General features: G+C 56.7%; 60 protein-coding genes and 1 pseudogene (2 of these 61 cut by a window edge). 45 read left to right on the top strand and 16 right to left on the bottom strand.

Going from position 1 to position 55744, the window contains the following annotated elements:
* From AB4O11_RS27780 to AB4O11_RS27615, 34 genes and pseudogenes are all read left to right on the top strand, one after another.
* Positions 1 to 1372 (top strand): annotated as a pseudogene (locus AB4O11_RS27780) (DUF5906 domain-containing protein) (it extends 1327 nt beyond the left edge of the window).
* Complete coding sequence (locus tag AB4O11_RS27775; protein ID WP_460129545.1) at positions 1369 to 1710, top strand: hypothetical protein; 342 nt, start codon at positions 1369 to 1371, stop codon at positions 1708 to 1710. The pseudogene AB4O11_RS27780 and the gene AB4O11_RS27775 overlap by 4 nt, the downstream one beginning before the upstream one ends.
* Entirely contained in the window at positions 1707 to 2198 is a 492-nt protein-coding gene (locus AB4O11_RS27770; protein WP_460129544.1) for a hypothetical protein, read from the top strand. The genes AB4O11_RS27775 and AB4O11_RS27770 overlap by 4 nt, the downstream gene beginning before the upstream one ends.
* A 182-nt stretch (positions 2199 to 2380) precedes the next feature.
* Positions 2381 to 2722: a phage holin family protein gene (locus tag AB4O11_RS27765; RefSeq protein ID WP_460129542.1), complete on the top strand. Its 342-nt coding sequence runs from the start codon at positions 2381 to 2383 to the stop codon at positions 2720 to 2722.
* A gap of 168 nt (positions 2723 to 2890) precedes the next feature.
* Complete coding sequence (locus AB4O11_RS27760) at positions 2891 to 3493, top strand: terminase small subunit (RefSeq protein ID WP_460129540.1); 603 nt, start codon at positions 2891 to 2893, stop codon at positions 3491 to 3493.
* A gap of 4 nt (positions 3494 to 3497) precedes the next feature.
* On the top strand, positions 3498 to 5522 hold the full coding sequence (locus AB4O11_RS27755) for a phage terminase large subunit family protein (protein WP_460129538.1): 2025 nt from the start codon (positions 3498 to 3500) through the stop codon (positions 5520 to 5522).
* A 1-nt stretch (position 5523) separates the two neighbouring features.
* Positions 5524 to 5730, top strand: a complete 207-nt coding sequence (locus AB4O11_RS27750; protein ID WP_460129536.1) for a phage head-tail joining protein — start codon at positions 5524 to 5526, stop codon at positions 5728 to 5730.
* Positions 5730 to 7214 carry a phage portal protein gene (locus AB4O11_RS27745; protein WP_460129534.1) on the top strand — a complete coding sequence of 495 codons (1485 nt, stop codon included), beginning with the start codon at positions 5730 to 5732 and terminating at the stop codon, positions 7212 to 7214. The genes AB4O11_RS27750 and AB4O11_RS27745 overlap by 1 nt, the downstream gene beginning before the upstream one ends.
* Positions 7211 to 8353 carry a head maturation protease, ClpP-related gene (locus AB4O11_RS27740; RefSeq protein WP_460129532.1) on the top strand — a complete coding sequence of 381 codons (1143 nt, stop codon included), beginning with the start codon at positions 7211 to 7213 and terminating at the stop codon, positions 8351 to 8353. The genes AB4O11_RS27745 and AB4O11_RS27740 overlap by 4 nt, the downstream gene beginning before the upstream one ends.
* On the top strand, positions 8350 to 8694 hold the full coding sequence (locus AB4O11_RS27735; RefSeq protein ID WP_460129530.1) for a head decoration protein: 345 nt from the start codon (positions 8350 to 8352) through the stop codon (positions 8692 to 8694). Before AB4O11_RS27740 ends, AB4O11_RS27735 begins: the two co-directional genes overlap by 4 nt.
* Positions 8695 to 8754: 60 nt before the next feature.
* Positions 8755 to 9750, top strand: coding sequence for a major capsid protein (locus tag AB4O11_RS27730; RefSeq protein WP_460129528.1), 996 nt, complete (start codon positions 8755 to 8757; stop codon positions 9748 to 9750).
* Positions 9751 to 9752: 2 nt separating this feature from the next.
* Positions 9753 to 10073: a head-tail joining protein gene (locus tag AB4O11_RS27725; RefSeq protein WP_460131166.1), complete on the top strand. Its 321-nt coding sequence runs from the start codon at positions 9753 to 9755 to the stop codon at positions 10071 to 10073.
* Positions 10070 to 10726, top strand: a complete 657-nt coding sequence (locus AB4O11_RS27720) for a hypothetical protein (protein ID WP_460129526.1) — start codon at positions 10070 to 10072, stop codon at positions 10724 to 10726. Before AB4O11_RS27725 ends, AB4O11_RS27720 begins: the two co-directional genes overlap by 4 nt.
* A 1-nt stretch (position 10727) precedes the next feature.
* Positions 10728 to 11249, top strand: a complete 522-nt coding sequence (locus AB4O11_RS27715; protein WP_460129524.1) for a hypothetical protein — start codon at positions 10728 to 10730, stop codon at positions 11247 to 11249.
* Entirely contained in the window at positions 11246 to 11833 is a 588-nt protein-coding gene (locus AB4O11_RS27710) for a phage baseplate assembly protein V (protein WP_460129522.1), read from the top strand. Before AB4O11_RS27715 ends, AB4O11_RS27710 begins: the two co-directional genes overlap by 4 nt.
* Positions 11834 to 11886: 53 nt before the next feature.
* Positions 11887 to 12117: a hypothetical protein gene (locus AB4O11_RS27705; RefSeq protein WP_460129520.1), complete on the top strand. Its 231-nt coding sequence runs from the start codon at positions 11887 to 11889 to the stop codon at positions 12115 to 12117.
* Positions 12118 to 12122: 5 nt separating this feature from the next.
* Positions 12123 to 12449: a GPW/gp25 family protein gene (locus AB4O11_RS27700; RefSeq protein WP_103368789.1), complete on the top strand. Its 327-nt coding sequence runs from the start codon at positions 12123 to 12125 to the stop codon at positions 12447 to 12449.
* Positions 12446 to 13330 (top strand): baseplate assembly protein, encoded by an 885-nt coding sequence (locus tag AB4O11_RS27695; RefSeq protein ID WP_460129517.1) that lies wholly within the window; start codon positions 12446 to 12448, stop codon positions 13328 to 13330. Before AB4O11_RS27700 ends, AB4O11_RS27695 begins: the two co-directional genes overlap by 4 nt.
* A gap of 1 nt (position 13331) precedes the next feature.
* The gene (locus AB4O11_RS27690) at positions 13332 to 13943 is read left to right on the top strand and encodes a phage tail protein I (protein WP_460129515.1); all 612 of its coding nucleotides are present in this window, start codon (positions 13332 to 13334) and stop codon (positions 13941 to 13943) included.
* Positions 13936 to 15513, top strand: coding sequence for a phage tail protein (locus AB4O11_RS27685; RefSeq protein WP_460129513.1), 1578 nt, complete (start codon positions 13936 to 13938; stop codon positions 15511 to 15513). The genes AB4O11_RS27690 and AB4O11_RS27685 overlap by 8 nt, the downstream gene beginning before the upstream one ends.
* 9 nt (positions 15514 to 15522) lie before the next feature.
* Entirely contained in the window at positions 15523 to 15945 is a 423-nt protein-coding gene (locus AB4O11_RS27680; protein ID WP_460129510.1) for a tail fiber assembly protein, read from the top strand.
* A gap of 103 nt (positions 15946 to 16048) precedes the next feature.
* Positions 16049 to 17215 (top strand): phage tail sheath subtilisin-like domain-containing protein, encoded by a 1167-nt coding sequence (locus AB4O11_RS27675; protein WP_460129508.1) that lies wholly within the window; start codon positions 16049 to 16051, stop codon positions 17213 to 17215.
* Positions 17216 to 17227: 12 nt separating this feature from the next.
* Positions 17228 to 17731: a phage major tail tube protein gene (locus AB4O11_RS27670; protein WP_460129506.1), complete on the top strand. Its 504-nt coding sequence runs from the start codon at positions 17228 to 17230 to the stop codon at positions 17729 to 17731.
* An 11-nt stretch (positions 17732 to 17742) separates the two neighbouring features.
* Complete coding sequence (locus AB4O11_RS27665) at positions 17743 to 18057, top strand: phage tail assembly protein (RefSeq protein ID WP_460129504.1); 315 nt, start codon at positions 17743 to 17745, stop codon at positions 18055 to 18057.
* Between the two features lie 155 nt (positions 18058 to 18212).
* On the top strand, positions 18213 to 20657 hold the full coding sequence (locus AB4O11_RS27660; RefSeq protein WP_460129502.1) for a phage tail tape measure protein: 2445 nt from the start codon (positions 18213 to 18215) through the stop codon (positions 20655 to 20657).
* 9 nt (positions 20658 to 20666) lie between these two features.
* Positions 20667 to 21512, top strand: coding sequence for a phage tail protein (locus tag AB4O11_RS27655; RefSeq protein WP_460129500.1), 846 nt, complete (start codon positions 20667 to 20669; stop codon positions 21510 to 21512).
* A complete protein-coding gene (locus AB4O11_RS27650; protein WP_460129498.1) occupies positions 21487 to 21693 on the top strand; it encodes a tail protein X in 207 nt (68 codons plus the stop codon). The genes AB4O11_RS27655 and AB4O11_RS27650 overlap by 26 nt, the downstream gene beginning before the upstream one ends.
* A gap of 88 nt (positions 21694 to 21781) precedes the next feature.
* Complete coding sequence (locus AB4O11_RS27645; RefSeq protein ID WP_433898192.1) at positions 21782 to 22102, top strand: hypothetical protein; 321 nt, start codon at positions 21782 to 21784, stop codon at positions 22100 to 22102.
* Between the two features lie 78 nt (positions 22103 to 22180).
* On the top strand, positions 22181 to 23227 hold the full coding sequence (locus tag AB4O11_RS27640; RefSeq protein WP_460129496.1) for a phage late control D family protein: 1047 nt from the start codon (positions 22181 to 22183) through the stop codon (positions 23225 to 23227).
* 34 nt (positions 23228 to 23261) lie between these two features.
* Positions 23262 to 23825 carry a glycoside hydrolase family 19 protein gene (locus AB4O11_RS27635; protein WP_460129494.1) on the top strand — a complete coding sequence of 188 codons (564 nt, stop codon included), beginning with the start codon at positions 23262 to 23264 and terminating at the stop codon, positions 23823 to 23825.
* Positions 23807 to 24349 carry a lysis protein gene (locus tag AB4O11_RS27630; RefSeq protein WP_460129492.1) on the top strand — a complete coding sequence of 181 codons (543 nt, stop codon included), beginning with the start codon at positions 23807 to 23809 and terminating at the stop codon, positions 24347 to 24349. The genes AB4O11_RS27635 and AB4O11_RS27630 overlap by 19 nt, the downstream gene beginning before the upstream one ends.
* 149 nt (positions 24350 to 24498) lie before the next feature.
* A complete protein-coding gene (locus tag AB4O11_RS27625) occupies positions 24499 to 25293 on the top strand; it encodes a DNA adenine methylase (protein WP_460129490.1) in 795 nt (264 codons plus the stop codon).
* 275 nt (positions 25294 to 25568) lie between these two features.
* A complete protein-coding gene (locus AB4O11_RS27620; RefSeq protein ID WP_460129488.1) occupies positions 25569 to 26378 on the top strand; it encodes a hypothetical protein in 810 nt (269 codons plus the stop codon).
* A gap of 401 nt (positions 26379 to 26779) precedes the next feature.
* Positions 26780 to 28003: an N-6 DNA methylase gene (locus AB4O11_RS27615; protein WP_460129486.1), complete on the top strand. Its 1224-nt coding sequence runs from the start codon at positions 26780 to 26782 to the stop codon at positions 28001 to 28003.
* A 17-nt stretch (positions 28004 to 28020) separates the two neighbouring features.
* Here the strand turns inward: AB4O11_RS27615 and AB4O11_RS27610 are convergent, their stop codons facing one another.
* From AB4O11_RS27610 to AB4O11_RS27595, 4 genes are all read right to left on the bottom strand, one after another.
* Positions 28021 to 28962 (bottom strand): hypothetical protein, encoded by a 942-nt coding sequence (locus AB4O11_RS27610; RefSeq protein WP_460129484.1) that lies wholly within the window; start codon positions 28960 to 28962, stop codon positions 28021 to 28023.
* Positions 28955 to 30931, bottom strand: coding sequence for an ORC-CDC6 family AAA ATPase (locus AB4O11_RS27605; protein WP_460129482.1), 1977 nt, complete (start codon positions 30929 to 30931; stop codon positions 28955 to 28957). The genes AB4O11_RS27610 and AB4O11_RS27605 overlap by 8 nt, the downstream gene beginning before the upstream one ends.
* Positions 30932 to 30933: 2 nt before the next feature.
* A complete protein-coding gene (locus tag AB4O11_RS27600) occupies positions 30934 to 31833 on the bottom strand; it encodes a phosphoribosyltransferase-like protein (protein WP_460129480.1) in 900 nt (299 codons plus the stop codon).
* 1309 nt (positions 31834 to 33142) lie between these two features.
* Positions 33143 to 33355 carry a hypothetical protein gene (locus AB4O11_RS27595; RefSeq protein ID WP_103369846.1) on the bottom strand — a complete coding sequence of 71 codons (213 nt, stop codon included), beginning with the start codon at positions 33353 to 33355 and terminating at the stop codon, positions 33143 to 33145.
* 449 nt (positions 33356 to 33804) lie between these two features.
* Between AB4O11_RS27595 and AB4O11_RS27590 the strand changes: the two genes are divergently transcribed.
* Positions 33805 to 34566, top strand: a complete 762-nt coding sequence (locus tag AB4O11_RS27590; RefSeq protein ID WP_007915516.1) for a hypothetical protein — start codon at positions 33805 to 33807, stop codon at positions 34564 to 34566.
* A gap of 372 nt (positions 34567 to 34938) precedes the next feature.
* On the opposite strand, the gene AB4O11_RS27585 is transcribed toward AB4O11_RS27590, so the two are convergent.
* Positions 34939 to 36171 (bottom strand): RelA/SpoT domain-containing protein, encoded by a 1233-nt coding sequence (locus AB4O11_RS27585; protein ID WP_460129478.1) that lies wholly within the window; start codon positions 36169 to 36171, stop codon positions 34939 to 34941.
* A gap of 438 nt (positions 36172 to 36609) precedes the next feature.
* On the opposite strand from AB4O11_RS27585, the gene AB4O11_RS27580 reads away from it, so the two are divergent.
* From AB4O11_RS27580 to lepB, 3 genes are all read left to right on the top strand, one after another.
* Positions 36610 to 36972, top strand: coding sequence for a DUF6124 family protein (locus AB4O11_RS27580; RefSeq protein ID WP_095050540.1), 363 nt, complete (start codon positions 36610 to 36612; stop codon positions 36970 to 36972).
* Between the two features lie 147 nt (positions 36973 to 37119).
* A complete protein-coding gene (locus tag AB4O11_RS27575) occupies positions 37120 to 37527 on the top strand; it encodes a hypothetical protein (protein WP_460129476.1) in 408 nt (135 codons plus the stop codon).
* 81 nt (positions 37528 to 37608) lie between these two features.
* Positions 37609 to 38406 carry a signal peptidase I gene (lepB, locus tag AB4O11_RS27570; RefSeq protein WP_093433792.1) on the top strand — a complete coding sequence of 266 codons (798 nt, stop codon included), beginning with the start codon at positions 37609 to 37611 and terminating at the stop codon, positions 38404 to 38406.
* A 44-nt stretch (positions 38407 to 38450) separates the two neighbouring features.
* Here the strand turns inward: lepB and AB4O11_RS27565 are convergent, their stop codons facing one another.
* The 3 genes from AB4O11_RS27565 to AB4O11_RS27555 form a co-directional block, all read right to left on the bottom strand.
* A complete protein-coding gene (locus AB4O11_RS27565) occupies positions 38451 to 39866 on the bottom strand; it encodes an amino acid permease (RefSeq protein ID WP_460129473.1) in 1416 nt (471 codons plus the stop codon).
* A gap of 127 nt (positions 39867 to 39993) precedes the next feature.
* The gene (locus AB4O11_RS27560; RefSeq protein ID WP_460129472.1) at positions 39994 to 41046 is read right to left on the bottom strand and encodes an ornithine cyclodeaminase; all 1053 of its coding nucleotides are present in this window, start codon (positions 41044 to 41046) and stop codon (positions 39994 to 39996) included.
* Between the two features lie 50 nt (positions 41047 to 41096).
* Positions 41097 to 42131: a histone deacetylase family protein gene (locus AB4O11_RS27555; RefSeq protein ID WP_460129470.1), complete on the bottom strand. Its 1035-nt coding sequence runs from the start codon at positions 42129 to 42131 to the stop codon at positions 41097 to 41099.
* A 119-nt stretch (positions 42132 to 42250) separates the two neighbouring features.
* On the opposite strand from AB4O11_RS27555, the gene AB4O11_RS27550 reads away from it, so the two are divergent.
* On the top strand, positions 42251 to 42751 hold the full coding sequence (locus AB4O11_RS27550) for an Lrp/AsnC family transcriptional regulator (RefSeq protein WP_099756755.1): 501 nt from the start codon (positions 42251 to 42253) through the stop codon (positions 42749 to 42751).
* Positions 42752 to 42828: 77 nt separating this feature from the next.
* On the opposite strand, the gene AB4O11_RS27545 is transcribed toward AB4O11_RS27550, so the two are convergent.
* Positions 42829 to 43197, bottom strand: a complete 369-nt coding sequence (locus tag AB4O11_RS27545; protein ID WP_460129467.1) for a DUF7079 family protein — start codon at positions 43195 to 43197, stop codon at positions 42829 to 42831.
* Positions 43198 to 43375: 178 nt separating this feature from the next.
* Between AB4O11_RS27545 and AB4O11_RS27540 the strand changes: the two genes are divergently transcribed.
* Positions 43376 to 43588, top strand: a complete 213-nt coding sequence (locus AB4O11_RS27540; RefSeq protein WP_016984584.1) for a hypothetical protein — start codon at positions 43376 to 43378, stop codon at positions 43586 to 43588.
* A gap of 3 nt (positions 43589 to 43591) precedes the next feature.
* Here the strand turns inward: AB4O11_RS27540 and AB4O11_RS27535 are convergent, their stop codons facing one another.
* The 3 genes from AB4O11_RS27535 to AB4O11_RS27525 all read right to left on the bottom strand — a co-directional run bounded on the left by AB4O11_RS27535 (position 43592) and on the right by AB4O11_RS27525 (position 46359).
* Positions 43592 to 44383, bottom strand: a complete 792-nt coding sequence (locus AB4O11_RS27535; protein WP_460129465.1) for a transporter substrate-binding domain-containing protein — start codon at positions 44381 to 44383, stop codon at positions 43592 to 43594.
* A 110-nt stretch (positions 44384 to 44493) separates the two neighbouring features.
* Complete coding sequence (locus tag AB4O11_RS27530) at positions 44494 to 45765, bottom strand: hypothetical protein (protein ID WP_460129463.1); 1272 nt, start codon at positions 45763 to 45765, stop codon at positions 44494 to 44496.
* A 123-nt stretch (positions 45766 to 45888) separates the two neighbouring features.
* Positions 45889 to 46359, bottom strand: coding sequence for a hypothetical protein (locus AB4O11_RS27525; RefSeq protein WP_320337512.1), 471 nt, complete (start codon positions 46357 to 46359; stop codon positions 45889 to 45891).
* Positions 46360 to 46524: 165 nt separating this feature from the next.
* Between AB4O11_RS27525 and AB4O11_RS27520 the strand changes: the two genes are divergently transcribed.
* Together AB4O11_RS27520 and AB4O11_RS27515 are read left to right on the top strand one after the other, a co-directional pair.
* Positions 46525 to 47190: a ribonuclease T2 gene (locus AB4O11_RS27520; protein ID WP_460129461.1), complete on the top strand. Its 666-nt coding sequence runs from the start codon at positions 46525 to 46527 to the stop codon at positions 47188 to 47190.
* 351 nt (positions 47191 to 47541) lie between these two features.
* The gene (locus AB4O11_RS27515; protein WP_116255979.1) at positions 47542 to 49113 is read left to right on the top strand and encodes a diguanylate cyclase; all 1572 of its coding nucleotides are present in this window, start codon (positions 47542 to 47544) and stop codon (positions 49111 to 49113) included.
* A gap of 186 nt (positions 49114 to 49299) precedes the next feature.
* Here the strand turns inward: AB4O11_RS27515 and AB4O11_RS27510 are convergent, their stop codons facing one another.
* The gene (locus AB4O11_RS27510; RefSeq protein ID WP_093433811.1) at positions 49300 to 49599 is read right to left on the bottom strand and encodes a hypothetical protein; all 300 of its coding nucleotides are present in this window, start codon (positions 49597 to 49599) and stop codon (positions 49300 to 49302) included.
* A gap of 186 nt (positions 49600 to 49785) precedes the next feature.
* Here AB4O11_RS27510 and AB4O11_RS27505 point away from each other — a divergent pair, with 186 nt between their 5' ends.
* Positions 49786 to 50226, top strand: a complete 441-nt coding sequence (locus tag AB4O11_RS27505) for a carboxymuconolactone decarboxylase family protein (RefSeq protein ID WP_093433813.1) — start codon at positions 49786 to 49788, stop codon at positions 50224 to 50226.
* Between the two features lie 138 nt (positions 50227 to 50364).
* Here the strand turns inward: AB4O11_RS27505 and AB4O11_RS27500 are convergent, their stop codons facing one another.
* The 3 genes from AB4O11_RS27500 to AB4O11_RS27490 form a co-directional block, all read right to left on the bottom strand.
* The gene (locus AB4O11_RS27500) at positions 50365 to 51957 is read right to left on the bottom strand and encodes a DHA2 family efflux MFS transporter permease subunit (protein WP_460129459.1); all 1593 of its coding nucleotides are present in this window, start codon (positions 51955 to 51957) and stop codon (positions 50365 to 50367) included.
* Positions 51954 to 53063, bottom strand: a complete 1110-nt coding sequence (locus AB4O11_RS27495) for an HlyD family secretion protein (RefSeq protein WP_093433817.1) — start codon at positions 53061 to 53063, stop codon at positions 51954 to 51956. The genes AB4O11_RS27500 and AB4O11_RS27495 overlap by 4 nt, the downstream gene beginning before the upstream one ends.
* Before the next feature lie 96 nt (positions 53064 to 53159).
* Positions 53160 to 53924, bottom strand: a complete 765-nt coding sequence (locus AB4O11_RS27490; RefSeq protein WP_093433819.1) for an AraC family transcriptional regulator — start codon at positions 53922 to 53924, stop codon at positions 53160 to 53162.
* Between the two features lie 98 nt (positions 53925 to 54022).
* Between AB4O11_RS27490 and AB4O11_RS27485 the strand changes: the two genes are divergently transcribed.
* Together AB4O11_RS27485 and AB4O11_RS27480 are read left to right on the top strand one after the other, a co-directional pair.
* Positions 54023 to 55156, top strand: coding sequence for an MFS transporter (locus AB4O11_RS27485; RefSeq protein ID WP_460129456.1), 1134 nt, complete (start codon positions 54023 to 54025; stop codon positions 55154 to 55156).
* Between the two features lie 108 nt (positions 55157 to 55264).
* Positions 55265 to 55744, top strand: the 5' end (the start) of a protein-coding gene (locus AB4O11_RS27480) for a ShlB/FhaC/HecB family hemolysin secretion/activation protein (RefSeq protein WP_460129454.1). It continues 1248 nt past the right edge of the window; 480 of the gene's 1728 nt are visible here — the first part of the coding sequence; the start codon lies at positions 55265 to 55267; its stop codon lies beyond the right edge, outside the window.

Here is a 55744-nt window from a genome sequence, read left to right as displayed (position 1 = left end):
GCTGGACGACACTGGCAAGCGCTTGATCTCCGATGAGCATGTTCGCGACATCGAACAGACGCGGCGAATGGCCGGCAAAAAGGGCGGCGCTTTGGGCATGTCGCCAACGGATCGTTATGTGTACATTGACGGCACCAAAGACGTTTGGGATCGAGAGAAGAAACGTCGCATTGCCGAGGGTGCGGTCAAGATGGCTCTGGGCGACACCTATCCGCTGTGGCTCAACAGCAGCGAGCGGCGCACCGTGGACGTCGAACACATCGTGTTCGATCCTACTATGACCAAGGATCCGACCGTCTACATCAATACATTTGATGGTTTGCCACTGGAGCCTGTTCGAGATGATGCGGCATGCGCCAATCTGCGTTGGCTGATTTCATTTCTGTGCAATCACGATGAAGCCGCAACCAGTTGGCTCGCCCGCTGGCTGGCCTATCCGCTGCAGCACTTGGGCGCGAAGATGGACACTGCAGTGCTGATGCACTCAAGCATGGAAGGCTCCGGTAAAAGTCTATTTTTTGCCGACACCCTAGGCAGACTCTATGGGCAGTACGCTGCCACTGTTGGGCAGACCCAACTCGAAAGCAATTTCAACGCATGGCAAAGCCGAAAGCTATGGGCTGTCTTCGAAGAGGTTGTTAGCCGCGATCAGCGATATAACCAGGTGGGCAAGATCAAACATTTGGTTACGGGCAAAACGGTACGGATGGAATCCAAATTCATCAACGGTTGGGAAGAGGCCAACCACATGAATGCTGTGTTCTTGAGTAACGAGATTCTACCGTGGCCTATTAGCGATACCGACCGGCGAATGCTCGTTATCTGGCCTCAGGAAACATTGCCCGTGGATCGCCAGAAAGCCATCGGCCGGGAGCTTGAGCAAGGCGGAGTCGCAGCGTTATATGGCTGGTTATTGTCGGTTGAACTGGGTGATTTCAATCAAAGAACACGCCCGCCATCCACAGAGGCACGTGAACGTTTGGTGGCCCTGAGTCGCGCCGGCTGGCAAACCTTCCTGCACCTTTGGAAGATTGGCGATTTGGGTGCCGGCCTTTGGGGCGCGTGCCTGTCGTCCGATCTCTACGCGTTGTTTCTCGAGTGGTGCCATCGAAATAAGGAGCACTCGATGAGTCAAACCAAGTTCTCCTTGTTCATTGCTTCATCAGTTGAGAAGTCTCGCTCTACGCCATGGACTGATGGAAACAATCGACGATTCGGTGCGTTCTTTGTTCCAGATGATCCTTCAGCCTCTCCGCTCCTCTCACTGCAGGCGGCAGAGCTTGGGCGTACGGTTTCTTCTTGGCGGGCCAATGCGAAACTCGCTGGGTGGAACGTTGCGGGATGGGAACACGTAAAGGGGTTAGCAGCATGAAAACCGTTCCCAGTGTGTCGGGTGTGTTGGGTATGTGTGGGGCTATTTTCGGCGACCCAACACAGCTACCAGCCAGCAAAATCAACGACGGCGTAGCACTGTGTCGGGTGTGTTGGGTTTGCATGCGCGCACGCGCGCGCGCGCGCTTGTTTCTCCAAATTCTTTCTTCTAGGTGGCATCACAAAAAACTCTATGCGAAGGCTGAAAAACCTAACAAACCCAACACACTCAACACGGCTTGGGTAAGAGCATTGAATTTAAAGGGTTTGAGGTGTGTTGGGTTTGTGTTGGGTATCGGCTTTTTTGTGTTGGGTTCGGTTTCGGGGCAGAAAGAATGATCAAAGACATGGATGTATTGTTGATCCACTGGGGCGAGCAGTACCGTCAGAACGGCGACGCCAGCAGCATGGGCAGCCCGATGGCAGCGATCATGGAGTGGGGCGGCTGTGCTCCCCGCGGCACTCCCGGGTCTCGAATTATCCTCGGTGCTGGAGCTGGTCCTGATGCTGTCGCGCAAGAAGTAGGTGCTGCGTTATCCGAGATCGAACGGGAAGATGGTCGCGGTGAACGTATGCAACGGCTGGCAGTGCTTCGTTATTGCGAGGATCCGACCCAAACTTGGGCGGCCCAGATGCATGAGTTGGGATACGTGTCGAAGGCGAAGCAAACCTACTACGACTTGGTGCATAGACTTCATGTCCGACTGTATGAAGTGCTCAATGAGCGTTCCAAGGCAAGGAAGTGGTTGACCGTTGGTCGGGGTGATTTGCCTCAAAGTCTGCTCAAAGTGCGTCAAAGTAGCATCGAACTTAACAACCGAAAATAGCCACTTTTCGGTTCCGTACTCAGGGGGTAAAAAGTCCCCACGATATGCGATCTGCGCCTAAGACACTCACAGAGCAACAGCGGTGCATTCCGTCCCGTTAACGACCGAGAAATTGAAAACCCTGCCATCCCCGGCGGGGTTTTCTTTTTCCGGCGCGCCATTGTTTCTTCTTGAGGCACAACATGACTAATGAGCAACAAGCACTGGCAGAGATGCCGATCTGGTTAGTGATCGTCCTGGCTTTGGTCGGTGGCGTTTCGGGAGAAATGTGGCGGGCTGACAAGGATGGTGCGCGAGGCTGGGCATTGCTGCGCCGACTCGCGCTTCGATCCGGAGCCTGCATTGTCTGCGGGGTGTCGGCAATGATGCTGATGATCGCCGCCGGCATGACGCTCTGGACGGCGGGCGCTTTAGGTTGCCTGACAGCGATGGCCGGTGCCGATGTGGCCATCGGATTGTATGAACGCTGGGCTGCCAAACGTCTGGGCGTCAGCCAGATTCCGCCGGCTGGCGGCGAGCAGTGATGATGACCCGATCTAGGGCGCTGAAACCGGCTGGGACCCTGGGGTTATTCGTAGGGTACGGGGTCGGAAACCCGCGGGAAACTGTTAGCGGGAGCGCCCCCAGCTTACTGAAATTCAACCCATTGAAATTGAAAGGTCTGCATTGAAAAGCCGTTGAAAGGAGGGCTTATGACAGAACCAACTTACCTGTCAAAAAGCGCCTTCGCGGCGCGGATTGGCAGGGCGCCGAGTTACATCACCTGGTTGAAAAACAACAACCGCCTGGTGCTGACGCCGGACGGAAAACTGGTGGACGTTCAGGCCAGCGAAGCGTTGATTCGCGACACCGCTGACCCAAGCAAAACCGCCGTCGCTGATCGGCACCAACAAGACCGGATTCAGCGTGACGTTTACAGTCAACTGTCCACCTCGGTCGAGCCGACTTCCACGGCTGCGCCGCCGCAGGTGCTCACCAGCGATGGCAAGCAGCCCGACTTCCAGAAGGCACGCGCACTGCGCGAGCACAACATGGCCAAGCTGGCGGAGATCGAACTGGGCAAAGCTCAAGGCTCGCTGGTATCCAAGGAAGCGGTGGAAACCGGCGCCTACAACGCCGGCCGATTGCTGCGCGATCAGCTGTTCGGGCCGCTTCCACAGTTGTCCCACGATCTCGCCGCCATGACCGATCCCTGGCTGATCGAAAAGCACCTGACCGCCACCTTCCGTCGAACGCTGGAGGAAGCCGAGCGCCTCTCTTCAGCAGACCTTGAACACGCCATGACAACGGACTGAACCCATGCACACGGAATTTCCTGACGGTGCAGAGGTGTACCGTGAGGCTTATTTCCGTGGACTGCGCCCCGACCCAGATCTCTGGATCGACGAATGGGCCGACGAGTACATGCGGATCCCGCGTGACACCGGCGCCCCTGAACCTGGCCAGTACCGCACCTCTCGAACACCTTATGCCCGCGAGCCGATGCGTTGTCTGTCGCCGGCTCACCCCTGCAGACGCGTGGTCACCATGGTGGCCTCGCAGCTGATGAAAACGCAGATCGCCCTGAACTGGATGGGCGGCCTGATCCACATGGCACCGTCGAACATACTGGCGCTGCTCCCCAGCCTTGGCCTGTCCAAGCGGGTGTCGGGACGGATCAGCAAGACCATCAAAGCTACCCCCGTTCTGCGCGAGCGGGTCGCGGCCACCCGCTCGCGGGACGCACGCAACACGATGGACACCAAGGAATTCGAGGGTGGCTCGCTGTACGTCACCACCGCGGGTTCTGCGGCCAACCTGTCGGAGCTGTCAGCCCGCTATATCTACGGCGATGAGGTTGACCGCTGGGAGAACGACGTCGGCCAGGAGGGTGATCCCATCCGGCTGGCAGAGACGCGGGCGACCAACTTCGGCCGCAACGCCAAGATTTACTTTTCCAGTTCGCCAACGATCAAAGGCGCCTCGCGAATCGCGGATCTGTTCGAGTCGAGCGACCAGCGGCATTACTACGTGCCGTGTCCCACCTGCGGGCATATGCAGGTGCTGGAATGGGAGCGGCTGCATTACAGCAAGGATCTCAGCACTGTGCATTACGAGTGCGCAGCACCTGAATGCGACGTGCTGATCGAGGAACACCACAAGAGCGACATGCTCGCCCGAGGCGAGTGGCGCGCACATGGCAGCGGCGACGGCAAAACCGTTGGCTTTCATCTGAACGCCCTGTATTCGCCGACTGGCTGGATGGATTGGGCCGGCCTTGCTGAGGAGTTTGAAGACGCCAAAAAAGCGCAGGCTCAAGGTGACACGAGCCTGATGCAGGTGTTTTACAACACCCGTCTGGCCAAGGTCTGGGACAGCGCACTCGAACAGACCAAGGCTGAAGTGCTGATCGCTCGGGCGCGGCTGGAGACCTACACCCTCGGCGCGATGCCGGCCGGTGTGCTGATGCTGACCGGCGCCGTCGACGTTCAGGCCAATCGTCTGGAGCTGATGGTGATGGGCTTCGGCGTGGGCATGGAGCGCTGGGTGGTCGATCACCAGATCATCTGGGGCGATCCGGCAGACGAGCGCACCCGGGCTGTACTGGACGAGAAACTCAAGGCCCGTTACCGGCATCCTTGTGGTGTCGGCCTGGCGATTCTCGCCGTCGGCGTCGACTCCGGCGGTCACCACACCGATGAGGTTTACCAGTTCTGCCGCGTGCGCCGCTGGCGCAACATCTTCGCCATCAAGGGGGCGAGCAAGCCAGGCCGACCGGTAATTGCACAGCGCCCATCCATGGTCGACGTGACGTGGAGGGGCCAGACCGAACGCAATGGCGCCGAGCTGTGGTTCGTCGGTACCGACACCGCCAAAGACTGGATCTACAACCGCTACCCATTCCCGGACGGCCCCGGTTCGCTGCACTTTGCCAACGACCTGCCGGACGAGTTCTTCGCCCAGTGTGTCGCCGAGCGCAAAGTCGTGCGTTACGTGCGCGGGCACAAGCGCATCGAATGGGTGAAGGGCAAGGCCGAGCGCAACGAAGCGCTCGACCTGATGGTGTATTGCCTCGCGATGGCGCATTACCTCGGCATCAACCGCTACCAGGAACACGACTGGGATCGGGTGCGTCAGGCTCTGGCCCAGTCGGGCCTGTTTGACGACACCTTGGGTATCAAACCTGTTCAAGGTGAGCAACTTGGTGACGAGCAAACGCCTACGCCTGCGGCAGTGCGCCAAGCTCAGTCCGCACCACCACCCACCGCACCGGCTGCTCAATCGCGACCGGCAGCTCCCCCTCAACGCCGTAGCTCCACCAGCGGTTACCTGAAGAGACGCTGATATGTCCTTTACGCAAAAACACCTCGACGCCATCGAGCGCGCCATTGCGCGTGGCGAAAAGACCGTGCGCTACAGCGACCGAACGTTGGAATACCGCGACGTCGATGAGCTGCTCCGCGCCCGTGAAGAAATCCGCAGTTCGCTCACCAGCGCTGCCGGCCCGCGCTCGCGGGTTGTGCGGCTCAGTCATGGAGGCAAGGGAATCTGATGGCTCGACAATTCCCGGCACTTTCCCGTAGCGGATTCTTGCTGCCATCGAACATCAAGGCCAGCTACGAAGGCGCCGGGGAGGGTCGCCGATCTGCGAGCTGGGATGCTTCCGATAATGGCATCAATAGCATCAACACCCCGGCGCTGCGCAATTTGCGCGCCCGGTCACGGGCGGCGGTGCGCAATGACCCGTATGCGGCCAACGCCATCAACAAACGCGTCAGCAACCTGATCGGCACCGGCATCACCCCACGCCCAAAGGTTAAAGACGAAGAGCTGCGCAACCTACTGCAAGAGTTGTGGGACGACTGGGCCGACGAGTCGGATGCCGACGGTCTCTGCGACTTCTACGGCCAGCAGGCGCTGGTGGCTCGCACCGTCGAAACGGCAGGCGAGTGCTTTGTGCGATTGCGTCCGCGCAGTCTGGACGAAGGCTTGGTGGTGCCGCTACAGCTGCAGACCCCGGCACCGGAGTTCGTGCCGCACGACAAGTTCGAGATGACCAAGGCCGGCAACATCATCCGTGCCGGGATCGAGTTCAGCCCGGCCGGCAAGCGCGTGGCCTACTGGATGTACCGCTCGCACCCGCGTGATGCGTCGTCGCTCAACAGCGGCTACAACCAACTGGTGCGCGTGCCGGCCAGCCAGGTGCTGCACATCTTCGAACCGCTGGAGCCGGGGCAGTTGCGCGGCGTGCCGCGTATGTCGCCGGTTCTCAAACGTCTGCGCAGTCTCGACAACTACGACGACGCGGTGCTGTTCCGGCAGGAAGTCTCCAATCTGTTCGCCGGCTTCATCAAACGTCCGTCGCCGGACATGGGTCAGGTACCGCGCGACCCGGTCACCGGCCAGTTGATCACCGCCGACCGCGACGGCTTCACGCCAATGGTCGCGCTGGAACCCGGCACCATGCAGGAGCTGGGCGCGGGTGAGGAGGTGGAATTCTCCAAGCCGCCGGATGCCGGCAACAACTACCCGGACTTCATGCGTCAGCAACTGATGGCAGCGGCAGCGGGGACCGACACGCCCTACGAGATCCTCACGGGTGACATGAAAGGCATCAACGACCGTGCGCTGCGCGTCGTGCTCAACGAGTTCCGGCGCCGCCTCGAACAACTGCAATTCAACGTCTACATCCACCAGCTTTGCCGGCCGGTCCGCGCTGCTTGGCTGGACATGGCGGTATTGAGCGGTGTGATCGAACTGCCGGACTACGCCAAGCGTCGTCGCGAATTTTTGCGTACACGTTGGGTGCCGCAAGGCTGGGCCTACATCCAGCCGGTGCAGGACGTGCAGGCGCGAATGCTTGAGGTCAATGCGGGATTCGGTTCGCGCAGTGAGATGTGCTTGCGTACCGGCTACGACGCCGAAACGGTCGACGCGGAGAACGCCGCCGACGCTCAACGTGCCCGCGATTTGGGCCTCAATTACCGAACGCTCGTCGAGGTCGATACCCACCCTGACGATCAGGAGAAACCATGAAACCGCCGCTCCCTCTACGAATCTTCAACAAACTGGACGGGCAACTGCCCGTGAAAGACAAACACTGGTACAGCCTCCGGGCCAGCGGTGAAGCCGAACAGCGCACTATCGAAGTGTACGTCTACGGCGAGATCGGCACCTGGGGCATTACGGCCAATCAGTTCGTGCGTGACCTAGCCGCACTGGATGACGGTACCTCACCGATTCTAGTGGCGTTCAACAGCATCGGCGGAGACCTGTTCGACGGTCTGGCCATTCATAACGCCCTGTCGCGTCTGGGTGAGCGCTGCACCGGCCGCGTCGATGCCTTGGCTGCCAGTGCCGCGAGCGTTGCAGTCTGCGGCGCTCATCGGGTGGTAGTTGCGGAAAATGCCGCACTAATGATCCACAACCCGTGGACCTATGCCTCGGGTGACGCCGAGGACATGCGCAAGGTAGCGACCGCGTTGGATCAAGCGCTGGAACTCATCATCACGGCCTACAAGGCCAAGGCGCCAGATATCGACGAGGTAGAGTTGCGGCGCCTGGTCAATGCAGAAACCTGGCTGACGGCTCGCGAAGCGGTGGCCCTCGGATTGGCCGATGAGGTCGGCGACGGTGTGCAAATCAAGGCGTGTCTGGGGCAGGGCACGGTCATGCAGAAATACCAGCGCACGCCCCAGGCGCTGCTGGATCTGCTCAACGAACCCACGAAACCGACCGAACCGGTGGTCGACAAGCCTGAGCCATCGGCGTCCGGTGCGGATGCGGCGGCGCTGGCTCTGCTGATCACCAAGTCCTGCAACCAAGGCGGAATGAGCAACCTGATCGAGCCACTGCTTGCCACTACCAAGCTGGTAGATGAAGCGACCGTGAAAGCCGCGATCACTCAGGCCAAGTCGATCCGCGATCTGTGCGTGGCCGCTCGGCTACCAGAGTTTGCGGTGGAGTTCGTGCAGGCCGGACTGGATACCAGCGCCGTGCGTGCCCGGCTGTTCGACAAAGTTGTAGGGAAAGGTGGGGGCTTTGAGATCGACAACAGCCTGCCACAGAACGAAGACCCGGCACCCAAGATTCAAGCCAAGCAACCCGATCCGCCCTCGATTTGGGCAGCGCGTCAGGCCGCACAATCTCAAGCCTCTAAAGGAGCAAGACCATGACCATCAAACGCGAACCGATGCATGCAGGCGAGTTCCTGCTGTCTGAAGGCGCCGGAACCATTTCTCGCGAGGCGATCAACGTCGCCGCCGGCCCCGCTCTGGAACCCGGACAGATCCTCGGCCTGGAGACTGCAACCGGCGAGTTCGCCCCGTACAACCCGACCGCCGAAGATGGCACCGAAAACGCCATCGCCATTCTTTACGGCCCGCTCGGCGAGTCCGATGTGGTTCGTCGCGGTCGCGCTGTTGTCCGGCTTGCCGAGGTCAGCGAAGTCCACCTGACAGGCCTGGATCCAGCCGCCGAGAAAGCGCTCGCCGCACACCATCTGATCGTCCGCTGAGTCGATCCTTATTAAATGCATCCCGCCGCGTGCGGGATTTTTCGTTTCTGGAGAGTACCCATGGCCGATATCGCCATTTTTGATGACGAAGCTTTTAGCGTCGATTCGCTGACGGCTGCGTTGAACGACCAGCCTTACTTGCCAGGACGCATCAGCGCACTGGGCCTGTTTCGCGAGGAGGGCATCACCACCCTGACTGTACAAATCGAAAAGGACGGTGACACCTTAGCCCTGGTACCGGCGGGTGAGCGTGGCACCTCTGGTCTGGTGGTTGCTGCCAGCAAGCGCAACCTGATCCCGTTCAACACCGTGCACCTGCCGGAGCGCTTCACCATCAAGGCCGATGAGATCCAAGGCATCCGCGCCTTTGGCACTCGCACAGAGTTGCAAGCGGTACAGGACGTGGTCAACGCGCGCTTGGCCAAGGCGCGGCGCCAGTTGGACGCCACGCACGAATTTCAGCGCATGGGCGCACTGAATGGCCAGATCCTCGACGCTGACGGCAAGACCGTACTGCTGGATCTCTACGACCGCTTCGGTGTGGGGCGCCAAAAAATGTCGATGGGACTGACGGATGCGGGCACGGAGTTGCGGGTTAAGTGCGGTGAAGCCTTGGATATGCAAGAGGACGCACTCGGCAGCGTGACCAGCACCGGTTCTCGCGCCTTCTGCGGCAAGAACTTCTGGAACAAGTTGATCGTTCACAAGTCGGTCAAAGAAACCTACCTCAACAGCCAGCAGGCAGCAGCCCTGCGCGGTGATGCTCGTGAAAGCTTTGAATTCGGTGGCATCATCTGGGAGCGCTACCGTGGCAAGGTGGCGGGCGTGTCGTTCGTACACGACGACAAGGCGCTGTTGATTCCTGAAGGCGTGCCGGATCTGTACATCTCGGTGTTTGCGCCGGCTGACTACATGGAGACGGTCAACACCCAAGGCATTCCGTACTACAGCATGATCGAGCCGCTGCCGTTCAAAAAAGGCATGGCGGGTGAAGCGCAGTCCAACCCGCTGCACCTGTGCACGCGACCACGTGCGCAGGTTCTTCTGGAGCTTTGACCGTGGCGTTCCGGGAGTTGCTGGAGGACATCGACGGCACGGTGTTCGAAACGCTGGGCGACACGGCCCGGATCGAGGGCTACGAAGAACCGGTGCTGGGCATGTTCGCCGCGCCTTGGTTGCAACCCAAGATGGGCAATATCAGAACGGCGTTGCGTGAACCGAAGTTTGAGATTCGCGTCCGCGATTCGCATGGCCTGAGAAAAGGGCTGCTCGTTAGTGTGGATCTGCCGGAGCTGGACGGTGGCGGCGACTACGACCTGCTGCAGCTGGAGCCGGGCGGTGATGGTTTGGTTGCACTGATACTGAGGAAACGTCCATGAGTGTCGGCAGCCACTTCAAGCCCTCGGCCGGCGGCGGAATGATCTCGTTGCAGACCTCGGCGGCAGACCTGAAAGCCTTTCAGGATTTTGCCGCCGTCGTGCCAAAAGCAGCGGCCAAAGCCCAACGTCGGGCGATCAACAAGACCCTGCGCTGGCTCGCTACTCAAATTGCCCGCGCCGTCGGCCGTCAGGAACGCATTGCGGTTGCTGCGGTGCGGCAGCGGCTGCGGGCCTATCCGGTCAGTGGCGGTGCCAACAGCGGCAAATTGTGGTTCGGCCTCAATGCCATCGAAGCCAGCCGCATCGGCCGGCCTCGGCAGAGTCGCTCCGGTGTTTCGGTAGCCAGTAGGCGATTTCAGGGCGCGTTCTTTAAGAAGGTCTACGGCAACAGCGCAGACGTCTGGATTCGTACCGGCAGCAAGCACTTCAGGGCGGACGATTATCCCGACAGCGATATCAGCGGTGCGGTCGGCGCGAGTTCGGGCTGGATCGCTGAACACGACAACCGCTTCCCGCTGGCCAAAGCCAAGGTGTCTCTGGAACAGGCTCGGCCGCACTTCGAAAGCTGGGTACGCAAAGCCGACGAACACCTGGTGCATGTCCTGCAGCAGGAACTCAATTTCGAAGTGCAGAAGCACTTGAAGGGGAAATGACGTGGCAGATCAAGTCGACGAGCCGTTCAGTTTTGAGCAGCTGTATCGCTCTATCGAGCGGCACATTCAGGGCCATCTGCCGGGCGTCCAGACCGTCGCGGTCTGGCCGAACATCGATGACCGAATCGCCTTACCGGCGGTGCTGGTCGAACTCGCAGAGATGGAACCGGGTCTCGATCCGGGAACGGGTGAAACCGGGGTGTCCTGCAAGTTCGAAGCGAGAGTGATCACCGACCCGATCCAGCCTGACCACCATCAGCAAGCGGTGTTCATCGCCGGCCAGTTGTCCGTGCTGCTACGGATGCAGTCGTGGGGCGTCGAGGTCGAACCCGCCGAGTTCGTACAGGCCATGCAGGACTGGACCAAGCCCGAACTGGACGGCTACACGGTCTGGGTTGTGGAATGGTCCCAGCAGATCTACCTCGGTGAGGCCGAATGGCCTTGGCCGGATCAGCCACCGGGCACCCTGCTGCTGAACATTGAGCCGGGCGACGGCCCGCTCGGTCCGGAGCAAGTGCCATGAGTTCCGGTTACGTCGCGGCCCAGCACGACCGCATGCTCGCCGGCTTGGTCAAGGATTGCTACGTGGTAGCGGTGGATCTCGCCGCGTCACCGCCGGTGTGCCGGGTTTCGGACGGTGAATGGGTCAGCGGCTGGGTGCGCTGGCACAGCGTTGCGGCTGGCAAGGCGCGGCACTGGCGGGCACCGAGCATCGACGAGCAGGGCACTTTGATCAGTGCCAGCGGCGATGTAGCACAGGGCACGTTCATTCCTGGTCTTTACGGCAATGGTGGTCCGCCACCGGACAACCGCGATCATGTCGAGGTCTGGCGATTCGAAGATGGCGGTTCATTGATCTACGACTGGCAGGCCAACAGTTACAGCATCAACCTACCGAGCGGTACGGTCACCATCAAGGTCGGGTCAACGCAGGCCGAACTCACCGACAACGCTGTCAGCGTGAAGTCCGGAACGATCGATCTTGAGGGTGCCGTGAACATCAAAGGGCCGGTCAATATTGACGGGCCGATACACGCGACACAGAGCATCACCAGCGATGCTGACATTCTAGCCGCCGGCCAAAGCGACAACCACCACAAGCACTAACTCATCATTCATCCAGCCCGCCGCGTGCGGGCTTTTTCATGCCTGGAGAAACCATGGCCAAACATCAAGATGATTTGGCTGCGCCTGAATCGGTCCCGATCAGCGCAGTGCAGATGACCTCGACCGTGACCTTTCGCGACACGCTTTACACCTCGCGCACAGTCATCCTGCCCGATGGCCGCACGCTGGCCGTAGCGAAAGCTGTTGTGTCGGTTGATAGCACCGACGATGTGGCGTTGAAGTGCCTCAAAGCCCACACCGAGTTCGAGCAACTCAAGGAGTAAACCCGATGATCGGAATGGATCGCCACACCGGGCAACCCATCTCCGGCATCGAGCATTTACGTCAGTCGGTGGCGGACATCCTCGGCACGCCGCTGCTGAGCCGCCGCGAGCGTCCGGAGTACGGCAGCAAGCTGCGGCGCATGGTCGACTTGCCCATCAACGAAGGCTGGAAAAGCGCCGCTCAAGCGGAAGCGGCCCGGGCGCTACGCCAGTGGGAACCGCGACTCAAGCTTGAGCGCGTCGTCGCCATCTCGGTGCTGGGCGGGAAAATCAATTTCAGAATCAGCGGCGAGTACCTCGGTGAGCGCGGCACGTTGGAGGTGTGGGTATGAGTACGCTGGTGGATCTGACGGAACTGCCGGCACCGGACGTGCTGGAGCCTCTGGACTTTGAAGAAGTGTACGGAGAAGCGCTGAATGTGTTTCGCAGTTACATGGGCGACAACTGGACGGCGGCGCTGGAGAGCGATCCGGTGACCAAGCTGCTGGAGGTCGGCAGTTACATCAAGCTCGGCAACCGGGCGCGGGTTAACGACGCCGCCAAGGCGCAACTGTTGGCGTATGCCATCGGCGCCGATCTGGAGCAGCTTGCCGCCAACGTTAATCTCAAGCGCCTGGTGATCCAGGCGGCGGATCCGCTGGCGGTGCCGCCGATTGAGGCGGTGCTGGAATCTTACGATGCCCTGCGTGAGCGAGTGCAGATGGCTTACGAGGGATTGACCACGGCGGGGCCACGCAACAGCTACATCCTGCATGCCCGTAACGCCTCCGCGCTGGTCGCCGATGCTACGGCTGAAAGCCCGGCACCGGCTTGCGTGGACGTGACGGTGCTGGGCCTTGAGGGTGACGGCGCGGTCGGGCCGGAGCTGCTGGTCCTAGTCGCCGAAGCCGTGAATGACGACGACGTGCGTCCGGTCGGTGATCGGGTGAAAGTGCGGGGTGCTGAGATCCTGCGGTACCGGATCGATGCGGTGCTGCACATGAAAGGTACCGGCCCGGAAAACGACGCCGCGCTCGCTGAGGCGATCAAACGGCTGGCGGCCTGGATCAATCCACGCCGTCGCTTGGGCGTCGAGGTGGCCCGATCCGGAGTCGATGCGCAATTGCACGTCGCTGGTGTGGCCCGCGTTGAACTCAAGGACTGGCAGGATCTGAAACCCACCAAGGCGCAGGCGACGTACTGCACCGGTTACACCGTCGTGTTGGGAGGCTGATATGCGCAGTCTTTTACCGCTCAACAGCACTCCTCTGGAACGGGCTATCGAGGCGACATTCGCCGAGACCACGCTGATTCCGCTGCGCACGCTGTACAACCCCGACACCTGTCCGGTTCATCTGCTGCCACATCTGGCGTGGGCCTGGTCAGTCGACCGCTGGGATCCGGCTTGGCCGGAACCGGTCAAACGCGCCGCGATCAAGGCCTCGTTCTACATCCACAAGCACAAGGGCACCATCGGCGCATTGCGCCGGGTCGTCGAACCGCTGGGCTATCTGATCGAGATCTCGGAATGGTGGCAGACCATCCCGGAAGGCGTGCCGGGAACCTTCGCGTTGAAGGTCGGCGTGCTGGACACCGGCATCACCGAGGAGATGTACCTCGAACTCGAACGCCTGATCGACGACGCCAAACCCGTCAGCCGGAAACTGACCGGCCTCGACATCACACTTGAAACCCGCTTGGACGCCTATGTCGGCTTCGCCGTTTACGACGGTGATGAGATCGACGTTTACCCGTGGAGCAATCCGGACATGAACGTAATGGTTCAGGGGAACCATGGCGTCAGCGAATACACCCTCGACGAATTGGACGTATATCCCCATGGTTGATAAGAACTCTATTTTTGGCGGCATGCTCACCACGCTGGGCGCCGCCAAGAAAACCAACTGCGACGCGCTGGGCATCCCTTGGGAACCGCGCTACATGCTGATCGGTGATGCAAATGGCACCGACCCCGTACCCAGCGCCTCGCAAACCAAACTGGTAAATCAGGTTTACCGGGCGCAGCTCAATCAGTTGCGTGTGTCTCCTACCGATACCAATGTCCTGATTGCCGAGCTGGTGCTACCGCCAGATGTGGGTGGCTGGTGGATTCGTGAGCTTGCGCTGGAAGACAAGGACGGTGTTTTCTGCGCGGTGGCGAATGCGGCGCCCAGCTACAAGCCACTACTCGCCCAAGGTTCTGGTCGAAACCAGGTGGTGCGGATGCACATCATCACCAGCGGAACGTCGAACATTCAGTTGAAGATTGACCCGTCGGTGGTCTTGGCGACTCGCGGGTATGTGGACGACCTGATCAACGGACTGCTGCCGGCGAATAAGGCGGCCGGGACGTACACCAAGGTTACGGTGAATGATCGCGGCGTATTTGTTTCCGGGTCGAACCCGACAACCTTGGCCGGGTTTGGCATCAAGGACACCTACACCAAGACTGAAATCGAGTCGATGATCGCGCAGGCTTCGGCCTTGCCGGTCGGCGCTACGGTCGCTTTTCCATTGGACAAGGTCGCGCCCGGGTTTCTCGAACTGGACGGGAGCGTCAAGAGCATCGCCGTCTATCCAGATCTGGCGGTATTCCTCGGCACGGCCTTCAACAAGGGCGACGAGGGTGCAGGCAATTTCCGTTTGCCGGATTCGCGCGGTGAGTTCCTGCGCGGTTGGGATCATGGGCGTGGCGTGGATGCTGGCCGGGCGGTCGGGAGCTGGCAGAAGGGTTCGCAACACTCCTTTGACACCGGCACGTCGGTAGCAACGGTCTCGGACAGGAATAGCGTTACGTCTGCAGTTACTGCCCTTTCGAATATGGGGTACGACACTGTTAATGCTGCTGATTATCCAGGGAGTGAGTATTCGGTTTCGGTCTCTAACACGAATTCGCCTATTTCTAACAGTGATCAGACGGCTTTCGGTGCAACACGCCCGCGTAACCTGGCGGTGATGTGGTGCATTAAGGCATGGAACGCGCCCATCAATCAGGGAAACATCGATATCGCCGCGCTCGCAGCGCTGGCGACTCAGGCCACTGAAATCAAGCTCGGTACGGCCAAGATTGCCACGCAGGCGCAGACGGATGCCGGTACTGATGACGCTACGATCGTTACTCCGAAAAAACTTCGCTGGGGATTCTCGGCGGTCTTTGCGAATAACGGCTATATCGTTTTTCCTTCTTGGTTGGGGGGAGTAATCCTTCAGTGGATTGCGACGACCAATTTGGGAACGCAGGGGGCTTATTCGACGTGGGTGCTGGGTTTTCCAAATGCCTGTTATGGCGTTTGGGTGACCGGGGCCAACGGATCATCACCCGGCAGTATTTCCCTGGGTGACAAGCAACTGACGAAATTTGCTGCGTATTCTTCGATCCTGCCGTTTAGTTTCGGCGCCATCGGTATCGGGCGCTAAGGGGTATTCATGAAGAGTTACTACAGTCAGTCAACGGGCTGCACGTATCTGGAGGGTCTGCACGCAAGCATGCCTGCCGACGTGGTGCCGATTGATCTAGATCGAATACTTTCGGTGATCGGCAATCCGGCGCCGGGAAAGATGCGGGATCATGATGAGTCGGGATTGCCGATTCTGGTTGATCCGCCCATGGAATATTTGGCTGAAGCTGAGCGTAGTTGGCGCGACGAGGAGATTGAACGTGTGCTGTGGTTGCGCGAGCGGCACCGCGATCAGGTTGACAGGTCACGCGAGACGACTTTGTCAGCGGCTCAGTTCGGCGAGCTTCTTGACTACATCCAGCTTCTGCGGGATTGGCCGGCAGCGGCTGAGTTTCCCGCCGAGGACGCTCGGCCAGTCGTGCCCGAGTGGGTGGCTAGTCAAACTCAATAAACGCCCTGCACTGACGGGGCGTTTTCTTTTCTGTCACGCGTAACACGAACACACCTCACAGCCTCGCGAAAGCGGGGCTTTTCGTTTCTGGAGAACGAGCCTTATGAGTTTCTTCCACGGCGTCACGACCACCTCGGTCGATACCGGCGCACGCACTATATCGTTGCCGTCCTCGTCGATCATCGGCCTGTGCGACACCTTCAGCCCCGGCTTGGTCGGTGGCGGTACTGCAAAGGCCGGCGAACTCAAGCTGATCACCACCGAGCGTGAAGCCATTGCCGCATTCGGCGCCGATTCGGCGATCACCAAGGCCTGCCAAGCGATCTACGCCAAAGCCAAGGCGGTCATCGTCGCCATCGGTGTGCCGAAGATGGACGACCCGGCGCTGCAGACCTCGGCCATCATAGGTGGTGTCCTGGAGTCCGGTCAGCGTACTGGCCTGCAGGCGCTGCTCGATGGCAAGAGTCTGTTCAACGCCCAGCCGCGCTTGCTGATCGCACCCGGCCATTCCGCCAACCAAGCGGTGGCCACGGCCATGGATAGCCTGGCGCAGAAGCTGCGGGCCATCGGCATCATCGATGGCCCATGCACCACCGATGAGGCCGCCATGGCTTACGCGAAAAACTTTGGCAGTCGCAACCTGTTCATGGTCGACCCGGGCGTGCAGTACTGGGATACCGGTGAAAGCAAAACCGTGGATGCGCCCGGCTCGGCATGGGCGGCCGGCCTTTTCGCCTGGACGGACGCCACCTATGGTTTCTGGGCCTCGCCTTCAAACAAGGAACTCACCGGCATCACCGGCACCACCCGCGCCGTCGAGTACCTAGACGGCGACGAAACCTGCCGGGCCAACCTGCTCAACAACGCGAACATCACCACGATCATTCGCGACGACGGCTACCGTCTGTGGGGCAACCGCACGCTGTCGAGCGATCCGAAGTGGGCGTTCGTTACCCGTGTGCGCACCCTGTTCATTCTTATGGATGCCGTGCAGGCCGGGCACAAATGGGCGGTCGACCGCTCGATCACCAAGACCTACGTCAAGGACGTCACCGACGGCCTGGAAGCGTTCATGCGCGACCTGAAAAATCAGGGTGCGGTGATCAACTTCGAGGTATACGCCGATCAGGAACTCAACACGGCCACCCAGATCGAGCAGGGCAAGGTGTTCTGGCGGATCCGCTTCACAGACGTGCCGCCGGCCGAGAACCCGAATTTCCTTTTCGAAGTCACCAACGAGTGGATGACCGAAGTGCTTGAAGCCGCCTAAGGAGGCCACCTGATGATTCCTGAAGTCCTGTCCAACTGCGCCGGGTTTATCGACGGCGTGAGTTTTGCCGGCGAGATGCCGAGTCTGACGCTGCCCAAGGTCGTGCTGAAAACAGAAACCTACCGGGGCGGCGGCATGGCCGGTGAGATCGAGATCCCGACCGGCGTCGAAAAACTTGAGGCCGGGTTCACCACCAACGGCGTGCGTCGCGAGGCGCTGAAATGGTTCGGCCTGTCCGACCGCACAGCGTGCAACGCCGTTTTTCGAGCCTCGTTCAAAGGCCTCAAGGGCAAGGTCACGCCGGTCATTGTGACCATGCGCGGCGGACTCAAAGAGGTCGACATGGGCGACTGGAAGGCCGGCGAAAAAGCCGAGAGCAAACACAACATGGCGCTGACCTACTACAAGCTCGAAGTCGGCGGTCGGTTGATCTACGAGATCGACATGGTCGGCATGGTGCTGGTGGTCGACGGCGTCGAACAACTCGCTGAAGAACGCACGGCCCTAGGCCTTTAAGGACATACGCAATGACTCAAGCAATTCAAGTTACACCCGAACAGTCGCTCCCTAAGTGGATGGAACTGACCGATGAAGGGTTTCGTATCAGCCTCAAATACCCGACGGAACTCAATGGTGTGCAGGTCGACCGCCTGACTATGCGTGCACCTTGCGTGCGGGATGTGCGGGCCGCGCAAGCGGCCTCCAACGGTGATGTCGAGCAGCGGGAATTGTCGCTGTTTTCCTCGCTGACCCAGACCTCCGAGGCGGATCTGGTGGGGCTCAAGATGGTGGATTACATGCGCTTGCAGGCCGGCTACTTTCGTCTGGTCACGGACGACTAAGTGCGACGGTTCTACGTTGAAGATCCTGGCCAAGCGTATGGCGAAAGAGACCGGATTCTCGGCAGCCGAGATCCTGGCCATGTCCTTCAACGAACTGGTGTGGTGGCTCTCCGATTGAGCCACCGCTTAACCAACCTTGCACGTAAGGTCCGCACATGGCGAAGAACCTCGCACTCGGCTTTGTCATTGGCGGCGCCGTCGATCCGACGGTAGGCAAAGCGTTCAAGGACGTCGAAAGCAAGATCAAACATTTGGACACTGTGGGCAGCAAGGCCCGGGTGCTGCAGAACACCATCGGCGACACCATGCGTCTGCGCGATGAATGGCGCAAGGCGCACATGACCGGCGCCGCCGGCGCCGACAAACTGCTGAGCAAGTACGAAAAGAACCTCGCACTCCTGAAGAAACAAGGCGTCGAGGTCGGGCGGCTGAGCAAGGCCTACGCAACAATGGGACGCGTGGCCGCCGGCGCCGAACTGAAGGCGTTGGGCCACCGGCAGATCGAGGAGGGACGGTCCGGCCTGAAAAGCACCCTCGGTCAAGCGGGTGCCCTGACCGCAGCAGCTGCCATCCCGACCAAGGTCAGTGCGGACTATGGTGCGATCATTCGCGACATTGCGATCAAGGCCAACATTGCCAACACGCCGGAAGAGGCGCAGCTGTCCAAGACTGTGATCGACACGTCACGCGATACAGGCATGGCGCGTAATCAGGTGGCCGAAGTCGTCAACGCCCTGGTCGGCGCCGGTATGGAGTTGGACAAGGCGCTGTCCTATGCACCGACCGCAGCCAAGTTTGCGGTGGGCCAAGGATCGGAAGGCACTGAAACGGCGAAGATGATCAACGCATTGGGTCAGAACGCCAAGATTACCGATCCCAAAGTGATGCAGCGGGCGCTGGAGGCCATCGCCTACCAAGGCCAGGCGGGCAGTTTTGAAGCGGTCGACATGGCCAAATGGTTTCCTGAGTTGCTGGCCGGCATGGGCAAACTGGGTATCACCGGCATGGATTCGGTGACGCAGTTGGGCGCGATGCTGCAGGTGCAAATGAAAACGGCCGGTGGTTCGGACGAAGCGGCTAACAACCTCAAAAACTGGATGGAGAAAATCGGCTCCGGTGAGACGGTCAAGGCCTACCAGAAGGCCGGGATCGACTATAAGGGGTCGATGCAGACCGGTTTGCAGAATGGCAAATCCACACTGGAATCCAGTTTTGCCCTGGCCCAGAAGTACATCGAAGCGACTGATCCGAAGCGAGCCGCCGAGATGGCCAAGGCCACAGCGGCGATCAGTAAGGAGGCTGACCCCGAGAAAGCCAAGGCCATGATGAAGTCTCTGGAGGAGGCTTTGCGCACCGGTGACCTGTTCGCCGATATGCAGGTCAAGGCCGCGCTGACCGCGTACATGCAAAACAAGGATCTGTATGAGCAGCTGAAAAAGGATTCCGCCGGGGCGACCGGGATCCTCGATAAGAACCTAGCCGAGCGCCGGCAAACCTCGGCGCAGAAATGGTCCGAAATGGCCCAGTCGATGGACGATGCCATGCGCAGCATCGGCGATGCGATCCGGCCGGTCACCGACGCTGTGGCTGACGGCATCAACAACGTTAGCCGCAAGCTATCTGGCTTCGCCGATGAGTTTCCACGGGTCACGCTCGGCATCGGCACGGCCGTGGCTGGGCTGGTCGCACTGAAGGGCGTCGTCAGCGCGTTCAAGGTCGGCAAGGGCATGATGAACCTCGGGCGTGGCACGCTGATGGGCAATCCGAATATCCCGCAAAAGGTGATCGTTACCAATCTGCCAGGCGCTGGGAGTGGGCTGGATGCCGGCGATATGAATGACGGGGAGGGCAAGAAGGACAAAGGCGGTAAGGGGCGCGGCAGTAGAGGTAGTGGGCGCGGTGGCCAAATCGCCGAGGGCATGAAAGGTCCGGTGATCTTCGCGGCCATAGACGCCGGTTTCAAGGCCTACGACACCTACCAGAATGCCGAGACTCAGGACGAAAAGGCCGAAGGTTACGGACAAGCGGCCGGCAGCCTAGCCGGCACTTTGGCCGGTGCAGCCGCCGGCGCTGCCATCGGCACGGCGGTGCCGATCATTGGCAACATCGTTGGCGGCGCGATTGGAGGTTACATCGGTTATATGGGTGGCGATCTGGCCGGCGGAATTCTGGGCAAAAAACTGTTCGGCTCCGACGAGTCGCTGAAGCGAATGCCGGACGCTGGGCCATTGATGATGGCCAACGCTGGAAAAAACCTGCCGCCGGTGATGGGCGACATTGCCAAGTCATTCGAACCCAAGTCAGCTCCTGGTCCATTGGCTCCTGCTGCAATGGGCGATGTGGCCCGCTCGTTGGCCGCACCCGCCAGTGCCCCAGTTCCACCGGCACTGCTGGCCGCTCCAACTCCGGTCGCCAGATCTGAGGCGCCGAAGGTTGAGCAGCGAGTCGAGATATCGGCGCCGTTGCACATCACCGTCCAGGGCGATGCGAAGGATCCGGCGCAAATGGCGCGTGAGCTGCAGCCCTTCATCGCGCAACAGATGCAGCAGGCCACGCAGCAGTTGCAGAACCGCCAACTGTACGACCAACCGGATGTGTAAGGAGGGCTGATGGCCTACATGGAGCAACTGCAGTCAGGGCTCAAGCAACTGGCGGCAGCAGGAGAGACCGGGCGGCGCAGCCTCGACGGCATGATGGGCCCGGTCAACGGCGCCATCAGCGAGATCAGCGGTGCGGCCTCGGAGCTGGAAGGCATTCCATTTGTCGGTCCGGCAATCGGGGAAAAGCTGCAACGCGTCATGCGCAGCGTCAACGCCGCGCAGGCCAAGGTCGGCCAAGTGGTGGCCACCTACAACAAGGCCACCCGCGCCGTGTCGCAGATTGATGAACGGATGGGCGAACTCAAGGAACAGGCAGCGCGGGCGTCCACTGCGATCAACAAGATCGCCGGCAAGGTGAGTCCATCACTGGGGAACATTCTGCCGACCGGATCGCTTGCCGGTGACGCGACGCCGGTACCGGAAGCGGTGAAGCCGTTTCCGCACCTGTTAATCGTACAGCCGCTGGATCCCAAGGCGGTCCCGTACTACTTCAACCTGGACACCGCCGCCTTCGACGAGCTGCGGCGCTCGACGGAGTACCGCTGGGCGTCGCAAGAACGGTTGACCCGCCGTCCGGCGCAGCAAGCGGTGGGCATCGGCGAGGAAAAAATCACCCTCAAGGGCGCGATCTTCCCGAGCTTCAAGGGCGGAATCAAGCAGTTGGACACCCTGCGCAGTCTCGGTGCCCAGCTCCTGCCTCTGTCCCTGACCACTGGCTATGGCGACGTGCTCGGCACCTGGTGCTTGAAGAACGTCGAAGAAGAACAGAGCGCGCTGCTGCAGGGCGGCATCCCGCGCAAGCAATCTTTTACCTTGGAGTTTGTACGCTATGGCGATGACCTGCAGAACGTCTGACGGAGATCTGCTCGATACCCTGTGTTACCACGCTTATGGGCATCTCAACGGAACGGTCGAGGCGGTGCTGGACGCCAATCAGGGCCTGGCCGACGAGCCGCAGCCGTATCGCGCCGACATTGTGATCGAGCTGCCGGATCTGCCGGCGCCCGACGACAGTGAGGTGATGCTGTGGGGCTGACATGTCGACTGGATTTGTGATGGCAATTTGCTAGAAAAATCCGGCACCGATAGACTTGTCATTTTTAGGAAAATGCGAGCGCCATTACATGGAAAAGTCGACAGAACTGAGAGAAGTCAAACGCAGTATCAAAGAGGAAATCCCTCATCGCATCATCTGGTTCGTCATCTCCGTTGCAGTAATAGCTCTATTAGCTTTGATCCCAGTGATCGGCTGGATTTTGGCATTGGTGATGGTGTTTGCGGTTTTTACAAAGATTTTCGGTTCTCGGGAATCCTTTCTGGTCGGCAACTGCCCTACCTGTACCAAATTGTTGCCTGTCCCTGATACAGACGTTTTTGCTTGCCCCGTTTGCAACAGTGTTATTGCTGTAGGAGAAGACAGCCTGACCATCGTTAAAACCGACTGATCTGCAATGCCATGTAGCTAGCAGAAAAGATGAAACCTATTAAGCCCGCCTTGTGCGGGCTTTTTATTGGACGAAACAATGACCCCAATCTTTCGTGTCGTGGCCGACGGCGCCGACATCACCCAACTGATCAATGACCGCCTCCTGCAGCTGAAGATCACCGACAAACCGGGTATGGAGTCCGACGAGTTCGAACTGCGCATCGACGACCGCAATGGCGCAGTGGTACTGCCTCCACGCGGGGCCAGTATCGAGATTTTCCTGGGTTACGTTGAAACGTCGCTGACTCGCATCGGCCGCTATGTCGTAGACGAGATCGAGCTGTCCGGCCCGCCGGACACATTGGTGATCACCGGCAAGGCCAGCGACATGCGCGGCAGCGGCAAGACTACCCGTAGCGGCAGCTGGGAAAACGTGCCGTTGTCGAGAATCGTCGCCGACATAGCGGCCCGCAATGGCTGGCAGGCGGTTTGCCCGGTGCAGACAAAGGTGCCCCGCGCCGATCAGCTCAGCGAGTCGGACTTCAATTTCATCACGCGCCTAGCCAAGCAATACGACTGCACGGCCAAGGTGGCCGACGGCAAGCTGCTGGTGATGCCGCGGCAGGCCGGGCAGAGCGCCTCCGGCAGGACGTTTGGTGTTGTGCTGATCCAACGGCGTGACGTGAGCCGCTTTCAGTTTCGTCTCGGTGATCGCAACACGCACAAGGCGGTGTCGACCAAGCACCAGGACAAGAAAACCGGAAAGCTCGCCGTGGTCACTCTGGACAACGACGAATCGCCGGACGGCCTGCCGCCGGTGCATACCGACCGCCACATCTACCCGAACAAATCAGCCGCCGAAGCGGCAGCCCAGGCACGCCTCACTGCGTTCAACCGCTCCACCGCCGGTGTCCGGCTGGAAATGCCCGGACGTACCGACCTGTTCGCCGAACGCTCGATCAATGCCCTGGGGTTCAAGGTCGGCCTCGATGGCGAGTACCTGGTCGATTCGGTGGAGCAAGTGTTCACCCAGTCCGGCTGGAGCACGACGGTCGAGTGCAACGGCGGCAAGAAGGGCAAGGCGAAAGCCAAAGGCAAGAAGAAAAAAGCGGCGAAGGATCTGAAGGTCGTTCAGCTCAACTAAGAGCGTCGCATCCCCACACCTCAAGGAGACATCGATGTCACTGACCGAACAGCAACTGCACTCCATCATGCCCAACGCCCGCCGCCAAGCGGGCGTTTTTGTATCCGCGCTCAACGCAGCCATGGCCCGCCGGCAGATCAACACCCCGAAACGCCAAGCCGCGTTCCTGGCTCAAATCGGACACGAGTCAGGTCAGCTGCAGTACGTGCGGGAGCTGGGCGGCGATCAATACCTGAGCAAATACGACACTGGTGCCCTCGCCGCAAAACTGGGCAACACACTGGCAGCGGACGGCGATGGCCAGCGTTATCGCGGTCGCGGGCTGATTCAGGTTACCGGCCATGACAACTACCTGCGCTGCAGCCTGGCACTGTTCGGTGACGAGCGCTTGCTGCGGACTCCTGAGCTGCTGGAATTGCCGCAATGGGCTGCTGAATCGGCGGCATGGTTCTGGTCGGTGAATGGGTTGAACACGCTCGCGGATCAAAACGAATTCAACACGATCACCCGCAGGATCAACGGCGGTCTCAATGGCCTGCAGGATCGGCTGGAACTGTGGGGGCGGGCGAGGGCGGTTTTATGCGTCTCAGCGACCTGATACCTGCTCCTTATCGGCTGCTGGGCAAGGTGGTGCTGCTGATCGCCTTGGTCGGTACTTCCGCCGCCATTCCCTGGCAGGTGCAGGACTGGCGCTACGGTAGTTGCCTCAGCGAGCAGTCCCGACTACACACCGAAACCCTCAATCAGATGGCCCAGGCCACGGCCGCGCAACAGCGTGCCGAGCAGGACAAGCGCCTCGCGCTCGAGCAGCGTCTGGCAGCCAGCGAACAAACCCATTATCGAGCCTTGAGCGATGTCCAACGTGATCAAGGTCGCCTGCGCGACCGTCTTGCCACTGCTGATCTGCGCCTGTCAGTCCTACTCGACGCCACCGCCGGCGCCGGCAATGGATCGCTGTCAGCCACCACCGCCACCGGCGGCGTGGTTCATGGCCCCACAAGAGCCGAACTTGACCCAGCGCATGCTCAACGAATTATCGGCGTCACCGATGACGGCGACCGGGGGCTGATTGCCCTCGCGGCCTGTCAGGCATACGCCAAAGAAGTTTCAACACCGAAGTAAAAAGAGCGGCCGGTCCAGATGCGTCAACATCCGGATCGACCGTCGTCCCTGCAGATGGTCCCTGCAAGTCCAGCCAAGGCTCTTGCTCCGTGCACAAAGCGCGGCGAGCCTAGCACCTGTTTATCCATACAGTAAAGGTCTTGCTTTTTATGTCTACACCCATCATCCCTTGGATGGGCGGCAAACGCCGCCTGGCCGACCGCCTCATTCCGCTTTTTCCGCCACACGAATGCTACGTTGAAGTCTTTGCCGGCGGTGCCGCGCTCTACTTCATGAAGCCCCAGCCATCGCCGGTCGAAGTCCTCAATGACATCAACGGCGACCTGGTCACGCTTTACCGCGTCGTGCAGAACCACCTCGAAGAATTTGTGCGCCAATTCAAATGGGCGCTCAGCTCGCGGCAGGTGTTCGAATGGCAGAAGATGACCCGCCCCGAAACCCTTACCGACATCCAGCGCGCCGCCCGATTCTTCTACCTGCAGCACCATGCCTTTGCCGGCAAGGTGTCGGGTCAGACGTTCGGGACGGCGACCACCGCACCGGCCATCAACCTGCTGCGGATCGAGGAAAACCTCTCGGCTGCGTGGCAGCGCCTGTCCGGTACCTACGTCGAAAACCTCCCCTGGCTTGAATGCGCTGAACGCTACGACCGTGCCCACACCTTCCATTACATGGATCCGCCTTACTGGCAGACCGCCGGCTATGGCGTCGACTTTCCGTTCGAGAACTACGAACGGATGGCCGACTTCATGCGCCGCTGCAAAGGCAAAGTGATGGTCAGCATCAATGACCACCCGGACATCCGTCGCGTGTTTGAAGGCTTCCACTTCGAAACCTTGGACATCCGCTATAGCAACACCAATCAGCGCCAAGGCAAAGTTGAAGTGAGCAGTGAGCTTGTGGTTATGAACTGGGCCCCCGCTGCGTTGGGTGCTTTGTTTTAGTGCAATTACACCGGTATTAACAGCGGGCATTGAAGAATGGCATCTCTAGAGTTTAATCGGAACCGCCTAAGTGACGTTATTCAATGCTTGCAGTTGGCTCTATGCTATGCGTAGCTTTAAGGTGGCAGCCGGAGGTGCATTATTCTGCTGTGATAGTCATAATGCTGCTTGCGGTACTACGCCGGTTTTCAACTGCGTTCGTATTGCAATGACCTACTTAATTGGTAAAAAACTAATTTGGTTCGTTTGGGTGTTTACCTACGTATGAGGGTCCTATGTCGCTTTTTCACTATACTGATGCTGCAGCTGTACTCTCAATTATCGGGAAGAGAAAGCTTTGGCTTACCGATATTCGATTCATGAATGATTCAGATGAGGCGTTAGATGGTGCGAGATATGTAGCTAAAGAAATTCAGGATTTAATTAAGTCTGGTGACGTTGTAACTGATCAAGCATTGTTTCACTTGCAAGATTTTACAATTGAAAATGTGAGCGAATGGCTTGCTGAGCAGCATGCTTTTATCGGTTCATTTAGCACGGTTGGAGATCATTTGGTTCAGTGGCGCTCTTATGGGAATTATGCCATTGAATTTCATGAGACGCTTAAAGCTCATCTCGCGCCTGTGCAGGCATGTGTTTATAATGTCGAAACCAAGGTGAGGCTGGCCAAAGCTCTAGTGGCTGAAGCACGGAAGGAAATTTCAAAGGAATTGATGAAACATGATGATGGTGATGGCTACGAAATTGCTAGGGCTCTCTGGAATTTAGGTGATGCTGTTAATCTATTTAAGCATCAAAGTTTCATAGAAGAGAATGAAATGCGAATTTGCCGGTTGGAATCGGCTCACTCCCCGCTCATTAAGTACCGCGTCCGTAATGGAATTGTTGTTCCATATCTTGAAGTTGATTTTGAATCTAGTCATGTTAAAGCTGTACATATTGGTCCTATGAAAAATCAAGATCTCGCCGTCGTGTCGATGAAGTCATTTATTAATAATTTTGAAATTGAAAATGAGAAGAGAACTCCTTGGGTCGATTTTAGAATTAAGGTAGTGCCATCCTCGATCCCATATCGCGAGTTTTGAGATTGGTAGTTGGCTTCTAGTAGCTAGGTCAGGTTCTTCCCCTTGTTTCAGTGGTGTTCATTGCATGAAGCATCGGGTGATGGGCCTCGGGATTTTGCAATCGACACTGCTGGTCGTCGAGATCCGAGCGCCACTGATAGGGGGAATGCTAGAGTCGAGTTCGCAGGGTGAATGCTGATTTTATGTACAGTAGAGAGGGGCGTAGCTTGGACAGGCGTTAGGCGACTAGCTATTGGTGCCGGAAATGGGATGAGATTGCTATACGAAGCCTGAACAGTGGAATATGCTTACCGCTGTGCGGTGGTCTGGAATGGTTTCACGGATCTCGGCTTGAGTGGCCTCGCATTGGTCAATTTGAACGTCGTCTCCTTTCATGTATTTATAGGTAAAGTACAGCCCATATGCAATTACAGCGGACCTCAAAAACGTCAGACTGGCTGGGTCGATACTATACCGCGCAGGAAGTTGCTGGTCTTTTGATTAGCTCAATGTCAATTGATAAGCCAACAACCGTGATTGAACTGGGTGTCGGAGATGGCGCGCTTATTCGTGAAGCAACCCAGCGGTGGGTAGATGCAAAGTTTATTACTGTAGATATTGATGAAGGTGCAGAAAAATATCTACCTTTGAATATTTCAAGTGACTCAATGCGCCACCATGTTGGAGATGCTCTAGAATATAGTCTTGATAAAAGGCTCGGCGTCGACTTCGGATCTATCGACTCCGCCGTTTGCAATCCTCCCTATCTTCGTCCCAAGTGGCGTCAGCACTTCAGTGAGATTCTAGAAGAGGCTGGCCTTCAAAGCGTTTTACCTAAGCTTGGATGCGTTCCAGCAGAGGTCTTGTTTATAGCGCAGAATTTAAGATTTCTTCGGGTGGGCGGGAAGCTAGGTCTCATTCTTCCAGATGGAATAATAGCTGGTGAGAAATTCTCAGCTCTGCGTAAGTCTCTTACTACGACGCATCGAATAGAGCGAGTAATAGAGCTTCCTCGCCGTATATTTCGCAATACTGATGCGAAAGCCCATATTATGGTTCTATCTAAGAGTTTGTCTCCGTTTGATAGTATTCAGATTCAAAGGCTAGAATCGAGCGGAAAACTTTCTCAGGTAATAACGGTTCCTTCGGAAGAAGCAAGTTTCAGGCTTGATTACTCTTATTTGGCTGTGAGTAAGAGTAAAACGAGTAAGAGGCAGGTGGTGCTTAAAGACATAGCAACGATGTTGAAAAGAGGAACGTTCAGCTCCGTCGAGAGAAAGAATAGTCGGATGAATATCCTGCATACGACGGACTTTTCTGCTGATCGCCTAGATGTGCCTAGGAAGTTTAAGACGAAAAAAGCACTAATTAGTGATGCTAGTATTGTTGTTGCGCATCCTGGTGATATTTTAATAGCCAGAGTTGGTCGAAATCTTAACCAGAAAATATGGAGAGTTACCTCGGGCGCGGTAATAATTACGGATTGTATACTTTTGCTACGAGTCGACCCCATCTATGCAGATAGGGTGTTCGACTACCTTATTAGTGATGCGGGTCGGCAAAGCTTGCTCGGCATAGCTCATGGAGTTGGAGCTAGCTTTATCACTGTAGAGGGGCTGCTAAATTTAAGGATTGATATTGTATAAGCTGAATGGACTCGCTTTTAGTGTTTGAGATGTACGATCACATGATGCCATGCAGAAATTTCTGTAGATCTTTTTACAACTCTTTCAGGGTGGTCGTAGTATAGAGAAGTCGATATCTCGTTTCCTTTTGTTTCCAGTAAGAACAGCGCGGCGCCTACAGCATGTGGCTTAGTTCCAAGTGGTGAAACAAAAAAGCATCCGCGCTCATCTCCTAGCTGATGATACAAACTCCATAGTGTTAAATACGACTCCCTTATCGAGTTGGCTTGGCAGTACATAATGGATCTTTCATTAATGTCTAGGTCCTCTAAGACCGCTAAATGGGGGCGTATGGTGTTAGACTCCCAGCCTGTTTGAAAAGCGGGAACACCAATGATCATCTGGAAATGGTAGCGATCGGGATCATAGTCGCCACGCTGTTCTATTGCATTACGTATACGGCCAGGCTCAAAGCCGAGAAGAAAAACATGAGTGGCTCTCATGGAGGGATCATATTCGTGAGCAAAACCTTGAACTGACTGAAAGTGACAGTTCTGAGTCAAAGTAAAGTCTCTCATTCGAGAATCAACTACGCCTTCTCTTCGAGTGTACCGTTTCGGTTCAGCATACAAAAACTCTATTTGTGTAAGCTTCAAACGTTTTGCTACAAGTAAGACCTGTAAAATTTCACCAAGACCAAGAGTAGTTGTATCTAAGAGAATACGATTTTTCAGATGGAAGATTTTTGTAAATGCATCCCTTAATACCGGCTTGTCATTGATGTAGGTTTGTTGGTTGGCCGCGTCAAATCTCAAGCGAAAGACTTCGCCTGCCACCTTTTTTAATGCAGCGATACTTGCGATGCCACGCTGGTCTACTTCACCCCCAACAAACGCAACTTCAGTTCCTACTAAAGTGTCGGGAATTTCTACCGATATCTTCGACGTAAAAAGATAATCTCCCTCCTTTCCTTCATTCATAGGGGACCTCACCAAACAAATCTATTTGCTCTGGCTCACTGGTATCCTGCCTTCCAAGCTCCCTTACTAAAGCGTCCCGAACCTGTTGGTCGCCCTCAAACATTTGTAAGAGATGAGAGGTATTGAAGTGAAGACTTCGCTTTTTCCTATATGAGATTTGGAAGTAAGGAGAGAATATCGGATTGAGCGTGTAGTCCGACCCTATTACCCCAAGTGTTTTCATTTTTGTTTCTCTGGAAAGAAATAGAACTGACCATTTCTCCGCTTCCAGTAGATATCGATTGAGTTTTTCGCTGAGATCGCCACTTGCTATGGTAAAATGATTGATTTCTGGTTCGCTTTGTTTTTCACTTCTGTGGCGCTGCCTGAAAATCGACCCTAAACATAGCGCTAGAGAGTAAAGCTGAGGGCCAAACGCCCCAAACCCGCTGACAGTGTTTAGAATTGACTCACTTGCTAAGTAGATCGCGTGTGCTTGTACTGATGCTGGAACTACAGGCAATACTTCTTCATCGCTAGGCTTATACTCCTTGAAAATTCTATGTATTAACTCTAGTAGATGTCGCACGTTCCCTCTTGCGATCATGGTTAAAACAGTAAATCCTGAAAATAAAATGGATGTGCGTCGAGCGTCTATGTAGATCGAGTTAATGCATCCAAATAGATTATTGGAAATCAGTGCGCTCTTTAAAGATAGCCTCGTTCCTTTGCCTTTTTTGAAGTCGTTGAACTCTTTTAATAAAGTTTCTGCGTTTTCTCGGTCTCGATTAAGTAGCGCTGGCATAATAACTGATATTTCGGGGTATTCAATATCAATGAAGCTCTCGGCTTTTAGTTCGCTGCCTTTTTTATGCAGCGCTAGACGCAGTTTGTGCATCAGGCGTTCAAGTAATTTCGTGTCTGTTAGTACCTCTACTGCTGCGGCTTTTAGCGATACGCGGGGCAGCATTTGTTCTGCGGCACTTACTACAAGTTCTTGGTATTTTGGATTGTCGTATCGATCAGCTATATGGTCTATCGATCTAAGATGTTCGGATACGATTGGAAGATGATTTTGGAGTTCAGGGTCATGCTCGGCTAATCTAAAGAACAGCAATTCGGCTGCAAATACGTCGAAGTCCTTGGCAATGTATGACTCTAGCTCAATTACTCGATAGTCAGATATGTCTTGGATCGACTCACCACCAATTGTTTGCTTTGTGTGCCAGCCTTTAGGCTTTAGAGCAATATTGTATATGAGTGGTGGAGATCCATGTTTCAACAGCCCGTTGATGAATCGCTGCTGCTCATCTCTGAGATTTTCATATTCATCGATAAATATCCCAAAGGTTGTTTCCGAAAGATATGGGAGTTGGTCTTTTAATGTTCCAATTAAAGCTCTTAGGAATGCATCTGCCGGTAGGAAAATTGGCCTTGGACATGTGTCTAAGTTATTCACCCACATTGCCAATTTGGTGCGGCTTTTTTGTAGATTTTTCTCTAGGTCTATAATGCTATCGCCTAAGCTTTCATCAAAATCTTGCAATACTGAGATGCTGAGGTTGTCCAGTAGTCCAAACCGTTGCTGTCTTTCTGGGTTGCAATTCAGGTTTTTTAAAGCTCGAATAATTTCTTTGCCGAACTCACATGCCAACATATGTTCAAACGCAGATCGCCATGTCTCTGCAGATTGTTCGCCGCCCGCGAATGAATTTAAAAAGTTCGTATCGGCCCTCCAGTAAAGGCCGATATGGTTTAAAATGTCTTCCGGTAAATGTGGTCGTCTAGACGAAAATTGTGTTGCGTGGCAGAAATAGCGTAACAGAGTGGTTTTTCCTGTGCCACGACCACCGATAATTACGATCGCTTTGCTCTGTGACTTTATTTCAAGGTCGTTAAGAAAGCCAGGAACAACAAAGTCCGACCAGTTGTCTTCTTTAGTTTCCTCGTTTCGATTCTTTGAGAAGATTTCAGGAAGTTTATGTATCATACTTAGCGCTCCAGTAAAGGCTGCCAGCCAGTTGATTCGTTGTCGTACCAAAAAATCGGTAGAGAATTGTTTGGAGTGGCGTGGCTAAATCCAAAAGCCAATGAAAGATTACCTGTGCCGAAAGCTCCAGTTGATCTAGGGCAGAGTCCCTTTACTTTTGCGAATTCTGAGTACCATTCTTTTGCTTCGGTTGCTGAAATTGTTCCTTGTCCCAGACGGTTCCAAACATCTTCAGAGAAGAAATCATGTGACTTATCAAGTTGCTCTGCGAAGATGACTTGCACGCTAGGTAATACATTTTTCAGGTGCTCAAGCCCTATTTCGTGGGCGATCACTGGGGCATAATAGTACTTTGCATTGTCAAGCAGTTGGTCGAATCCCCATTGGTTAAAGAAGGTTTCGAATTGTTTGCCTGAACCTAAAAAATCATCTACGAATATTACAGTGTCTATTTCGCGATTGCGGATTTTCGCTGCCGCTTGCCATGGCCAGCAAATCCATTTGTGTCGGATCTGCATAATCCGCTGAAGACGCCGAAGAACAAGCGGGCCGGATTTCGTCGGCGGATCCGTTTCACAAATTACGGGAACCACTCTTAAATGAGCTTCATCTCGTCCTGCAAGTTTGAGCATCAGTTCATCATCAGAGCACCCTGAAAAAATTTTCCCTTGGAGGTTGCTCCTAAATAGCGCTCTGAGACCAGCTTCAAATTGCGAAGATGTTCGAAAAATCAAGTGATCGAGTAAACACGCTGCAAAGAACTCTTCTTCTGGCCCTATAAATTGGTTTAGCCAACCGTCAAATCTGGCTGTTGGAATCTCCCACAAACCTCGACTAATCAGATAGCGGCTATCTGATTTTACCGACTCAACGAAACTGGATGCGCTATCTGGTAATTTCAATTTGCCAATCCATAATTTTTTTCATCAAACGTCCATGGTTCGTAGGAATAATTCATTGGGGAAGATGATGGATTTCAATAAATTAGTCGGTGTTGTCGGTCGTTATCGACCAGGAGGATTCGCCGAACAATAGGCGAATTGACGCAGCATTTCTAGGTATAGTCGTCGTTCAAGCCCCCAACGAGTGCTGCCAACTCCCTCTAAATCATCCGCGCCTCAGTAGCGATTCGAAGATTTTCGTATGTGCCTGTGGGAAATGACCGAGTTGCGCGGGTGGATCGATTCCATGAAAAACATCGGATGCCCGCTCAGAAAGGGCAGCGGTTAGGCGCATTTTGGGATGCCGCTTAGGGCAAAATTAGGGCAGATTGGGGGCCTCTGGAGGCCGTCATACGCCGAGTCGGAGAGTCGGATATCCTGTATTTTATGGCCTCTAGCGGTCTGCATTGAAAGATGAAGGGGTTCGAATCCCTATCTAATTCTTTACGGATTGATAGAGAAATAATGCAGGTTGGCTTGATGGGCGCTGGGTATGACTCACCTATTCTTTAGACGGTGAGCCAAATATATTGAGGAGATTGCAGCGTCTAAACAGGGTAAGGCAAATGCGCTCTAATCATCTGAGCGTACTGGTGAAGACCGCGTTTCTCTAGTTCGCGCACGAACACAGGCCACGGCGGAATGTTGCTCATATAAGGTTCCGGCCCGGTAGACAATCCGCCGCCCGGTCCAATTGAGAGACCGCCACCGGGCCCGATTGAGAGACCGCCCCTTGGCCCAATGGATAACCCGCCGCCGGGTCCAATCGAAAGACCTCCCCCTGGCCCAATTGATAGCCCACCGCCTGGACCAATCGACATGCCACCGCCTGGGCCAATTGACATACCACCGCCTGGGCCAATCGAAGCCCCCCGCCCGGCCCGATTGACATTCCACCGCCCGGCCCAGTCGACAGTCCGCCTCTAGGGCCAGAGTTTTGATTCCTGTTCCACATACTCGGCTCTCCCATGCAGGTTGATAGAAAGTGATGTTAGCTGCAATTGAGCCTCATCACATTCGCATAGAGTGGCTGTGTAGCAATCCGCTCGGTAAGTCACGAAAAAAGTTTCCGTATGTCCAGCGAGCGTTCCAGCTATAGCCATGGTCCCCGAATTGGAAGAATCGATGGGGTAAAAATGAGGCAACTCAAATGCCAAACAATGCCTAATACACTAACTGCCTGAGATTTAAAAAAACCGTTTAACCCTTTGTTTTCGGCACTTATGGACCTTGCAGCGTTAGTACTCCAACACGATCGTAGTGTGGCGGTTTAGAGACGTTTGCTTCGGAGCTTTGCCAAGCCCTGCTTTATGTGTCCGGCGTTCTCTCCAATCGCCCACAAGGCCCCCCGGACGTTGTCGCCGACCTCGGCCAAACCTTGCTGTTCAGCATGAAGCGTGAGCTCCATCAAAGCTGCTTCCAGACCGAGCTGATTCTGGTACATCCTCTCCAGCACATCCGATAACGAATATTCGTCTGCCATAGCATCGACTCCTGTCGAAAAAGAAAGAGCATAGTACCGGTAGTGCGCTTTGTAGGCGGTAAACGATGCATGCTTAGAAATTGCTACAAAGCATTGTGATTTCGAGGGATGAGCCAGCGTGGCCGGGCGGTAAACGAGGGGCTACGCCCAATCCATCATCGGGGCGACGGAGAAGCGGCGGGAGAGTGGGGCGGTGATAGGGGACATTGGCGGTTCTGGGCTGGGTGTGGCTGGGAGGTGGGGAGTTTAACAGGATTGGCGGAAGGAGAATTACTGACTCTCTAGAAGGTTTTTGGCCAGAAGCCCTAAGAGGCGATGTCAAAGCAATAAAATTATTTCAGTGTATAGGCATATAATTATCGTCGTGATATGAGTGCGTACCTTCCTTGTGTGGGTAAGGATGTCCATAGGGTTGGTTTTCTTTCAGCGTTTTATAATGGTGGGTGTAAATGGATTTCGAGTTTACATATACAAGGCTTGCGCGGACAGAGGCAAGTGAAAGTTATGTGGTGTGGCTTCGCGAAAATGGAAGTGACTCTAAAGATCGATTAGGGTTTCTTGAGCTGCATTTTGAGAGGCGCGTTGCTCATGGTACTTTAATAATTGAAAGAGAGTTGAGTTCAGAAGTTTTGGGATGGATAGTATCTAAGATCGATGATGAGTTGGTAAATTATGAAAGGGAGGATTTTATTGTTTCTGTTTATCTAGGGGAGGAGGTTGGTTATTATTCGGATGTAATTGGTGAGGAGGAAAGGTCTTATCAGAAGGCCACTCGTGGTGATTTGAATGAGATTCACAAAACTATATCTAAAGTGATAGGTCGGCAGCAGGCTGCAAAGGGGAAACTGACAGAGCATGCAATATGTAGTTATTTTGAAAAGCTAGGTTTTCAATCAGAGATTGCTGATTCGCACTTAGATGCTGCAAAGGTCGATGTGGTAGCTACTTCCACTGAAGAGGTTTTGTATGTGCAGTCCAAGGCCGGCGTAATTTCAAGCTCCGAGATTCGAAAAGTTGTTTCGTCTGTTTCCAAGATTTCAGAATCGTCCGATCGAGTCGTATCGGCAGTTATCATCGCTAGAGAGTTTCCAATGGATGCAGAGATAAGGCGTCGCTCTCTAGAGTCTGAGTTTGGTGTTAATGTTATGTATATTCAGTTGTATCAAATATTGGCAGCTAGTCCTGAATATCGAAGAGCCCTCGGAGGGTAGTCGTGAATGTACCCCGAAAAGATGACTGACTTATTTTTATTGTTTTTGGCTGATATATAAATCCGTACCCTTTTTCGTTGTTCCCGTGAGCGAGGTAGCAGCGAAGGATGTATTCAACTCGATAAAGAATTAGACGCAGGATATGTCGGCGCAGTTTGCGCATTCCACCGCAGTTAATGGCCACCGTTCCGCAGAACGCTGCCGGATTTTTGTTCGATTCGGGAGGCAGCATGGATCTATGCTGCCAATGAGCTTGAGCGATTCAAATGCGGATGTTGCACCTGAGTGATTGGATTGGAGCGGAATTTATTCGATTTAAAATATACGGAAATTTGGGGGAGTAATAAACTCCCCGTTTTGGTGTTCTGGTGATTATTCACCATCCTCATACATTGCCAAGAAGTTTGCGATGTCAGCTGGGTGATCGTTGGGTACCCGACCTAATTTGTCACATGCATCATCTAGCAGGCGAATGAACTCTCGGGCATCTGAGAAGTAGTTTCGAAATGCCAATCTAACTTCTTCACTTGAGTCCGCTCGTACCAATACGATGTCCTTGTTTGGCATCTGCTTCTCTAAGTCGAATAGCGCACGTAAAGCATCTGGCGCGTCACGGTAACTCTTTACTTCAAGCTCTCCAGATTCGGAGAATATTAAAATGGTGTTCCGTTTGTCGGATATTTCGCCCTTCGCCTCATTAAGGCCGCGTAGAGTTTGAAGTAGCGAGAGCTCTTTATCTAATACCAGAAAACGCTCAAGTAGCTCCCTGTCGGTAATTTCGGGGTATGGTCCCTTTAGCCCCTCATGTGCTCTGGCCAGAATTTCACTAGCCAAGGCCATAGCTTGTTCGTATCTACGATCGCCTTGTTTGAATTTTGGTTGGCTTTCGGTAATAAATCCAATTACCTCGATTGCTGTCGCCCAAGCATGCTGAACCAGCGTCCGATATTGAATCTCAATATACAAACCTGCAAGGTTCTGACCTGCTATCGAATTTACATCGTATTCATAGACGTCATGGATTCCCCTATAACCAGTGTCTTTCGGATTGTTTATATAATGGTACTTCTCTTCGTCATTTCGTCTTTTGTGTTTGAATCGCGCTTTGTGGAATTTTTCTCGGAAATCATAGAGCTCTTTTAGGCTTTGAAATATCAGTCGACAGCCAGCCACATCGTCCATTCGAGCTAGTTTCATTCCCGGGAGACGTCGAAGCTTGTTAAAAATAGTATTTTTACGCTTGTGTCGTTGAGCAACGATAATGTCAGTGTATTTTGTGCGAGTTCTTAGAATAGCTTGGAAGGTGTTTAAAACGCCCCTGTGCGCCGCTCGCCACTCTTCAATAGTGTCCAAGTCTTCCTTGCTCGCGGCATCAATGCGCACGTTGTCGCCCGCTCTGCTTACGCGCTTTCTTGATCCCCCGGGATAAATCGCTTCTCCAGCCATTTCGAAATCCTTTCTTTGATCGGTCGTCTTGCTGTGGTGCGCACGCGCATCAGCAATTTGTAATCTAAAAAACGAATAAAAGCCATCAGCAACCAAAGGTTCATTGGGGCAAGGGGATTGCGAATGAGCAAAGAATTTGTGAGTTTCCGACAAACTCATTGAATGTTAGAAACGGGGACGGATCTATTTACCCGGAACGGGCTCAATTTTTCAAATTACCTACGTAAATCTTTCAATAATTCTGCGTTTGTTTAAAAACGTATCAGCGTCACCATCCATGCCCTACACCACCTTGCGCCTCCCCCTACACCTAAGACAGAATCCCCCGGCTTGTGCGTCTAGCCCGCAGGTTCTATCGTCCCCACATCACTGAAAACCAGTGTTCGGGTTTGGTAGCCCGCTTCGTGTCTAGATGCATCGCATCACCAATTTCAGTCGCTTCCCTAGGACTCGGATTTCATGGTGGTCATGCGTGGGGCCCATTCGTGGGCGCCGGGTTCTAGTGCGACCGGTCTACCAACCCGCGTATGGCCGCCACCCATCGTTTGGTAGCGTGGGTGATGGCTTCTTTTAGTAATCGCGCTAGAGGTTCCATCTATGTTCAAAGTAACGCCCAACCCACCAGAAACCGATCCCGCATCCCCCTACGAATCCCTCAACTCCAAAAAACTCCACGAAGCCGCCGAGCGCGCGCTCGATCACTACCTCCTTCCCGCCGGGCACATCATGGCCAGCGTCAACGAGCCCGAGCGTATGTACCTCGCCAACCCGAAGTACGACTCAGAATCCCTGTTGGCCAATGCCAGTGAAACGCTGAGTTCCGCCTCGGAAATGCTCAACAACTTCGCCGCCGCACTTGACCCCTCGCACCGCAAAACCGCGCTCGGCATCGCGCAGGTGGTGATGTTGGGGGAATTGGCGGTGAATCAGGCGTTGGATAACGTTGAGGTGAAGGCGTAAATCAGTTCCCTTTGTGGTGAACGGCTCAGCCGTTGCCACGGAGGGGCTGTTCGCACTGGGCAAAGCAGCCGGGATGAGGGTGAGTAAATGGACACGGTGATGGCCATTTAGTAGCATTCCGCGCCTTTACTCAGGAGTCGCCGCACCATGGAAGCTACATCGTCCCAAGCTTGGTACAACACACGTCCCGCCGTTGTCTTCATGGCCGTTTTTTATTGCGTTGTCGTGTTGATTCAGGCCGGACTGTGGGTGGCTCATGACGGGTTTCAGCAAGCGCGGGAAGGGGATATTTCGTTTCTGATGCTGCTGAACGTCTGCGTGGTGGCATTGTTGATGTTTGTCGGCGGCTTGCTGTTGCTGGCGAGAAAGAAGATCAGTTCTCTGTGCTTTGTTCTGGCGTTGATCCTGGGAGTTGCCTTTTCTCTGTCGCAGATGAACAGCGGTTCGGTTGTGCATCTGCTCACCCTGCCGATGTTCAAAGAATATGCACTGGTGTTTGGTATCTGGGTGTACAGCCTGCAGTTGCGTACGACGGGTTATTTTTCTGCTAAATAACCCCCTCTGCATTGCCCGTAGCGCCCTATTGGCTAAATAGGCCGGGCGCTTGATTTTCAGCTATTTACGTGAAGAGAATTTATGTCTGCTCCTGATAAGCCAAAGCTGCCGTTGCAAGCATTCGTGATGTCGTGCCTGGTGGCCGGCTGGGGTCTGGTGTATGCCGGTCAGGTGAAGTGGGCGGTGCGTGTTGCCGCTTTGCTCTATCTGGGGGTGATTTTACTCGGTGTCTGCGGGGTGCCTGCCACGCCAGTGGGCCTGTATGTCTTCGCTACGTTTATCGTCCTGGTGAAACTCGGCTCGGCCACGGCAGCTGCGATATCGGTGCGTAGAAACGACCATCCGGTGAACAGCCCCAGCACCCGTTTCCATGTGCTTTACGTGGTGGCGCTGGTCATTCTCACGCTGATTCTTTTGGGGCCATTGCGAGGCCCGACGCTGGGGTTCAAGACTTACTTCATCCCCTCTGGCTCGATGGTTCCGACCCTTTCGATCGGTGACTATATCGTCACCAAAATGCGCATCGACGCGCCGCAGGTGGGCGACATTGTGACTTATCGCTACAACGGCACGGAGGCGGTCAAACGTGTGGCGGCAGTGGGTGGCGATACCTTGTCGATTGTTGATGGTAAGGTCATTCGCAACGGCGAAAACATGGGGCTGTTCTTTGCACCGCCAGAGCGCGTGAAGAATCCTCGTTATCTGCAAACGCCGCCGACGGTGGTCGAGAAAGATCATGTTTATCTGCTGGGTGATAACCGCGACAGCAGTAACGACAGCCGCTTCATGGGCCAGGTCGCACTCGAAGACATTACCGGTAAAGTCACCGGAATCTGGTACTCATCCGATCGGTCGAGGATTGGCACAGCCTTTCAGTGAAAACAAAAGCCGTCACCTTAAGGTGACGGCTTTCGCTTGCAGATCTAGCCAAACTGACTCGCCGACTCAACCGCAGATTTCGGCTTCCTCAACCGCGTCAACTGGTAAGCAATCCCCAGCCAGACAAACCACCCCGGCATCACCATCAGCGCAATCCGCGTATCAGGCCGCAACGCCAGCAACCCCAGCACAAACCCCAAAAACGCCAACGAAAACCAAGCCATCGGCACGCCGCCGGGCATCTTGTAAGCCGATTTCGCATGCAGATCCGGACGTTTTTTGCGGTAGGCGATGTAAGACGCAAGGATGGTCGACCAGGTGAAGATCACCAGAATCGCCGACACGGTGGAGACGATGGTGAATGCGGTCATGACTTCCGGCACGATGAACAGCACCAGTACGCCGACCAGCATCAACAGCGTGGTAAACGCCAGACTCAGCAGCGGCACGCTGTTGCTCGACAGTCGGCGGAATAGGCCGGGCGCGTTGTCTTGATTGGCCAGCCCGAACAGCATGCGGCTTGATGAGAACACGCCGCTGTTGGCCGATGAGGCCGCCGAGGTCAGGACTACAAAGTTGACGATACCGGCCGCTGCGGGAAACCCGGCGACGAGGAACAGTTCGACGAAGGGGCTTTTGACCGGGGAAACCTGTTGCCACGAGGTCACGGCAATAATGCAGGTCAGCGCGAGGACGTAGAACAGGATGATCCGCAGCGGAATCGAGTTGATCGCTTTGGGCAGGGTTTTCTCCGGCGAGCGGGTTTCGGCGGCGGCGGTGCCGATCAACTCGGTGCCGGCGAAGGAGAAGATCGCCATTTGGAATCCGGCGAAGAAGCCGAACAAGCCGTTAGGGAACGCCGCTTGTTTGTCCACCAGGTGACTCAGGGACGCGGTGACGCCGCTGGGCGAGACGAAGGAGCTGGCGATCAGCACGGTGCTGACGCCGATCAGGGTCACGACGGCAATGATCTTGATGATCGCGAACCAGAATTCCACTTCACCGAACAGCCTGACGGTCAGTACGTTTAGCGCGAACAGGGTCGCCAGCATACCGACGGCGGGTATCCACGCCGGTACGTCGGGGAACCAGTACTGGAAGAATCCGCCGACCACGACGGCATCGCCGATCACCGCCACGCTCCAGCTCAGCCAGTACGACCAGCCGAGAAAGAACGCTGCGCGTGGGCCGAGGTAGGCACCGGCGAAGTCGGCAAAAGTTTTGAAGTTGAGGTTGGACAGGAGCATTTCGCCCATGGCGCGCATGACGAAAAACACGAACAGACCGATGATCATGTAGATGAGGATGATCGACGTCCCGGAGAGGGCGATGATCTTCCCGGAACCCATGAACAGGCCGGTACCGATGGCACCGCCCATGGCCATTAACTGGATGTGACGATTGCTGAGCGTGCGCTGCAGCGCGGGCTGTTCGAGCAGCCCGGAAGGGTTCGATTTCATTGCAAAACCTCTTGATTTTATGTTTTTGAGTTTTGGCAGAAAGTAGGTGTCGAGCGTTCTTGTTAGAGGTGCAGCGGCTGATCACAAGGTGATTCGCCCCCTGTGGCTTGGGGGCGGTCATTACCGATCAACTGACGGTACGCAGACGCGACGCTTTGGCCGGTTGCGGATCCAGCAGTTGGAAGAGGTTTTTGATGTTGGCCGGCGTCGGCACCAGGTGGACGCGCTGGCCGATTTGCTGTGCCTGAGCCAGGTCTTTGAGGTAGCGCAGTGACGAAAAATCTTCCAGGGCAAAGCCCACGGAGTCGAACACCGTCACCTGCGCATCGTTTTCGCGTCCGGCCACTTCGCCCTGCACAATCCGGAAAAACTCGATCACCGGGGAATCAGCTTCCAGTTGCTGAATGTCGCCTTCTATGCGGGTTTGCGGCTCGAACTCGATGATGACTCGGGCGTTGCGCAGGATGTCGGCGTGCAGTTCGGTTTTACCCGGGCAGTCACCGCCGACCGCATTGATGTGCATGCCGGGCTCGATCATCTCCGGCGTCAGAATGGTTGCGTAGGCTTTGTCGGCGGTGACCGTGGTGACGATGTCCGCGCCCTTGACCGCGTCCTTCACGGAGCTCGCCAGAATCACTTCGATCTGCGGGAACGCGGCGAGGTTGTGCTTCAGTTTGAGGGACGCTTCGCGATCGATATCGAAGATGCGGATCTGATTGATGGCCAACATTTCGTGAAAGGCCAGCGCTTGGAATTCACTTTGCGCACCGTTGCCGATCAGGGCCATCGAAGTCGCACCTTGGCGCGCCAGCGACTTCGCGACCAGTGCCGAGGTGGCTGCGGTGCGCACGGCGGTGGTTAAGGTCAGTTCGCTGAGCAGCGTGGGATAGCCACTCTGCACATCAGCCAGAAGCCCGAAGGCCATGACCGTCAGCAAGTTCTGCTGGCCGTTGTTCGGGTGGCCATTCACGTATTTGAAAGAGTACTGCTGGCCGTCGTCGGTCGGCATCAGCTCGATCACGCCGTCCGCCGAGTGATTGGCCGTGCGCGGTGATTTATCAAACTGCGCCCAGCGTGCGTAGTCCGCTTCGATGTAGCCGGCCATTTCGCGGATGGCGCGGTGGATACCGACTTGGGTGAACAGGCGTGCAGCATCATCGACATCAATAAAAAGCGTCATGTTCTTGTTCTCCGATCCAGTCATTGAAAGGTTGTAGTGCGGCGGGCGGCTCAGCTGCGTTTGCTCTCGAAGCCATGCAGCACGTTGACGGCATTGATGCCGATTTCATCGACCATGTAGCCGCCCTCCATGACGAACAGGGTCGGGCAGCCGACGCTGGCGACCAGTTCACCGATGCCGATGAAGTCCTCGCTTTCGAGCAGGAAGTGGCTGATGGGGTCGTCCTTGAACGTGTCGACACCGAGGGAAATCACCAGCACTTCAGGGGCGAACTGCTGAAGCTTTTTGCAGGCGTGGAGCAGGGCGTTGCGGTAGCTCTCCCAGGTGGTGTTTTTCGGCAGGGGATAGTTGAGGTTGTAACCCTCGCCGACACCCGCGCCGACTTCGTGGCTGTACCCCGAGAAGTACGGATAGGACACCGCCGGTTCGCCGTGCAACGAGACGAACATGACGTCGCTGCGCTGGTAAAAAATGTTCTGCGTGCCGTTGCCGTGATGGAAGTCGACGTCGAGCACTGCGACGCGTTTGGCGCCTTGGGTGATGGCTTGTTGCGCGGCAATGGCGGCGTTGTTGAGGTAGCAATAACCGCCCATGTATTCGCGCGCGGCGTGATGGCCGGGCGGACGGCACAGGGCGAAGGCACTGTCGTGGCCTTCATCGATCAGGGCCAGGCCGGTGAGGGCAATATCGGCGCTGGTTTTTACCGCTTGCCAAGTCGTCGCGGTGATCGGCGAACCGGCATCCATGGCATAGAAACCCAGCTTGCCATCGATGAAGGTCGGCACCTCTTCGCCGGCCAGATCGCGCACCGGCCATACCAGCGGCAAGGCATCGTGAGTGCGACCGGTTGCGCGCCATTCGCTCCAGGCATTTTCCAGAAAACTGACGTAGCGCTCGCTGTGCGCGTTGACGTAGCACGAGCGATCAAACGCGCGCGGTTCGACGATCTGCCCGAGGCCGACCTGTTTGACGCGGTTATGCACGGTGTCGGCGCGACTCGGTTGCTCGAAAGAAGGTTTGAGCACGCCGTCTTTCAATTCGGTGCCGTGGTGCAAACGGTGGGAATCACTGAAAACTGTAAACATTCTGCGCATCCGTTATTGTTGGCCTGTGCAAATATTCTGTTCCGGCTTGGCCGCGCTTTCTTTGCTTTGTTTTCGTGGTTTGGTCGATTATTCGGGCGTTTTTACTCAGGAATGGCGGCATGCAGAAAAAAATATCCAAACGCATCAGCCTCGACGAGACCGACCTGGCAATTCTTGAGTTATTGCAGGAAGACGCCAGCATTTCCAACGCTGAACTCAGTGAGCGGCTGTCGCTGAGCCTTACGCCGTGCTGGCGGCGGCGCAAGCGCATGGAGGAGGCGGGGGTCATCAAGGGCTATCAGGCCAACCTTGATCGGCGAATGCTCGGGCTGGATATCATGGCGTTCGTGCACATTCGTTTTTCCACCCACGCCGACCACGCGCCGGACGCCTTCGAGGCGGTGATTGCGCAATTGCCGCAGGTGGTGGCCTGTCACAAAATTACTGGCGATGCCGATTATGTGTTGCAGGTGTTGGCGGAGGATCTTGATAGCTACAGCGACTTCATTGAGCAGGTGCTTCGGCGTCAGGTGGGGATTGCTTCGATTCAGTCCAGCCTGGCGTTGCGCGAGGTCAAGACTGGTAGCCGGATTGCGATTCCTAAATCGGGAAAGGACTGAACGGGCAGAGGGGCAATCATCTTTTCAGTTTAAACGCGTTGTATGTCGTTGATGCGCTATTGCCACGCAGGGTTGTATCAACTCCAGCCTTTGCAGTGAGCGGTAATCTCTGCCCAGACTTCCCGATAGCTGAATCGCAACCACGTGGTGTGCAGCTTATGCAGTTGCCGCCGAATCCAGCTGTTCGTATTTGCGAGCAGCATTTGCTCGATGTCCCTGTTCAACGCATCGGGTTCGAAACCTGTCCAGACCGGCGGGAGTACACATTCCAGGTTCCAGGCGCAGACGACGGCAACTTCGGCATACAGAATGTTTTTAACCTGTTCCGGATCATAGCCTTCGATTTGCCGGGCGATGTAGGGGTAATCGACGCCGGTGTCGACGAAAATATCGGAGAGGGCTGCGCGGATTTTGTATAGATCGGCGTGGCTCAGTTCTCGTCTCAAGCTTGGGCCTCCTGGCGTTGAATTGCGCTGATCCGATTGCACGTGGCGGTTCTTGTCTGGTGGTTAGTCGATTCTGAACGCGCGCTGTCGCTCAGCAAAGTTTCATCTTGCCGCGTGCAAAGCAGGCCTAGTCTGCTGAGACAAGATCGTCGCTGTTCATCCCGAGGGGAATCGTGCCATGCGCCTGAATGTCGTCAAAGTGCTGTTGATTGCTGCTGCAGTATCGGTGTTGAGTGCCTGTTCCGGCGCGGGTGGTTTGACCACCACCAGTTGCTTCTCCAGCGACTGTCAGTCGCCGGAGGGGCGCAACGCCAATACCTTGAAGTTCGGCGGCAACAGTATCGGCAGCAGTCTCAATCAGTACAGCTCCGGGATGCTGCATGACGATTAAGGATTACTGCGCGGCCGGTACGGCAATCCATTCGCTTAGCGTTTGTTGATACTTGCCGGTGACTTTGCTCAAGTGCAGCCACTGATCGACATACAGTTTCCAGCTGATGTCATCGCGCGGCAGCAAGTAAGCCTTCTCGCCATATTGCATGTACTGATGCGGATTCACCGCGCACAAGCCCGGTTTGAGTTTCTGCTGATACAGCGCTTCCGAGGCGTCGGTGATCATCACGTCGGCCTGGTTGTCGAGCAGTTGCTGGAAGATCGTCACGTTGTCGTGCAGGGCCAGTTGCGCCTGGGGCAGGAAGGCGTGGGCGAAGGCTTCGTTGGTGCCGCCGGCGGGTTCGACCAGTCTTACGCCGGACTGGTTGATCTGTTCCACCGTCTGGTACTTGCTGACATCGTCGCAACGTACCAGCGGGATCTTGCCGTCAGTGTCGAGGGTGTTGCTGAAGTAGGCTTTTTTCTGCCGTTCGAGGGTGACCGAGATGCCGCCCATGCCGATGTCGCATTTACCGGCCTGCATGTCCGGCATCAGGGTTTTCCAGGTGGTTTGCACCCATTCGACTTTGACCCCGAGGCTGTCGGCCAGCGAGCGAGCCATGGCGATGTCGATGCCTTCGAAATCGCCGTCGGTGCGTTTGAAGGTGTAGGGCTTGTAGTCGCCCGTGGTGCAGACGCGCAACTGGCCTTGTTGCTGGATGCTGTCGAGGTGCGAAGGGGGTTGCTCGGCATGGGCGCCGGCGGCCAGGGTCAGCAGGCCGCAGAGGATCATCGTGCTTTTTAATGTTGTCATTGCGATCGGGGCTTCTGAGAAGGACGGTGGCCCAGTGTAGTGAAAGGCTTTCCCGGGTGTCATCCCGCGCCCGGACTCAACGTACCGGGCAACGCCTCCAGCGCCAGCTTTCAGTTGGCTGAGTAGGGGATTACAGTTTTGACAGGTTCAGCCAATTGCTCAATGCGGCGTTGCAGTTGGAAGACCTGTGGCGATAGGTGAATCGGCTTGAGAATGGCTGAGCGCAAGTGATCCCAGCCAACGACGTGTTCAGCACGCTGCTGCCAGCTGAGTAGCGGCGCAACCCCTGGACGCAACGGTTTCTGAGTGACCTTGCTGTTACGTGTGGCGATGCAAAAGTGTGTGTAGCGAGGCAATTCATAGAGGTTCAAACGCTGCAGGTCTCTGCTGCACAACAGCAAGATGTCGCCAAAGGTGAACAATGGAAACGCCGTGACTTCGATCTTTTGTTTTTCATTGAGTGTGGTTCGCCACAGTCTGTTATCCAGATCGTCCAGGCTGATGTTTTCGTCAAGTATGAATCGCGCTGGCTGCTGACGAATCGCCAGATTTCCAGCAGCCGCGTAGGTGATGCTTGGCATTGCACCTGGCGATAAAAGAAGAAACCCGCTGAACAGAACCAGTGCTGTTGCGATTCCATAAGCGATACGCGCAAAGACATGACCTTTGCTGATGTAAAAAATGAAAACGGGGAGGAGACTGAAAATGAGTGTGCCGAGGGAAAACACCCCGACAACCACTACCGCTTTCGCGTTATCTTCGCCGACGTAGGTCGAGATAATCAGCAATGTGGGGAGGGACGCACACAGAACGGCAAAGCCGATCATGCTACCGATCAAGAGTCGGAACCCGTTTTTCTTCCAGCCACCCATTCGCCGGGTGTTTTTGTTGAAGATCTTTCGAAAGCGTTTGAGCAGGAAAAGTGCGAAGTAGACCAGCAGGGTCAAGGAAAAAACAAACAGCATCGAACCTGCGGCGCTGAATGTGTACGGGAACTTGAAAAGCAGAGAAATGAAGGTACCAAAGCCAAAACACATAGGAAGCAGCAAAAAGGCAGCGATTTGTTTGTGCCTTTTTGGCACTTTTTCGAACATCGAAACGGTGATTCCGTAGAACCATGCGCTGGCAGAGAGTACGCCGAGGTAGCCCACCATGATCAGCACGATCAGTAACAGCCAGATAGCAAGGGCTGACTTGGCATCGCTGCCTGCCAGGAAAAGGTCAGTACGACCAATTGTCCGGGTGTAGACGTATAGCCCAAGGATTGCCAACCCCGCGCCGAGAAAGCCCAGAGTGACGGTGATCTGGCTCCAGTAATCAAGAACGCGTTTGAAATTGCGTTTGAAGAACTGCGTAAACGTTGGTGCGGGCGAAGCATCCATGCGATCAAGATTCCATCGGGTTTGATTGGTGGTTCTGTAACGACAAATGGCCAGATTTCTTTAGAAATCCGGCCATTCAATGCAATTGGTCTGTTTTTCTGAGTTGTTCGTGATGGAAAGAATTTAAAGCCCCAATCCTTCCTGCACCGCCAACAACAGATTATTTTCCGTCAGCGCAATGGCATCCAACTGCTGCCCGGTTTCAATCGACTGCATCCACCAATGGCTTTCACCGTGCTCATCCACGGTACGCAGCAGATAGGTGTCCGTGGCTGACGGGATGATCTGCACCCGCCCGGCGCCATCCTCGGTAAACCGCGCAATGGGATCGAATGTCAGGCTTCGATCATTGGCCTCGATCACCAGTTGATCAATTGCGTAGTCATGCGCCTCACAATCCGGTGAAGTTTCGCAAACATGCGTAGGATTTCGCCGAATCTTCAGTCCTACTTCGGTGACGGGCTGCAACCACGCCTCAATGCGGTGGTACAAGTCATACACCTGAGCAGGCCAGCAATCGATTTCCAGTGCCGCATCCGCGTGGGTATGCCGGGTTTGTTTGAGTTTGGCGGCGAGTTCGTCTGCTTTACTCATTTTGGTTCCCTTGGTTTGGTGGCTGCCTGTTAATCGTAGACCTTTCAACGGCGTACGGCTTTGCCTTGCGTCATGCGCTTGCAACACAAGCGTGTCGAAATCAGTGCTGGCCAAGTCGGTCAGGATCAAAAACCATGGACGCAGGCGTCCCAAAGGAGTGGGTACATGAAAAAGCTGTTTACAATTTTGGCGGTGATTGCGCTGACGGCCGGTAGCATCGGTTTGAGTTCGGCGCGCCAGTCACAGTCCAGCAAGGCCCAGGCAGAATCGGTGGCGGGGGTGTTCGATTACTACCTGCTGGCGCTGTCCTGGTCGCCGACCTTTTGTTTGACGCACAAAGATGACTCGCAGTGCACGGGCAAGGGCTACGGCTTCGTGCTTCACGGTTTTTGGCCGCAATACGCCAAGGGTGGCTGGCCGGAGTCCTGTCCACCGCTGACCACGCTGAACGCGGCGCAAACCAGCCAGGGCCTGACGCTGTTCCCGACCAAAAAACTGCTCGACCACGAATGGTCCAAGCACGGCACCTGCAGCGGCCTCGGCGCGATGGGCTATCTGGATGAAGCGGACAAAGCGGTGGCGGCGGTGAAAATCCCGCAGGAACTGCAACCGTTCAGCAGCTCCTATTACTTCGAAGCTCAGGAAATTGCCGACCTGTTCCGCAAGGCCAACCCGGGGATCCCGGCAGATGGCATCGCTGTCATTTGCAGCGGCCCGGAACTGTCGGAAGTGCGTGTGTGCATGGGCAAGGATTTGCAGTTCGGCGCGTGTGGCAAGGGCGTGAAAACCCAGTGCCGGGCGGGGGATATTCGCGTGCCGCCGTCGCGTTGATGTGCCAGAACTGATCGGCTGAACACTAAACTTGTGGCGAGCGAGCAAGCTCTCTCGCCACAGGGTTTCGACAGGCCTGGGTCATCAGGTCAATTCCCGCGCATCCACCCCCAACTCCCCACGCAAAAACTCCACCAGACCGCGCTGCAAACTGCTCACACGCCTTCACAACTGACTAACCCTAAAGAGGCATCGAAAATAAATCTGCGAACAGCGATCATCCAAATTCGCTGCGCGCCGATATACCTGGGCGGGAGCGGGGCGTTTGCCCCGTAGATTCCGGTGGGCTACGCTCACAAACATAAGGGTTTCCCTGCTGGCGCCCTTGTCGTACCTGCCCAGGACTTGCTTTTGCCTATCCCCATTCACGACCCACATCAGGCCCCCGGAGGCACCCTTAAACGCCTGCCGCTACGCAAAGCGGCGGTGCTGTTTATCGTTGCGGTGGGGTTGTGCCTGTCCGGTTTGCTGTACCTGCAACTGGAGCAGTCGCGACGCCAGGATCTGGCGGTGGCAAAAGTCGCGTCGAGCAACCTGACCCGGGCGATGGCCCAGCAGGCCGAGGACACGTTTCTGGCTGCCGATCTGGTGATGACCAGCCTGGTCGACTGGATTCAGGAGGACGGTTACGGCGCCGCGCAGAAGCCGCGTCTGCAGAGAACCTTCGCCCGGCGCGTGCAGCAACTCGATCAGTTGCACGGCATGTTCCTGTTCGATCGTGATGGGCAGTGGGTGATTACCTCGTTTCCTGACCTGCCCCGTGGCAATGGCGTGGCGGACCGCGAGTATTTCAAATTCCACCAACAGAACGTTTCGACGCTTGCGCACATCGGCCCGGCGATTCGCAGCCGCGAGAACGGCGAGTGGATCATCCCGATTTCCAAACGCGTCAATGATCACGCCGGCAATTTTCAGGGTGTGTTGCTGGCCGGGATCAAGATGTCGTACTTCGACCGCTTCTTCGAAAGCTTCAGCCTCGATGACCAAGGCATCATGTTTCTTGGCTTGAGCGACGGCACTTTGCTTGCCCGCCGTCCGTTTGATGAGAGCCTGATCGGCACGTCGCTGGCGCAAGGACGGATTTATCGCACGTTGCTGCCCGAGGCGGCGGCCGGCACGGCGATGATCAATTCGGTGGTCGATGGTGTTGTGCGTTTGTACGGTTATCGACGCTTGTCGGCGTATCCGTTGGTGGTGTCGTCTGCGACCTCGCGCGACACGATTCTCAAGGGTTGGTACGAGCGTGCGTTCCAGTCGAGTGTGATTGTCGCGCTGGTGATTCTCGGCGTCGGCCTGTTTGGCTGGGTGTTCATTCATCAGGTGCGCGACGGCGAACGGATCGAGAAAAACCTGCGCAAGGCCCAGCGCGCACTGGAGCAGATTGCGACCCACGACAGCCTGACCGGATTGGCCAATCGACGTTTGTTCGAGCGTTCGCTGGAGATCGAATTTGCCCGGGGCGCGCGGCAGGTCAGTCCGGTCAGCCTGATCATGCTCGATATCGATTTCTTCAAACGCTACAACGACGCCTATGGCCACGTCGCCGGGGATCACTGTCTGACCCAGGTTGCTCAGGTGCTGCGGGCGTGCTGTCAGCGCAAATCCGATCTGGCAGTACGTTACGGTGGCGAGGAGTTTGCGGTGCTGTTGCCGGACACCGACATCAACGGCGCGCTGGCAATTGCCGGGCAGATTCGACGCAGCGTGATCGACAAGCACATCACCCATAGCGGCTCGCCGACCGGTTATCTGACGGTGAGTCTGGGCTGCTATTCATTTATCCCGAGCGGCAATGACAGCCTGGAAGTGTTTATCCAGCGCGCCGATGCGGCGCTGTATCAGGCGAAAAATGCCGGGCGTAATCGTGCGGCAGTGTTGTCGCTGGACAGCGGCCTGGCCGAATTGATGCGCTCCGATCGCTGATCCATACGCTGACACAAACCCTGTGGGAGCGAGCTTGCTCGCGAAAGCGCAGTGTCAGGCGATGAAAATGTTGGCTGATCCACCGCCTTCGCGAGCAAGCTCGCTCCCACAGGGATTTTCATCAGGCCAAGGTTATGTGAATACCCAAACAATCAAGGGTTTTCACCACGGATGGCTCTTGTTCGTTCAGCCGCCCGTGCCACCGCCCGCACCGCCAGTCCCGCCACCTGCCGAACCTGTGCCGCCGCCAGCCCCCGAACCAGAACCGCTCGCGCCACCATTGGTGCCAGTCCCGGAACCCATCCCCGAAGACCCGCTGCCACCGGAAGGCGCCCCCGGCGTGTTATCTGGCGGCGTGGTGGTGCTGGTCGGTCCGCCGGATTTGGTGCCGGTAGCGTCAGCGCCGTCGTTGACGGCGAAGCTCGCGGTCGATGCCGTGGCCAGCAGCCCGGCGAGTAATAGCGAAGTGAGTTTGCGCGTGATCATGATCCGTCTCCACAAGGGGTCTGTACCTGATATTGGTCTGACGCGCAGAACCCTTGGTGCCGGGTGGCTGACGAGCGGTCAGCAGCGAAACCGAGTGGCCTCCTGATCTTCGGCAATATTGGCTATTTGCCGGACCGGGTGTGAGGGCTAACGTAACCACACATTCACTTGCTACCCGGAGCTACCATGCAACCTCGTGCCGATTTCTACACCGCTTCCCCAGACGCCTTGAAAGCGATGATGGCTTTGGAAACGGCGGTGTCCAAACTGCCGCTGGAAAAGACCCTGATCGAACTGGTGAAACTGCGCGCTTCGCAAATCAACGGCTGCGCGTTCTGCATCGACATGCACACCACCGATGCGATCAAGGGCGGCGAAACCCCGCGTCGGCTGTTCGCGGTCACCGCCTGGCGGGAAGCGCCGTTCTTCAGCGACCGCGAACGCGCCGCGCTGCTGTGGACCGAATCGCTGACCCAACTGAGCCTGACCCACGCACCGGACGAAGATTACGACGTGGTTGCGGCGCAATTCACGCCGAAAGAAATGGTCGATTTGACCGTGGCGATCAGCACCATCAATAGCTGGAACCGTTTGGCCGTAGGTTTCCGCAAAACCCCACAAGCTTAAGCCTCAACGCATAACCCCTGTGGGAGCGAGCTTGCTCGCGAAAGCGGAGTGTCAGATAACAACCATGGTGACTGACACGACGCCTTCGCGAGCAAGCTCGCTCCCACAGGGGAACTGGGCATGGCCAGAAAATAGTGATCAATGCCCATCCGCACTCGGCGCCGCCGGTGGTTGCACCTTGCGCATCAAGGGCACCATCGCCGTGGCGATGACGAAGCACACCCCGATCATCAGAAAGGTGTCGCCGTAGGTTTGCGTCTGCGCCTCGCGGTAGGTCAGTAGCCACAACTGGCGCAGGCTGGCGGTGACACCGACGTCGCCACTCTGGCCCAGATTCGCCAGGTTGCCGCCGACCTGTGACAGCCACTGATTCATCGCTTCATTGCTGCTGTTCAAGTGTTCGGCCAACCGCGTGAAGTGCAGGTTGGTGCGGTCATTGAGAATGGTCGCGCACGCCGCAATACCAATCGCCCCGCCCAGATTGCGCATCAGGTTGAACAGACCCGAAGCATGCTTCAAACGTGCGGGCGCCAACCCACCCAAAGTCAACGTCACCGCTGGCGGCACCGCCAGTTGCTGGGCAATCCCGCGCAACGCTTGCGGCAGCATCAATTGCCCCGCACCCCAGTCGTGGGTGATCGGGCTGAACTCCCACATCGACACCGCGAACAAACCCAGACCGATCATCATGATCCAGCGCAGGTCCATGCGATTGGCCAAAAAGGCATACAGCGGAATCGCCATGATCTGGAACACGCCAGTGGAGAAAACCGCCAGACCAATGTCCAGCGCGCTGTAGCCGCGTACCCGGCCGAGGAACAGCGGCGTCAGGTAAATCGTCGCGAACAGGCCGATGCCGGTGACAAACGAAAAGAAGCAGCCGAGGGCGAAATTGCGATCCTTCAAGGCGCGCAGATCAACGATCGGATTGGCCACGTGCAAGGTCCGGCCGATGAAGGCCAATCCCGCGAGGCCGCTGATCCACGCCGTGGTCAGAATGGTCTGGTCGCTGAACCAGTTCCAGCGCGGGCCTTCTTCAAGGGTGTATTCCAGGCAGCCAAGAAACAGCGCGAGAAACACCATGCTCAGATAGTCCGCGCCTTTGAGCAGGGAAAATTCCGGCTGGTCGATTTTCACCAGCATCGGTACCGCTACAGCGACGAAAATCCCCGGCACCAGGTTGATGTAGAACAGCCAGTGCCACGAGGAAATGTCGGTGATCCAGCCGCCGATCACCGGCCCCAGTGTCGGCGCCAATGACGCGACCGCGCCGATGGTCGCGGCAGCGATCACCCGCTGTTTGCCGGTGAAGAAAAAGAACGCCGTGGTGAACACCAGCGGAATCATCGAGCCGCCGAGAAAACCTTGCAGCGCCCGAAAGGCAATCATGCTCTGGATGTTCCAGGCGACGCCGCAGAGCAGGCTGGCGAGGGTGAAGCCGACCGCCGAAGCACAGAACAACCAGCGCGTGGAGAACACGCGCGACAGCCAGCCCGACAGCGGAATCACGATGATTTCGGCGATCAGGTAACTGGTCTGCACCCATGCGGTTTCATCGGTACCGGCGGACAGCCCACCGCCGATATCGCGCAGCGACGCCGAGACGATCTGGATATCCAGCAGCGCAATGAACATGCCGATGCACATGGTCGCGAAGGCGAACACCTTGGTCGCGGTCGCCATGTCCGCCGCGTTGAATGGCTGCGCCGGGGCGGCGAGGGTGGTGCTCATGGCGCGACGGCCACGGCGCTGGTTTCCGGTTGCGCGCGGGTGTCGACTTCTGCCGTCACCGAGAGGCCCGGACGCAAGTGACCGAGCACGCCGTCAGCCGGGTCGAGGAGGATCCGCACCGGCACCCGCTGGACGATTTTGGTGAAGTTGCCGGTGGCGTTTTCCGGCGGCAGCACGCTGAACTGCGAGCCAGTGGCGGGGGCGAGGCTGTCGAGGCGACCGTGGAATTCCTGGCCGGAGAGCACGTCGGCACGGATGCTTACGCGCTGCCCGGGTTTCATCCGCGCCAATTGGTCTTCCTTGAAGTTGGCATCGACCCACAAGCCGCTGGCCGGCACCACGGACAACTGTTGTGAACCGGCCTGAGCGTAGGCGCCAACCCGCGCGCGACGGTTGCCAATGACGCCGTCGACCGGCGCGCGCAGTTCGGTGTAGCCGAGGTTCAGTTGCGCCAGATCACGTTCGGCGCGGGCTTGTTGAAGGGCGGCGCGGGCCTGTTGTTTTTGCGTATCGATCACCGCCAGTTGGCGTTGCGCGGCGAGCAGTTCGGCCTGGGCGCGGGCACTGAGGGCTTGCGCTGTTTTGAAGGTCGCGTCGGCGCGTTGTGCGCTTTCCACCGACACCGCATTGGTCGTCACCAGGCGTTTGTAGCGCGCGTTGTCATCCCGCGAGCGTGCGGTTTCTGCGCCAGCGGCGTCGATGCCGGCGCGGGCCTGACCGATCACCGCTTGTTGCAGTTGTTCGGTGGCGTCGAGGTTGGCCAGTAGTGCTTCTTCGGCGGCAACGGCGCCTTCGGCCTTGGCGAGGTTGGCGCGATAGTCGCGGGCGTCGAGGCGGATCAGCACATCGCCGGCCTTCACGTGCTGGTTGTCGGTGACCAGCACTTCGTCGATGTAACCGGCGACTTTCGGCCCGATCACCGTGACGTCGCCACCAATATAGGCATCGTCGGTTTCTTCAAGAAAACGCCCCGCGCCCCACCAGTGCATGGCGTAAATACCGGCGAAAATCAGCGCGAGCAATCCTGCGCCCGGAAGCAAAACGCGTTTAAGCAGAGGCGGCTTGGTCTTTACCACAACAGGTTCGAGGGTGGGCATGCTGGTCATGGCGGATTACCTGCGTAAGCGGATCGTTATTACGGCTGTAATATGACGTAGGTAATATTTAGTGGCAAATTATTTCTGGTGCCAATCGTCAGTTGTTCACTTGAGCCAGTGGCCCGGCGTGCTGCCGGTCATGGTTTTGAAGAAGGCGATGAAAGCGCTGTCGCTGGCAAAACCCGACTCGAACGCGCAGTAACTCAGGCTGCGCCCGGTGGCGAGCAATTCCATCGCGCGCATCAAGCGCCACTGCTGGCGCCATTGCTGATAACTCATGCCGGTTTCGCGCTGGAAGATTCGCCCGATGGTGCGGCTGCTGGCGCCGACCTGCTGCTCCAGTACTTGCAACTCTGGAGGCAGACGTTCAGGCGTTTTCAACAGTGGTGCCAGGCGCTTGTCCTGAGGTAACGGCAGCAGCATCGGTTGCTGCGCCGCTTCAGCGATTTCGCTCAGACACAGGCCGAGCAGGTGGGAGAGTTTGCCCTGTTGCCAATCGCTGGCGAAATCCGCCAGCGCCATCGGTTCCAGCACCGCACGCAACAACGGGCTGACTTCAATCACGCAAACCTGCTGCGGCAGTGCGCTGCACAGCTCGGGGATCAAGTAGATCGAGCGGTAGTCGACGCTCTGTTGCATCACCGCGCGATGGCTGACACCCGGTGGAATCCACGCCGCCCGCGACGGCGGCAGCAGGCACAGTTGCTGCGCCAGGGTAATCCGCGTGCAGCCTTGGCGCGTGTACAGCAGTTGGCCGCGTTGATGACGGTGCAGACCGGAATCGTGATCGCCCAAGGTCGAGGCGATACCGATCACGGGTGCGTCATAGCGATCTGCATCAAACGTTGCGTGGGCGTCGAGCCAAGCCATGGGTTGTCCGGTTTCAGCGATAAATTGGCAGGATCTGGATAATACGCCAGTCAGCGATTCTTAAACTCCTCGGCGGTTTATGAGAGGAGTGATGAAGCATGAACAACAGACATTTCTTGTGGCTGGCGATTGCGCTGCTGATGTTTCCACAGATCGCGCAAACCCTGTACAGCCCGGCGCTCGGTGATATCGGGCGGGTGTTTAACGTTGGCCCGCAAGCCGCCGCGCAGACGTTGTCGGTGTATTTCCTCGCGTTTGCCGTCGGGGTGGTGGTGTGGGGGCGTTTATGTGATCGCATCGGTCGGCGCCCGGCGATGCTCGCAGGCCTGGCAATCTATGCGATTGCCACTCTTTTCGGCCTGCGGGTCAGCAGTTTCAACGGCTTGTTACTGGCGCAGATGTTGGCGGCCTTCGGTGCGGCGGTGGGTTCGGTGGTCACGCAGACCGTGTTGCGCGACCGCTTTAAAGGCGCCGAACTGGCGCAGGTGTTTTCCTTGGTGGGCATCGCGCTGGCGGCCAGTCCGGCGCTTGGCTTGTTCAGCGGCGCCAGTCTGGTTCAGGTTTTCGGTTATCGCGGTGTGCTTGGCGCGTTGCTGTTGCTGGCAACGCTGTTGTGGCTGTGGAGCTGGTACACCCTGGCGGAAACCCGGACAGCGCCAACCGGCCATGTCGGTTTGTTCGAAACCCTCGGGCGCATGTTGCATGACCCGGGAATCTGGCGCTCGGCGCTGTGGATCGCCTCATTCAACGTGGCGCTGTTCAGCTATTACAGCCTCGCTCCATTCATGTTTCAGCGGCTGGGCGTGGAAGCCAGCGGGTTCGGCTACAGCGGTGTGATCCTCGCGCTGGGCTCAGGTTTTGGAGCATGGCTGAACCGGCGTTTATTGACGGCCGGGTTCAAGGCATTGCAATTGATTCGCCTCGCGGCTGGCATCGCCTTGCTCGGTGGTGTGGGCGTGTGGTCGCTGCAGAACAGTGTCGCGTTCGTCCTGCCGATGCTGTTGGTGGTATTGGCGTTTGGCCTGGCGATCCCGAACATTCTCGGTTCGGCCCTGGCCGATTACGCTGATCGATTGGGCACTGCCGGGGCGTTGTTGGGCTTGATGTATTACCTGCTGATCGGCGCCGGGCTGATGCTCGCCGGCTGGTTTCAGGCCCTCGGGGAAACCCTGATAACGTGCAGCGCCGTGGCCTTGCTGCTGACAATAAAGGCAGGCAAAGCAATTGTTTAAGAAATGTAAGCGCTGTAGGAAGCGTCTTGCTTTTGTGTGGGATGGCTCCGACTATCACGATCATTGATGACATGGCATTACGCCATTTTATGATCGCAAGGAAGTTGCGTGCCGTTTCCGTTTCGCGCTGTTTTTCGTCGTTGTTCCACGCGCTGCCCGCTGTTGTCGGCCTTTGTGTTGAGTGTCTGTGCCTCCTCGATTGAAGCTGCCGAACCTGTCGCGCCGGGCCGGGAAGTGCTGCGCCAGCAGCAACAGCAGCAGCGCGATCTGCAACAACTGCAACTTGAGCAAAGAAAGCGGCAACTGGAACGCGGCGCGTTCGGCCCAGCGCCGGTCACCCCGGCCATCCCGTCAACCGTCACCGCCGATGAACGTTGCTGGCCGTTGAGCGGTGCGCGCATCGGCGGCGTCACGTTGATCGACAGCGACCAGCTCAACGCGCAGATCAAACCGTTGTTGGCGCCGTGCATGGGCGTCGGCCAGATCAATCACCTGCTGGCCACCATCACCGCGAGCTACGTCGACAAGGGTTACATCGCCAGTCGTCCGTATCTGCTCAGCGCACCGGCAGCGGGGCAGTCGCTGGAT

This window comes from Pseudomonas sp. H1_D05, from assembly GCF_054682705.1.
This window is presented reverse-complemented; position numbering and strand designations above follow the sequence as displayed.

Bases quoted from the DNA above. Each gene is read 5' to 3' on its own strand.
- AB4O11_RS27665 (WP_460129504.1), top strand. From the start codon at position 17,743: ATGACTCAAGCAATTCAAGTTACACCCGAACAGTCGCTCCCTAAGTGG.
- AB4O11_RS27625 (WP_460129490.1), top strand. From the start codon at position 24,499: ATGTCTACACCCATCATCCCTTGGATGGGCGGCAAACGCCGCCTGGCC.
- AB4O11_RS27535 (WP_460129465.1), bottom strand. From the start codon at position 44,383: ATGACAACATTAAAAAGCACGATGATCCTCTGCGGCCTGCTGACCCTG.
- AB4O11_RS27775 (WP_460129545.1), top strand. From the start codon at position 1,369: ATGAAAACCGTTCCCAGTGTGTCGGGTGTGTTGGGTATGTGTGGGGCT.
- AB4O11_RS27585 (WP_460129478.1), bottom strand. From the start codon at position 36,171: ATGAGTTTGTCGGAAACTCACAAATTCTTTGCTCATTCGCAATCCCCT.
- AB4O11_RS27590 (WP_007915516.1), top strand. From the start codon at position 33,805: ATGGATTTCGAGTTTACATATACAAGGCTTGCGCGGACAGAGGCAAGT.
- AB4O11_RS27745 (WP_460129534.1), top strand. From the start codon at position 5,730: ATGGCTCGACAATTCCCGGCACTTTCCCGTAGCGGATTCTTGCTGCCA.
- AB4O11_RS27760 (WP_460129540.1), top strand. From the start codon at position 2,891: ATGACAGAACCAACTTACCTGTCAAAAAGCGCCTTCGCGGCGCGGATT.
- AB4O11_RS27540 (WP_016984584.1), top strand. From the start codon at position 43,376: ATGCGCCTGAATGTCGTCAAAGTGCTGTTGATTGCTGCTGCAGTATCG.
- AB4O11_RS27680 (WP_460129510.1), top strand. From the start codon at position 15,523: ATGAAGAGTTACTACAGTCAGTCAACGGGCTGCACGTATCTGGAGGGT.
- AB4O11_RS27510 (WP_093433811.1), bottom strand. From the start codon at position 49,599: ATGATCACGCGCAAACTCACTTCGCTATTACTCGCCGGGCTGCTGGCC.
- AB4O11_RS27770 (WP_460129544.1), top strand. From the start codon at position 1,707: ATGATCAAAGACATGGATGTATTGTTGATCCACTGGGGCGAGCAGTAC.
- AB4O11_RS27555 (WP_460129470.1), bottom strand. From the start codon at position 42,131: ATGTTTACAGTTTTCAGTGATTCCCACCGTTTGCACCACGGCACCGAA.
- AB4O11_RS27655 (WP_460129500.1), top strand. From the start codon at position 20,667: ATGGCCTACATGGAGCAACTGCAGTCAGGGCTCAAGCAACTGGCGGCA.
- lepB (WP_093433792.1), top strand. From the start codon at position 37,609: ATGTCTGCTCCTGATAAGCCAAAGCTGCCGTTGCAAGCATTCGTGATG.
- AB4O11_RS27525 (WP_320337512.1), bottom strand. From the start codon at position 46,359: ATGAGTAAAGCAGACGAACTCGCCGCCAAACTCAAACAAACCCGGCAT.
- AB4O11_RS27490 (WP_093433819.1), bottom strand. From the start codon at position 53,924: ATGGCTTGGCTCGACGCCCACGCAACGTTTGATGCAGATCGCTATGAC.
- AB4O11_RS27700 (WP_103368789.1), top strand. From the start codon at position 12,123: ATGATCGGAATGGATCGCCACACCGGGCAACCCATCTCCGGCATCGAG.
- AB4O11_RS27720 (WP_460129526.1), top strand. From the start codon at position 10,070: ATGAGTGTCGGCAGCCACTTCAAGCCCTCGGCCGGCGGCGGAATGATC.
- AB4O11_RS27740 (WP_460129532.1), top strand. From the start codon at position 7,211: ATGAAACCGCCGCTCCCTCTACGAATCTTCAACAAACTGGACGGGCAA.
- AB4O11_RS27560 (WP_460129472.1), bottom strand. From the start codon at position 41,046: ATGACGCTTTTTATTGATGTCGATGATGCTGCACGCCTGTTCACCCAA.
- AB4O11_RS27505 (WP_093433813.1), top strand. From the start codon at position 49,786: ATGCAACCTCGTGCCGATTTCTACACCGCTTCCCCAGACGCCTTGAAA.
- AB4O11_RS27550 (WP_099756755.1), top strand. From the start codon at position 42,251: ATGCAGAAAAAAATATCCAAACGCATCAGCCTCGACGAGACCGACCTG.
- AB4O11_RS27595 (WP_103369846.1), bottom strand. From the start codon at position 33,355: ATGGCAGACGAATATTCGTTATCGGATGTGCTGGAGAGGATGTACCAG.
- AB4O11_RS27710 (WP_460129522.1), top strand. From the start codon at position 11,246: ATGAGTTCCGGTTACGTCGCGGCCCAGCACGACCGCATGCTCGCCGGC.
- AB4O11_RS27580 (WP_095050540.1), top strand. From the start codon at position 36,610: ATGTTCAAAGTAACGCCCAACCCACCAGAAACCGATCCCGCATCCCCC.
- AB4O11_RS27500 (WP_460129459.1), bottom strand. From the start codon at position 51,957: ATGAGCACCACCCTCGCCGCCCCGGCGCAGCCATTCAACGCGGCGGAC.
- AB4O11_RS27705 (WP_460129520.1), top strand. From the start codon at position 11,887: ATGGCCAAACATCAAGATGATTTGGCTGCGCCTGAATCGGTCCCGATC.
- AB4O11_RS27640 (WP_460129496.1), top strand. From the start codon at position 22,181: ATGACCCCAATCTTTCGTGTCGTGGCCGACGGCGCCGACATCACCCAA.
- AB4O11_RS27630 (WP_460129492.1), top strand. From the start codon at position 23,807: ATGCGTCTCAGCGACCTGATACCTGCTCCTTATCGGCTGCTGGGCAAG.
- AB4O11_RS27755 (WP_460129538.1), top strand. From the start codon at position 3,498: ATGCACACGGAATTTCCTGACGGTGCAGAGGTGTACCGTGAGGCTTAT.
- AB4O11_RS27635 (WP_460129494.1), top strand. From the start codon at position 23,262: ATGTCACTGACCGAACAGCAACTGCACTCCATCATGCCCAACGCCCGC.
- AB4O11_RS27670 (WP_460129506.1), top strand. From the start codon at position 17,228: ATGATTCCTGAAGTCCTGTCCAACTGCGCCGGGTTTATCGACGGCGTG.
- AB4O11_RS27565 (WP_460129473.1), bottom strand. From the start codon at position 39,866: ATGAAATCGAACCCTTCCGGGCTGCTCGAACAGCCCGCGCTGCAGCGC.
- AB4O11_RS27605 (WP_460129482.1), bottom strand. From the start codon at position 30,931: ATGATACATAAACTTCCTGAAATCTTCTCAAAGAATCGAAACGAGGAA.
- AB4O11_RS27575 (WP_460129476.1), top strand. From the start codon at position 37,120: ATGGAAGCTACATCGTCCCAAGCTTGGTACAACACACGTCCCGCCGTT.
- AB4O11_RS27530 (WP_460129463.1), bottom strand. From the start codon at position 45,765: ATGGATGCTTCGCCCGCACCAACGTTTACGCAGTTCTTCAAACGCAAT.
- AB4O11_RS27660 (WP_460129502.1), top strand. From the start codon at position 18,213: ATGGCGAAGAACCTCGCACTCGGCTTTGTCATTGGCGGCGCCGTCGAT.
- AB4O11_RS27615 (WP_460129486.1), top strand. From the start codon at position 26,780: ATGCAATTACAGCGGACCTCAAAAACGTCAGACTGGCTGGGTCGATAC.
- AB4O11_RS27675 (WP_460129508.1), top strand. From the start codon at position 16,049: ATGAGTTTCTTCCACGGCGTCACGACCACCTCGGTCGATACCGGCGCA.
- AB4O11_RS27730 (WP_460129528.1), top strand. From the start codon at position 8,755: ATGGCCGATATCGCCATTTTTGATGACGAAGCTTTTAGCGTCGATTCG.
- AB4O11_RS27610 (WP_460129484.1), bottom strand. From the start codon at position 28,962: ATGAATGAAGGAAAGGAGGGAGATTATCTTTTTACGTCGAAGATATCG.
- AB4O11_RS27685 (WP_460129513.1), top strand. From the start codon at position 13,936: ATGGTTGATAAGAACTCTATTTTTGGCGGCATGCTCACCACGCTGGGC.
- AB4O11_RS27650 (WP_460129498.1), top strand. From the start codon at position 21,487: ATGGCGATGACCTGCAGAACGTCTGACGGAGATCTGCTCGATACCCTG.
- AB4O11_RS27520 (WP_460129461.1), top strand. From the start codon at position 46,525: ATGAAAAAGCTGTTTACAATTTTGGCGGTGATTGCGCTGACGGCCGGT.
- AB4O11_RS27620 (WP_460129488.1), top strand. From the start codon at position 25,569: ATGTCGCTTTTTCACTATACTGATGCTGCAGCTGTACTCTCAATTATC.
- AB4O11_RS27695 (WP_460129517.1), top strand. From the start codon at position 12,446: ATGAGTACGCTGGTGGATCTGACGGAACTGCCGGCACCGGACGTGCTG.
- AB4O11_RS27645 (WP_433898192.1), top strand. From the start codon at position 21,782: ATGGAAAAGTCGACAGAACTGAGAGAAGTCAAACGCAGTATCAAAGAG.
- AB4O11_RS27765 (WP_460129542.1), top strand. From the start codon at position 2,381: ATGACTAATGAGCAACAAGCACTGGCAGAGATGCCGATCTGGTTAGTG.
- AB4O11_RS27485 (WP_460129456.1), top strand. From the start codon at position 54,023: ATGAACAACAGACATTTCTTGTGGCTGGCGATTGCGCTGCTGATGTTT.
- AB4O11_RS27750 (WP_460129536.1), top strand. From the start codon at position 5,524: ATGTCCTTTACGCAAAAACACCTCGACGCCATCGAGCGCGCCATTGCG.
- AB4O11_RS27690 (WP_460129515.1), top strand. From the start codon at position 13,332: ATGCGCAGTCTTTTACCGCTCAACAGCACTCCTCTGGAACGGGCTATC.
- AB4O11_RS27495 (WP_093433817.1), bottom strand. From the start codon at position 53,063: ATGACCAGCATGCCCACCCTCGAACCTGTTGTGGTAAAGACCAAGCCG.
- AB4O11_RS27735 (WP_460129530.1), top strand. From the start codon at position 8,350: ATGACCATCAAACGCGAACCGATGCATGCAGGCGAGTTCCTGCTGTCT.